Genomic DNA, 51,706 nt, shown 5'->3' on the forward strand with positions numbered 1-51,706 from the left:
TTTATTATACATCAGATTCCTTTTGTGGGGAATACGTCCTTTATTTGACGCTTACAACGTTTTAATCATAGTTTCTGAATTTACAGATATTTTTTCGCAGAGTCACTAAAAAACACCCTCCATTTAATTTGATGGAGGGCGTTTACTTTCATAGGCTTCGTTATTCAATTGAAATTTTGTTTATGACTTTCCCGGTATTGTCATCAAATACGAAGATATAATTACCGCAGGTCTCAAAGGTGTATGATCCGTCTTTCTTTATTTCAGATGCTTTGTGTGAATCAATCTTTTTCCAATTTTTAGTAGAATAAGTAATGTATTTTCCACGATAATAGGTAACTGCCTTTTCTGTATCGGCATATAAAATGCGTTCACCTTTTTTTGTTTTGTATTCTTTTTCAATTCTCATATCATTGGCATCTATAACTGCAATAATATCAGATATGTGTTCTTTTACACAGCACATATCTTCAATGTTTTTGTGTGGATCAGAAGGAATTCTGATACCTATAAAAACTATTTTTTGATTTATTGCTGAAATATCTTCAGGATAGTACCCTGAAAGAATATCGGATCTTGATCCTTCGCCTGTCTTATAGCTAAGTTTTACCAATGTAGGTTCACTTGTGTTTAATGCGGAACTCGCAATTAGCTCTGTAGCATTATTATGAATAATGTATTCTCCGTATTCATTTCTGTAACGTGTTATAATAGAATCGTTAGATACTATCGCACTGCTTTTAAATGCAGTATTGTTATCGTGATCTGATGATATTATCTTTAATCCATCAGTTTCGTAGTACTTCAGATAACTTTTATTAAATGAATTGTTCAGAGAGGTATATTGCAGTGGTTCAGATGAATCAAGTGCGAATATATATGGTTCAAGCTCTTTATCTATACCGCAAAAGAAACTATCCTTTATCCCGAAGGACAGTATTTCAGCGCCTACTTCATATTTTTCAGACATATTCATGTTATTGTCAAATCGCATGAGGGAGTTATCTGAATAGACATACAAACTATTATCATAAGCACATATAAGCGGAGATTTAAGTTCTTCTATTACTTTTTTACCATTTTTATTGTATACATCATTTCCCTTGACATAATAGTATTCATTGATGATTGAACACATATGATTATAATTGTAATTGTTATTTACAGTTATAATAGTATTATTAGAATAGTGTGTCGATAACAAATATATTGATAAAGCAATTATTACAAAACCAGATAGAAAAATGAAAAATAGTTTCTTTCGCATTATTATCATCTCCATTAATATAATACATATCCGATATAATAAGAGTGTTTATATTTCATGTTAGTTGTTAGATTGTTTTTTACTGTAGAGTTATCCCATGAAGTTGTAGCACTATCACTTCTGTTAAAGCCTTTAAAACAATTTCCATCAAGCTGATTAGGATCATATCTCATTGCATATGTATGAATCTTCGTTATATCAAACGTAAATGATATTATTCCACTTTTTGCTTTTAATAAACCATTTGAATTTGTTTCTGTAATAAAACTTTCATACTCACTGCACAGTTTGGAATTTTTCTCCTCACTGATACCGATAAAAGGTTCTCGGCATGAATCTATAATCTGATAATTAGCATTATATACATCTAGGCAGTTTTTAATTTTTTTGGGGTTACTACCTAATCCTCCATCATTTGAAAATTCCCAAATGTTTAATATGCTTTTAGCAAATGGAGATAGTATTTCTGAATAATTGGTTTGTATCGCGTTAATTTCAAATTCGGAGGCTAACCTGAAAAAGCTAATATTCGTAGAATCATCTCCAATTATATCAGCCATCTTTAAAGCGTTATATGTTCCAAGTGCTTCACAAATTACATATTTCATCTTTGTTTCTGCAAAAATAGCATATTCAAAAATTCCTCCATCTTGATTAATCAAAAGATTGTAATCTTTATTATTGATTCTTTCTTTTATAATATTATAATAAATCAAGTTAATGTTTGAATAATTAATTTGGCAATTCTTTATTGCTCGTAATTCATCACTATTATTTCCATTTGCTTCATCAATCAGAGCTTGACAATATATCTCGCCATACCTTTTCCACTGATACTCTGGATTGGAAATAATAAATTCATCTTTTTTATATGATGAACATATTAATTTTTGAGATGAATCATCGCAAGAAAGATAAAAACTCATGGAGCTGAATCCATTGATTTCAACGTACTTTGTTTTAATAATAACTTTGGAACTTGTGGAACAGGGTATGATTTCCCATAATTGGTTCAAATCAATTTTAGTATTTATATATGTAGTAATTCTTACTTCATGAGAAGATGGTATAAAACTTAGTACCATGTTTTCATTTGATATGGGATGGATGGTATATCCGTTTTGAGAATCATGCCATATAAATCTGAATCTCTGTTTATTGGAACCATCACATAAGGAAGTTCTGATTATTGAAGTATTATTACTGTTATCATTTTCAATTAATTCAAAGCAATTATTCCCCATTAATAATGAGTATATTTCTCCATCGAACAAATCATATTTACCGTTTAAGTATTTAGGAGGTAAAACTCCATCAGGGTCGTCTAAATCTGTATACCCGTCTTCATCAGTATCAATATTTGAAGGATCGGTTGTTATAGCTATTACTCTTAGATTATAAATATAATCTGCCATTGTTAGACCATTTGATGGAGAAAAAGGTGCTTCTTCCGGAAAAACATAATTAATATTCGCAAGTTTTTGGTTTATAAAATTAATGATGCTTTCGCGATAGCTTTTGTAGTTAATCCAATTAATATAATCATGAATTGTTGGTAAATCAAAACTTCCATCATCATACATTTTTAGCTTAGATGTATCTGTTTCTTCCCAGTCAGTAAGGCAATCACCATCTGTATCTATACCGTTTTCACTGTTTAGTTCTCCACTTAGTACAATAGGCTTCCAATCAATAGGTGAGTATGCGCCATACAACGATTTTCTTGAAATCTGTTTATTGATGTTTTCTATGACATCATTATAATTGCTTTTGGAAGTTGTGTCAAGTGTAAGATCAACACCAATATTATCAACAATATGCTTTATCATTGTCGTCTTGTCTAAGTCTATGCCTATTGGGTTTCCATTTATATATTCATGCAGATAAGGATCAAAGTTATTTCCGTTATATACGATCTCAGAGAAAACCATATCGTTTGCCCAAAAATAGTAGTATACCCATTCACAGTCTTGCTGAAAATATACACCATTATATTGAATAGAGGTGAAATTTGTAGTGCCGTTTATAAGATTAATTACATATTTCTTTGAATTCTCTCTGTATGATTGACGAAGATTCTTAACTGTTTGCAAATATCCTATATTTCTATATGCAGAAGAACCATAGGATAAATATTCTACTTTTGATAATACTTTATCCACGTCAGCTATATCGGTTTCAATGGGCCATCCGTCATTTAATTCAACCGAATCACCTGTAGTAAATCCGTATGGTATTATATGAATCCATACGTCATGATATTTATTAAATGCATATGCTGAAATATCATGTATTAGCTGTTTTTCAAACTCAAAATTTTCTTTTTGCCATTCATTATTTGAACCGCTATTTTGAATCATAAAAAAAAGATCAACAGGAGTATTCTCAAAAAGATATCCGTATGCTCCCTTACCCTTTTGCTGATTTGAACTGGTTGACTGTACAGTGTTTTCAGGTGCTAAGGCTATAGGAGCATTTTGTCTAAACACTTGTGGTGATTCAGTCTCTTCATAAGTTTCACTAAGATTGACACCAAGACCACTGAACCACTTTTCCGTATCCATTATACAATATGTGCCACCGTCTTCGACATTGACAGAAATAGTGTTTGTTATTTCATCATATTCAGTGTAAAGCGGTAAAAGTGCTTTTACGTCTTCAAAATACTTAAATACAGCAAATCGTTTTATCCCTTGAAATTGCTCATTCCCTGAATATACAGAAGGCTCATTGTTGACATATTCATCTCTAATTTCATATTTTAGCACTATTTCTTCAGGATTGCAAGTGTCAGTGATATCTATGTTGACACTTGCGCCTATCATAGCATCGTTTTCTATGGCAGCTGAATAACCGCTCTCATCTACAGTAAGCTCTTCTTCAGCATCACCGTTGGTCTTTATATCTATCGAGAGCACATATGGGCTTTCAGCTGTATTGACGGAAGCGAGAATATTGTTATCCGCAGATATAGTTTGCTGAACAGCATATTCGCCGTCGGGAACGCCATTTGTTGCAGGATCATTCGGGTCAAGGCCAAGTTTTATCTCTGAACCGTCATCTATCCCGTCTTCATCGCTGTCAGCGACCAGCGGATCTGTTCCATATACATAGATTTCGTCATAGTCGCTGGGCCCGTCCAGATCTGTATCGGGAGTCCAGGGATATGTTCTTCTTGTAAACTCGTCTATGTTGCTGAGACCGTCCTCATCTGTATCTGCATCAGCATCGGAAATACCTTCTGTTACCGAATCATAAACAAGGGGATCAGTCTGAGTAAAGACATATTCCTGATAATCTGTAAGTCCGTCATCATCTGTATCAGTATCATAGGGATCGGTACCTATTTTCAGTTCATATATATCCGGAAGACCGTCTTCATCGCTGTCAAGAACTTTTGTATCATATCCGTTCTCTGTACTGATTACTATGAAAGGAACAGATTCAAATACCGTACCGTTGTTTGTGGTTTCAATTACCTTTATGTATTTCTTTTCAAAAGGCTCTGTGAATGAGTATTCAAAAGAATCTGCGTTTGTTACAGTACCTATTGATATGTAGTTCTCACCATCATCTGATACCTGTATATCAAAGCTTCCGTCGGGTACTGTGGTATTCCAGTATACGCTGAATACATCTGTTTCATAATCATACTCGCCGTAAGCAACTATCTCTATATCATCATTGTTTATTGGTTCCGACTCATTGCCAAGGAACTCTGCCATCTGAGAGTTGTAGTTTGCATTGAGATTTGGACAGGTTATAGTTATAGTATCAGCAATGATAATAACACTGTTGATATTCAGATTCTGTGCAGTGATATTAACGCAGCCATAAGGTGCATAGACAAGTCCGTTAAGGTTAACATTATCTGTATTTATAGTTATATTACCGGTTTCAGCACAGATAACAGAGTCCTGGGAGTTCTCCACGTTTCCGCTGAGGATAACATCATTCAGAGCCTTTATGCCGCTTGTAATATTTATATTACCTGTAAGACCGATATCTCCTTCAGCTTCAATAGGCATATTGATGTTGATATTGGTATCCTCAAGGAAGTAATCCTCGAAATAAGTATCAACATGAGAAGTAAAGTATCTGCTGTCTATCTTGCTGAAGAACAGTTTCATTTCTTCCTGAGCGTTTTCTTTTCTTGTTCCATTAATATTGAAGTTCTGAGCGCTTGAGGATATAGTTCCGTTAGTAGCAAGGCTTCCATTGATACAAATATTATTTGAGTTGATAGTGATAGCACCCTCTTCATCCGAGCCTGCAAATAAAGTGTAAGGATAGGGGACTGTTTCTTCTGCATTTGCAGGTATCTGTGGAATAAAGCCTGCAACAGTTACTGCTGAGAGTAGTGCTGATAAAATCTTTTTAAACATTTTTCCTCCGATGTATGGTATCATGTGTTTTGGCTGCGAAAAAGATACCATTATTATTATAGTTTTTGCAGCGATGTTTCTTGTGAACTAAGTCGATCTCCTTTCGGTAAAAAAATAGACAATACCGTGGAAACTAAGGAGCGGAATGATTGGTAGGAATGATAGAAAGAGAAAGGTGATAGTATTACTGTGACTGAGAGAGGTATTGTCATATGCTTCAAAACAATGCATAAATTATAACATTTCATGCAGGAGAAATCAACGTATTTGCGTGAAATGTAGTTTTTTAGCGTGAAATGTATAATATACCAATATACTTCCGTTTTGCTGTGCTTCATTCAAAAAAGGCTATATTCTCGACGTTTCCTTAAAAACAAGAGAGATTTTGTGCTATAATAGCACAATTTTACTTTGGCGTCAAATAAGATGATGTTGATCAATTAAATTTCGCTGATATGTCGATTGACATTAATTAAATAATATGATATTCTAAAGGAAACAAGGAGGTCAGTCATGAAAAGATCATTAATAATTGTGGCATCAGCAGCATTTTTAAGCCTTTGCGCTTGCGGAGACAAGTCCGACCACAAGTCAAAGAGTAAAAGCGAAATTCATAGTGATACAAATGTAAACATAGAAATAGAAACAATAACAGAGTTACATCCGGGTAATGTTAAAGAAGAAATAGCGTTGGTTGATCCTTTTGAAACTCTTTCGTTATCCATTGATAATGAAAAGAGCGCATATCCAGAGTGTCTGGATATTGCCTTGGATTATGGAGCAAAAGATTATTCTGATCAATTTGATTATAAAGCAAAAATCATATCAGCTGATAAGAAAAAGATGAAAGTTGAAGTGGAAGCTGATCCGAATGAAGAAGCATTGGAAGAGCTATTTGGAGGTATGAAGTATAAAATTAAAGAAGATACAAAAGAATACGAATTGTCGATAGATAGTGTTCCTGCTTGTTTAATCGATAATTCGGTACTAACGAATGAAATTCTTGAAAGCATAGATAAACTATGTCGTGAAACAATAGACGAAAGAATAAAGTACTTGATTGATACGGAAATAATTGAACATGATCATACAGGCGATGATGAATATGAACTTGTTTCTGTATATGCCACTAATGGAAGGGTAGAGGATTACATTTCGCTTCCTATGGATGTCGATATAGGTTATCCATGCTTTTTTACAGGCAAAGAAATAGATATACATAATAACAGATTGATTTATTTATATAAATCGAAAAGCAGTATATATTATGTTGCTACAGTGCATCCTGTATTCATTCAAGGAGAATTATTAAAAGAGCGATGTGTTGTATTAACAGATACAGCAGGATTGTCTATGCAATATGATAGCAAGGAAGAAGCAGAGGAAGAAATTCAGGCTTGGCTTGAAAGAATGTGTGTTGGTTATAAAGATGGAGATCTTGTAAAAATTGCAAATCCTACATAAAATAAACCGCCTACTCTTTTTTTGAGTAGGCGGTTGTTGCTGTGCCGGTCAAAAATTGCTTATAATAATTGTTCAGTAAAAAAATATTTCAAAAGCAGGTTGACATGAAGAAACAAATATGGTATAATGCAATCAGCTAATAAAAAAGCACCCCCACAAGGCATAGACAGTTTGGCGACTGACTACGCCTCGTAATCATACAGACACTGGATTGTCTGAATGACTTAGTGAGAATGCTATTTGCGTGCGGTGTAATGTTTTTGCATTATATTATAGCACTTATAATAGACCTTGTCAAGCCTTTCAGTTACGTTGCGGTGTCTGGAAGGCTTGCCTTTTTTTGCCTTTTGTAGGCTTTTTTATTTAGTTTCCTTGACAAGAAACTTGATAACTGAATAAGGGGGCTTGAGATGAATTGCTACACCTTGAAACTTCTACTGAATAAGATGAAGGATTGAGCCATGACGAACGAACCTGTTTAGTACAAACTTCATATCTTGGTTTGCCAGGAAAGGTATCGACGAGCCATATCAAGGTCTTAGTAGTCGGGACGGAAAAAATAAACGCACCCGAAAGCAAACGATAGTTGTCAAGCCAAATTTTTTTATAAAATGAAAATCTGTCAGAGTGTACGATAAAACGTATCCTCTAACAGGTTTTCAGATATTTGGTGCGAGTAATGGGACTTGAACCCATACGTCTGTCGACACACGCCCCTCAAACGTGCCTGTCTGCCTATTCCAGCACACTCGCATTGCAGTATTTCGTGACTGCTTTAATATTATATCAGAAATCAGTTTGCTTGTCAAGCGTTTTTTGAAAAAAATTTGGGGAATATTTGATTAACATAAAAAATAATGTGTCTTGCTATTGACTTTTACTCCCCATTGTTGTATAATATTATTTGTTGGTGCTGATGTGGCACAGTCGGTAGCGCAACGCCTTGGTAAGGCGTAGGTCGTCGGTTCAAGTCCGATCATCAGCTCCAAAACGCGGTTTAGGAAACTAAACCGCGTTTTTTGTTAAGCGGTATCTGAATCGCAACACATACACAGCGGGGAGCCCGCAGGCAGGTTCGCGTCTCGGTAAAACCGGGACGCGGTTTTTTCATGAAGCGTTATCAAGATTGCAGCACATACACAGGAAGCGGTTCAGGAAACTGAATCGCTTTTTTATTGAGCAAACGCGGTAACGGAAAGACCTGTTTCCGCAGCCGTTATTGTGCAAGTGAGAAAGAAATTTTGCAATAATTCTTAAAAATGTATGAAATATATTGCATTGTGCTTCGGGTTGTATTATAATGATAATATGGAAAGTGTACGGAATGGGGTGAGGGATTTGGATTATACTATCAGCATAACCAACAAATGCAATCTGAGATGCAGCTATTGCTACGAAAGGCATCTGAACACGGAATACGGCTGCATAACCGATGAAATAAGAGAAAAGATAGCGGACTTCATAAACAGCCGCGCTGATGCTGAGACAGTATATCTTTTCGGCGGCGAGCCTCTGCTGTATAAGGACACGGTAAAATACTACTGTGAGAAGGTTACGGCAAAGGAGCTGGTCATCACCACCAACGGAACCCTTCTGGACGAGGACTTCATCAGATGGTGTGCGGACAGGAAGGTCATTATCAATATGTCCCACGACGGCATTGAATGTACCGAACGCGGCGTGGATACGGCGCTGCTGGACGCAAATCTGAAGCTGCTGCTGAAGTATCAGCCCGAGACTCTTGTGCAGCTGGTATATACGGAGGAGACTCTTCCGAAGCTGTATGATAATATCATGTACCTGAAAGGACTTGGTGTGAAGAAGGTCTCTGCGGCAATGGACGCTTTTCTTGAACCCGCCGATCCCGACAGCTTCGGTGACATACTCAGGGAGCAATGGCGGAAGATCGCCGATATTCCCGACCTGTTCGTATATGAGCTGGCTGTGAAGGAGAAGAGCATCAGGGAAAATAAGCGCGGCACCTGCGAGATATGCAGGAGGAAGGTCTTTATAAACTGGGACGGGAAGTTCTATCCCTGCGTCCAGTTCCAGAACATAGCCGAATATCGCTGCGGCGATATATTCGTCGGTATCGAGGCCGAGAGGGCAAGAAGGGAACACCCCGATTATTCAATGGTCTCGGAGAGGTGCAAGGGCTGCGAGATAGCAGATTACTGCCGCAACTCATGCGCCTGCCGCAAAATGGCTACAACAGGCACGGTAAGGGATATTTCGGAGGCAGCCTGCATGGAAGAGCAGGTGCAGATTCTCACAGCACTGGAGAAAATATCTGAAGAAATGGGAGGAATGAAAAAATGAGAAAATTCACACGGGAGATAGCGGCTCTGCTGACTTCAGTTGCAGTCAGCTCGGGAGCAAGCGCAGGTACGGCCTTTGCAGAGGATATAGAGCCTGTAAAGACAGCGGGCGTGGCAATTAACACCGATCTGATCGACGAGCCGGGAACTACCACCACAACAACGACTACCACTATACCGCCCCTTTCGGGTACTATGACGGGTACGACCACTACTACCACCGTTACTGTTCCTCCTCTTGAGGGAACAATGACGGGTACCACAACGGCTACCACAACAATACCGCCTCTTTCGGGCACCATGACGGGAACTACCACAACGGTCACTACGACCATACCTCCTCTTGAGGGCACTATGACAGGAACCACTACCGCTGTTACAACTACTCTGCCGCCTTTTGAAGGGGTAATGATGCCTCCTGCTGACGGTGATGTCAACGGCGACGGCTCATTCGGCATATCCGATGTTGTTACCTTCCAGAAGTTCCTTCTGAACTCCGACGAAGGAAAGCTCAGCAACCGTTATGCGGCAGATATGAACCTGGACGGAGAGCTGGACGTTTTCGACCTTATCGCCATGAAGCGCGAGCTCGTCAGCCGTAACGGGTATTATCTCAGTCCTATGATCACATCTACCGATATTATCGAGCTCTCAAAGAAGGGCGATGATATCACCTGGGACGATCTCAAGGACTTCCGTTCCATTGGCGGTATAGGCACGGGCGGCTATGTTTACAGGTATCAGCTGGGGGATATGAATGACAGATTTGTCTTATTTGTTACCGTGGACAATGACGTTATAAAGTCCGCTGCGCTGGAGGCTGTAAGCGATTCTGACAGGGTGGATATCCGTAATGGCGATGTCGAAGCCTTCATTGCAAAGCACAATCCGCCTGCCTGAGAGTTTGAAAAAATGAGGGATCCGGAATTATCGGTGTCCTCTTTTTGATGCAAATTAAAAATAGCAGCAAAGCCCCTGAACGCTCTATCACGTTCAGGGGCTTCTGTATAGGTATCTTTATGAGCGGGGAGCTGTTTTTCAGCTCATTCTGTACAGCTGCGAGCAGGTGACGTATTTGCCCGAAAAGGCGGTGCCCTCATTCCTGTCAAAGAGCATTCTGCATATATTGAGAATGGTGCTGTACTTCCTTGTGTTCCGGGTGTTGATGCATTTGGCGAACTCCGCCTCTATACTGCGCGGCACAGCCACCTCGTCAAGATAGGACAGAGCCTCCTTCAGCAGGTGGGAGCTGCGCGGACTGGCCGTCAGCCTGATAAGCACCGACGCGGCAGCCTTTATTATGCGGTTTTCCGCGCGGTCGGGAGTGAAGACGTCATGTCGGACGTAGATACGCTCGCGGTGAACGAGATTGCGGCGGATATTCTCCGAGAACAGTATGGTGCCGCTGACGGAGTGCATATTCTCCTCGCGGCTGGCGTAGGCGGATAGCACGCCGCTTTTTATTATCTTCATGGTCTCGCCCGCAAAAACGGAAATGAAGTATTCCATGAAGTTCATATCGGTATCCGAAGGGACGAAGGTATATCCGCACCGCCTGCAGAACTCGGCGCAGAGCGCATTTCTCGCGTCTGCGGCATCACCGTCCGTCTGGGGCAGTATCTCGATGAAGGTACCGTCGGCGAGACATACGAAACCGCAGTAGGAGCCTGCCGTGAAATACCTTATGCCGTTTACCCGGCTGACCGTGATGGCTTCTCTGCCGTCAGCCTTGCAGACAGCGGCAAATTCGCCCAGCATTTTTGTGATCTCTCCGTTTTTGTGGGAGATATCCACGATCATGTCATGGGCTGATACGCAAAAGTGTCTGGTATACATTTTGATCTCCCATCATCAGGAAACATCGCTGTAGATGTTTATGAAGTTCTCTCTGGTCCAGTTATCGGGACGGCCGAGACGGTACATTTTGTGTCCCGAGTCGAAATGCTTGATATACTTTGGATTGATACATTCGATGAAGGCGTTGTCGTCGTTCAGTATGAGCCTGATCTTCTCGTAGTCGTCGAAGAAATACTCCTGTAGCAGGGGGATTATCTTTGTGGAGAAAACGTTTCTCAGCTCGAATATGCTTTGTATGGGGGCGCCGCCGTTCATGAAGTATGCGTGGCCGATAGCGTGCTCGCGGTCGTAGTAATACTCTATGCGCTCGTTCAGCGCAGTGAGGAGCTGACACAGGTCAACGCCGTCGCATTCACCAAGGAGTGAGGGCTCGGGCAGCATCTCTATGAAGTCGAAACGCCTTCTCAGAGCGGTATCCAGCATGGCGATAGAGCGGTCGGCGGTATTCATTGTGCCCAGGATATGCAGATTGGCAGGCACGAAGAACTCGGTCTGCGAATAGGGGAGTATGGCGGTAGTGCCGCGCTTTGACTCCTCTATGAGGGTTATGAGCTCTCCGAATATCTTTGAGATATTGCCGCGGTTTATCTCGTCAATAATTGCTACGAAGCGCATATGGGGACTCTTTGCCGCCTTTTCGCACAGCGACTTGAACACGCCGCTGTAGGGGCGGTAAATAACTGTGGTATCGGCGTGAGCGGTATTGGTATCGTTGCCGTACCTGTCAACAACAACAGGCCGTATGCCCTCCACGAATTCCTCATAGCTGAAGGACTGGTGGAAGGTGGTGAACCTTATCTGACCTGCCGCGGCGTATTTCTCATATCTTTCCTTTACGGAGGAATAGGACTCGCCTTCGGCGATCTTTCTGCCCTCTATCAGCTCCACGGCATACCTGATAACGTTGTAGGTCTTTCCTGTTCCGGGAGGACCGTAGAGTATCTGATTGAGCGGAGCGTCTGTTCTTTTGGGCTGGTATCCGGGAGCGGGAGCCTCCTGCTCCCGGGGTTCTTCACTGACATTGAGGAGTTCCCAGGACATGATATCGAACACCCTCATGTTCCTGAACTTGAAGTGAGAGTTGCGGAAGTCTATTATCCTGCGGCAGTTCTGTATATAATGGGTAAGATAGTCCGTTTTCTCCAGCTTTATGCCCAGAGCCTTGTAAACAGCCGAATCGGTGGCGCTTTCGCCCAGTATGGGGAAGGTGTTGGGCTTCAGGCAGTGGAGTATCCTCGACATGGCGAATACAGGCAGCCCCGAATCCTTGATATGGTTGAGCATTTTGTGAGCGGTGCCCAGAAGCTTGTCGTCGTTGTCGAGACCAGAAAGGTTTATGCACATCTTGAAGAAGAACTGTATAGCCTCGGTCTTTTCGCCGATAAGAGCATTCCTGAAGGAAAAGGGCGTAGTAAGGAACTCTTTTTCCTTTTTCCCTATGACGTGATTGAACAGCATCCTTGAACCGCGGCTCCATATCTTTTCAAGAGCCGAATCCAGCATGACCTTGTCTATGTGGAGCAGGTGGCTGTTCTGTATATACTGCTTGCGCTCGTTCTTGTCATTTCCCCAGATACCGAGGGACAGGTAATAAAGCAGGTCGAGATCCTTGTAGTTTATGAGAGTTGTCTTTTTCAGCTTTGCATAACACTCCACCGCTTCGTGTACCGAGCGGTATGTTCCGTCAAATTCATACGGCTGGATATCGTGTTTGCGCTTCAGCTCGTCAATAATATTCTTTTTATCCATATTTATGACTACCTTTCCAAAAGTATCCTACTGTAATTGTATCACGCGCACAAACAAAAGTCAACAGGATTTGCGATTTTTGCACATTATCCACAAAGTGGGAGCTTGTTTTTATATCAATGAATAAAAAAGGACTTCCGCAGGGAAGTCCTTCTTCGTCTATTCCGCTCCGCTGCCCTTGAAAACCACGGCAACGGTTTTGAGTATTATTTTCAGATCAAGGAGCAGGCTCCAGTTTTCAATGTACTCTCTGTCCAGTCTTACGACCTCCTCGAAGTCGGTGATGCGGCTCCTGCCGCTGACCTGCCATAGGCCTGTGAGACCGGGCTTTATGCTCATTCTTATCCTGTGTCCGAGACCGTATTTTTCCCACTCGTCGGGAGTAGGCGGCCTTGTGCCCACAAGGCTCATATTGCCTCTGAGCACGTTGAAGAACTGCGGCAGCTCATCTATTGAGTGCCTGCGGATAAAGTTCCCGATACCTCTGGGACGGCCGTTTCTGTCCTTTTTCTCGCTGCCGATGATACGGGGATCGTCGTCCATTTTGAACATCATGCCGCTGTCTATCCTGTTCTTTTCCATCAGTTCCTGCTTGCGTTTTTCCGCGTCCATGTACATACTGCGGAACTTGTACATAACGAATGGCTTGCCGTTCTGTCCCACGCGCTTCTGCCTGAAGAATACCGGTCCGGGAGACTTGATGTATATGGCAGGTGCCAGGAATACAAAGACTATCAGAGTGATGATGCAGCCTATGAGACCTCCTGCTATATCCGCAAGGCGCTTTAACGCCAGCTTTCCTGCGGGGGCGGAGGAGGCGCTGCTTGACAGCACACGATAGGGACCCAGGCTCCGCATTTCCGTTGCGTTCCATCTTCCGTCGGTCATGGGAGGTATGGAATAATTCAGGGTTATGCCCATTCTGAAAAGGCTGTCCATGAGCTCCGAAGGGAAGGTCATGGTCTCCGACTGGAGCAGGAACACCTCGTCCACCCAGCCGTGGCTGAGCCGTGAGATAGTTTCCTCATCAAGAGGATATACGGGGATATCCCTGAGCTTTTCTCCGTTTCCGCACTCCCTGTCGGTGATTATGACGCCCGAGATAAAGAAGCTGCTGTGCCGCGGGTCGCTCATAAGAGCGGCGAGGGTCTTCCCGGCGGAATCCGATGAGGTTATGAGCACTACGGAATGGCGGTTCTGTCGGTATTTACCCGAATTGAACACTCTCAGCTTGTTCAGCTGCCTGAAAATGTAGTCGGCAGCAGCATAGGTCACCGAGGTGAAGCCCAGCTGCAATCGTGAAGCGGCAGTTGAATGTTTTACTGCGAAAAGGTATATGAGCGCCAGTATCATTACTGCCGCGATGTATTTTATAACAGCCCACAGCTCTTCCAGCTTCCCGCGGTGGAGTATGCCCTTGTAGTTGTCGGTAAAGACTATGACAAGGAGCTGGCTGGTGGTGAGTATCACAGCCTGATACTGGAAGGAATCGATGCTGTAGGGGTTGGCAAAGGGCATATGGAGCCAGTAGCTTATGATAAAGCACAGCTGAAGGCAAAGCAGGTCGATTATTATGAAATCGCCGTGCTTCAGTCCTGCCCTGAGATTTTTATTGTCCACGAAGCACCTCCGCGACTTGATTAGTTTATAATTATTATAAACTATAAGCCCACCCGTGTCAAGTCCTGTGATATGGTGAGAATCCATGTATATCCGCAAGTAATGGGTTGACATAATGGGATTTATGAGTTAAAATCTCATTATGGATAAACTCTCGTGAGGAAAGGAATGAGATCATGAAAACATTGAAAAGGCTGTCGGTTCTGGCAGCTGCGGCAGTTACAGCTGTAACAGCGTCTGCGGCAGGGCTGCCTGCTATGGCAGCGGCGACTCCCTATGTTGCCGACTATGAGGAGACCGACAACAACTGGGCGAAGGTGCTTCAGTACACCCTGCATTTCTATGACGCAAATATGTGCGGCACCGACGTAACGGGCAAGAGCAAGTTCGCGTGGAGAGGCAACTGCCACGTTTACGACGCAAAGGTGCCCATGCACCCCATAGACACAAAGGACACCGGCGTGAATATGTCCGAGAGCTTCATGGAGCAGTACAAGGATATACTCGATCCCGACGGCGACGGCTTCATCGACGTTTCGGGCGGATTTCACGACGCAGGCGACCACGTTAAATTCGGCCTTCCCGAGGCCTATGCCGCCTCAGTGGTATCCTGGGGCTATTACGAGTTCCGTCAGGCCTATGAGGAAATAGGCGAGAGGGAGCATATCGAGACCATATGCCGCCATTTCTGCGACTACTTCATGAGGTGTACCTTCAGGGACGGTGACGGAAATGTAGTGGCCTTCTGCTATCAGGTAGGCGACGGCTCCGTAGATCATGAGTACTGGCAGTCCCCCGAGATAGACGCCATGGGACGTCCCGCATTCTTTGCCACAGCCGATCTCCCCACTACCGACGACGTTTCGGAGAGCGCCGCGGCTCTGGCCATAAACTATTACAATTTCAAAGACACCGATCCCGAGTACGCCGAGAAGTGCCTTGATTACGCAAAGGCTCTCTTTGACTTTGCCAATAAAAACGACAAGGCGGTAGGCCCTCCCGGTGAAGGTCCCAAGAGCTTCTACGGCTCCTCAAAGTGGGAGGACGACTTCTGCTTCGCAGCAGGCTGGCTCTACCTCATCACCCGCGACCACGACTACCTTGCAGCCTGTGAGAAGTACATAGACTACTATGCACCTCCCGGATACGTTCTCTGCTGGAACGATATGTGGAACGGCGTAGGTATCATATTCGGACGCATACAGGACATATACCCCGAGGTCTGCGAGGAGACCCGCGTGGCCATAGGCAGGGGACAGTACGAGGTGCTGGACTTCTGGCAGATGGAGGCCAAGGCGCTCAACGAGGTAATGCACAAGAAGCTAACTCCCGCAGGCTATTTCCACCTTGATACATGGGGAAGCGCAAGATACAATACCGCCGTGCAGTTCACAGCGCTGGTATACGACAAGTATCAGAACGGCAAGGATCTCTATAACGACAAAAATCCCGATTATACCTTTACGGACTGGTCAATAGGACAGATGGAATACATCATCGGCGACAATCCTCTGGGCAGGAGCTACATAGTGGGCTACGGCGAGAACTGCGTAAAGTACCCCCACCACCGTGCGGCTTCGGGTCTGACAATGGCCGAGGATCCCGCAGAGCACAAGCACGTTCTCTACGGCGCACTTGCAGGAGGTCCCGATGAGAACGACGAGCATAACGACATCACAAAGGACTGGACGTACAACGAGGTCACCATCGACTACAACGCCGCCATCGTAGGCGCAGCCGCCGGTATGTACCTTGCCAAGAACGACGGCACCATGAAGCCCGAGGAGAACTTCCCTCCCGAGGAGAAGGGCGACGATACACAGCTGTTCTCGGGCGATGATTTCTGGGTAGCGGGCTATTGCTCTGACGTTCCGGAGACCACAGGCGCAGGCGTTACAAAGCTCACCTTCTTCGTGAATACCGATTCGCTGGAGCCCCGTGATGATATCTCTGTCAGATACTACTTCAGCATAGAGGAGTTCAACGAAAAGAAGATCCCCGGAAGCTTCGTGCTGGAAAAGACCTACGATCAGGTGCAGACCGAGGTGGCGGACAGAGCCGCTGTCTGCTCAGAGCCGAAACAGTACAAGGACGATATATACTATATCGAGATATCGTGGCCTGATTACGCCATAGCCAACTCCAACAAGAAGTATCAGCTCATCATCGGCAATTACTACGGTGAGAACTGGGATTCCACCAACGACTGGAGCAGGCAGGGCATGACAGACCTTACCAAGGAGGGCATAGACTACGATAATATAGTCAGCGGCGTTGAATACGCACAGCGCTGCGAGAACGTCTGCGTGTACTCGGGCGGCAAGCTCATAGGCGGCACAGAGCCCGACGGCACAAAGCCTGCAAAGGTGTATAAGGTCGCCCAGCTTGTGAGACTGAGAAGAATGCTTCTGGGCAAGGAACCCTTCAGCAGCGAGGAGGCTGCAATGCAGTTTGACTTCAACAATGACGGCAGCGTTGACGTTCACGACGACGCAGAGCTGAGGAAGCTCCTTGTGGCACAGGCGAAATAACATAAATAAAGGCTCCCCGGGGGGAGCCTTTTGCTTGTGCATAGTTATATATCCTGCCGATCAGTTGCTGAAGTTTGTGAGATATCCCTTGTTGTACCAGTCAAGGAGGAAAACATCGGCATTGTTTACATAGCCGTCGTTGTTAACGTCGAACTTGTAAACCTTGTATGTGCGGTAAACACCGCCCAGATCGAATGATGTAGTTGTATAAACACTGTAGTTTTCGGAGATGTGCTTTACATTTACAGCGTGGTTGATGATAGAGTAATCATCTCCGTCGATGTCCATGTCTCCGTCGAAATCACCTACGAGGAATGTGGGCAGTGAGTAAACAGCGTTGTTTATAGCCTGTCCGTTAGCCTTGTATGCGTATGCAAAGCTGCTTCTCTCGTGATAGTCTGCTGCACTGTCGCAGTGAACGGACTGTGATACGATACGGCCTGTTACGTTGGGGTCTGTGGGAACGAAAGTGCCTCCTTCATTGTAGAAGCCGGGGCCTCCGCCGTAACCGGGAGTGAGCGAACCGTATGCGATCGGAATGGAGGAAGGAGAAGATGTGTGGCTTGAATTGCAGGCAAGGCCGAAAACTACATGGTCAATGTTCTTTGCGTTAGGAACATAGTAAATCTTTCTGTAAGTGAAGCGTGCGGTGATGCTTGCTTCTGCGTTGGCTGACAGAGCGTTGGCTGCGGGGATAGCGCACATAACTGCTGCTGCGATTGAAGCTGTGATCTTTTTTAATGTGTGTTTCATAATCAGTTTTATCCTTTGTAAAATATTTGAGAAGTCGACTGCTCTGATTACTATTATATCACTTTCAGGAGAAAAATGCTGTTTGTTGCGCAGGGTTAACGTATTTCGGGGCATAGAAATATTCCGGTGAATTTTGTGAGTTTTGCTTTTTGGATGGTTCTATAAACTATATATATAGAATAAGGCTCCCCGAAGGGAGCCTTTCGTATGTGCATTATTCAAGTATCAATAAGTTAATGATTACTTAGGGAATTTTGTGAGACGGCTCTCATCATATGCTCTGAACATATCAAGGTCATCAGAATTGATAACGCCATCGTCATTTATATCAAACTGATACATATAAAGTGTTCTGTCAAGTACATAAACTGACCATGAATAGCCATAGTTGCTCATAGAAGAGTTAACAACAGCATCAAGGTAAGAATAATCGGCTCCGTCTACCTTCAGGTCATTGTTGAAATCACCAACGAGGAAAGCAGCCCAGTCATAATTATAATTCCTGTTAACGGAATAGTTAACGGCGTTATAAGCCTGCTGACCGTTTGCTCTGTATGCACGGCAGGTGCCGAAGCTGTCAGCGTAATCAGCGGGATTCTCGGAGTAAGCTGATACTGAAAGGAAAGGACCGCTGAGACGTGTGTTGGCGGTTACAGTACCGCCGCAGCTGTAATATGTATCGCCTGCGCTTCCGCCGCCTGCAACAGTTGCCTGATTGCCGATAAGATTATAGAAAGGTACTGAATCGTGGTACTTTCTTACTGCGAAAGAGAACTCAAATCTCTTTACATTAGCTGAGTAGTCTGCCCAGTATACCTGTCTGAATGTGTAGCGTGCGTTTGAGCTTACGGAAGCGTTTGCTGATAAAGAGCTTGCCATAGGAGCAGCACACATAACTGCTGCTGCAAGTGAAGCTGTGATCTTTTTAATAATGTGTTTCATAGTTTTAATATCCTTTGTAAAATTTAGTGTTTAGTATAATGAGAAGTCGACTGCTCTGATTACTATTATATCACTTTCAGGGAAAAAATGCCGTTTGTTGCGCAGGGTTAACGCAAAATGAGCAGTAGAAAAAATATGTTGGCATTTATAGTTATTGAAAAACTATATACCATTATTTTGATTTGTATATAATGAGCCGGCGAATTAAATAAGGCTCCCCGAAGGGAGCCTTTCGTATGTGCAATATATTATGATGTTCAGAGCTTACTTTTCAAATCTGTAAGTAGTGCTGCTGATGTACTGGAAGTGCATATTTGTATCTTCCTGATTGATAACGCCGTCATCGTTGATGTCGAACTGAAGAACAGGGATAGAATATGACTTGTTGTTGAAGTTGAAGTAAGCAATTGAGCCGTAGCCATAGTTGTTGCCTACCTTGAGAACGTTTATAGCGTGGTAGATGATAGAGTAATCATTTCCGTCGATGTCCTTGTCGCCGTCGAAATCGCCAACGAGGAAAGCGGGGCGTGTGTGTACAGAGTTGTAGGACTGCTGTCCGTTAGCCTTGTAAGCCTTGCAGTATACGTTGTTGCCCTCTCCGTAGTATGAAGGAGAGTCACAGTATACAGAGAATGAAACAGCGGGGCCGCCGAAGTATGAATTAGCAGTATATGAACCGCCGCAGCTGTAGTATGTATCGCCTGCACTGCCGCCGAAAGATGTAGTTCCGGGGATGATAGGAGTGATAGTAGCAGGTGAACAGTGGAGTCTCTTGTTTGTGAAGCTCAGGCTGAGGTTCTTAACATTAGCTGAACCGTCTATCCAGTATACTCTTCTCATGGTGTAGCGTGCGTTAGAGCCTGCTGTTGCGTTTGCAGAGAGTGCGTTTGCTGCGGGAAGTGCGCACATAACTGCTGCTGAGAGTGTTGCTGCGATCTTTTTGAATGTGTTTTTCATGGTTATTATATCCTTTGTAAAATTATTTGAGAAGTCGACTGCTCTGGTTATTATTATACCACTTTCGGGAGAAAAATCCTGTTTGTTGCACAGGGTTAACGGGCGGCAGGACGTAGAAATTGCCGCTCATTTTTTGTACAAATCGTCAAATGCGCTGTTGATTATTCTACCTGTATACGGAGCGTTGCACCTGATACCGTCAAAAAAGGCTCCCTTGTGAGGAGCCCTTTTTCAATCGCTTACGTCCGTATCAAGAGTTATGCTGACCTTATGATCGGGATATGCCTCCTGTGTTTCGGTCAGTATATGATCGTACAGTCCCCTTGGATCGGGAGCCGCAAAATCTATGATGATATCGAAGTGTATGGTCTTTTTCACCTCATCGAGGTAGAAGCCGTGTATCTGGAGTATATACTCGTGGGACATGACGTGTCTGCGTATATTCCCGTATATCTCCGCTGCACGGTCGTTGCTGGTGTTCACGGCGTATACGCTTATGCCTGCCAGTATGACCTTGTGCTCTGCAAGCACCTTCTCGGTGATATGGTGCTCCAGCTTGTCGAGCTCCGCTACGGGCATTGTATCGGGCACCTCTATGTGTACCGAGCCTATGAGCAGATCCGGACCGTAGCTGTGGAGCAGCAGGTCGTATGCCCCCTGTACCTCCGGGAAGGAGGTTATGGTCTGCTTTATCTCCTTTGACAGGTCGCTGCTTATGCGCTTGCCGATAATGCTTGAAAGGCTGTCGCCAAGCATACCCAGACCCGACTTTATGATTACGGCGGATATGATAACGCCCAGCCACGCCTCTGTGCTGATACCCGAGATAAGGTATACTATTGCGGCAAGGAGAGTGGAGGCGGAGATCACCGAGTCCAGCAGAGCGTCCTTGCCCGAGGATACAAGGGATTCGGAGCTGACGCTCTCGCCCTTCTTTTTCACATACAGTCCCAGGATTATCTTAACCGCGATCGCCACGGTCACGATGATTATGGCGGCGGCGGAGTAATCGGGTACTGAGGGGCGGATTATCTTCTTTACCGATTCCACCAGAGCGGTAACGCCTGCATAGAGGATTATTACCGCTATCAGGGCAGAGCTGAGATTCTCTATCCTGCCGTAGCCGTAGGGGTGGTTCTTGTCGGGGCGTTTGCCTGCCAGCTTTGTGCCGATAATGGTTATAACCGAGGACAGCACATCGCTGAGGTTGTTTACCGCGTCCAGAACTATGGCGATGGAGGAGCTGAGGACTCCCACCACAGCCTTGAATGAGGCGAGGAATACATTTGCCAGTATACCGATGATACTGGTACGGATTATGACTTTATCCCTGTTCAATCAATTACTCCCTTTCAGATTATTTCCCATTCAAATTCCGCACTGTCAGAGAGCTTAACGTCGGCGGGTTCTATGCTTACCGCCTTTGCCGGGAAGCACAGGCAGTCGTTGCCGATGCCGTAGCGCGTCTGTGATATCATGTTCTTTTCCGCTCTGTCGTAGCTTATCCTTATGAGCCTGCCGAGAGTCACGCCCGATGCCTGGCACAGCAGCTCTGCCTTTTTTCTTGCGTCGGCCGCAGTTATCCTGATAAGCTCCTCCTTTGCGGACTCCGTATCCTTTACGGTGAACTGCACCGACAGCTGGGGAGCCGCCTTTGAGGCCGATATCCGCCTGAGCACCTCGGCGAGGAGCACGGTGTCCAGAGGAAATTCCACGTTCATCTGATGAGCGCAGCAATAGCCCCTGAATACGCTGCGGTAATTGCCCTTTTCGTCGGGAAGTGATTCGTATTCCGTTCTCACGTCGAAGCCCGAGGTCCTGAGAGCGTCCTTCTCAAAGCCGCAGCTTTCGAGTATGCCGCGGATCTCCGCAAGAGAGTCCTCGGCCTTTTCCATAGCCTCACCGCAGTCTGTGCTTCTTGACTGCATATCCAGCTCAAGTCGTATCATATCGGGTGCAGCGGAAATGCTGCCCGATCCTCTTACTATTATAGAAGACATATCATCGCTCCTTTACGATCTTATCAGTAGCCGCCGCCCTTTACGTTCACGTCAGCCTCTGTACGGGCGATATCTCCCGTGAGACCGCACCAGCCGCAGGTCATGCGCTCCTCGTTGTTCCAGCAGCTCAGCTTTCCGCAGCGTCCGCAGAGCACGAATTTCGACGAGCCGCAGTAGGGGCAGCCGTTGTAATCGTCCGTATAGTCCAGACTTCCTTTGATCTCCGTCCTGTCAAAGCCCTCGCTGGAGGCGCGGCGCTCGTCGATGGGAAAGGCCCATGTCCTGAACCAGTCGCCGCCGCGCTCCTCGACTCTTACGCCGTAAATGCGCTTGCTCTCGGGGCATTTCATAAGTATAACTTCAGCCTTCATTCTCTTCCGCCTTTCTTTTCTGTTCCTCGCGGTATTCCGAGGGCGAACTTCCTTCGCTGGTACGGAACTGACGCACGAAATAATTGTATGAGGAGTAGCCGCATTCCCGTGATATCTCCGTGACCGTCATATCGGTCTGTGCAAGGAGAGTCTTTGCGTTGTCGATGCGGAACTGTATCATCTCCTCGATGATGCTCCTGCCGAAATAGGACTTGTATATCTTCTGGAGGTAGCTCTTGCTCAGGTAGAGGCTCTCAGCTATCTCGCTGATATTCCACGGCAGCTCGGGGTTCTTCTTTATCCTGTTGCGGAGAAGGCACAGCTTCTCGAACTGTGGATTTGAGGTGGGCTCCGATATGGTGTAGGAGAACACACGGTTCATGGTGGCCTTGTACATTGCGTCGGAGAGGTCTGCCGCAGGGGTGAGCGCAAGGCTGCATTTTCCCACAGTGAAGTCGATATTGCAGTTCTCCTCGCCGCTGTTGAACTGGGTCTCCTTTATCCTGCCGCAGAGGTCGTTGTATATGGTCTCTGCGCGGTCGGTGTCGGGACTGATGACGCAAAGGGTCTGTGAGGCCCACGCGCCGCATATCTCCCTGTTGCTGATACATGAGCGGAGCTTCTTTGCGAAGGCCGCCATTATGCTGTTGGACTTCTCCTCGCCGCTCTGGTAGTAGGCCTTTTTCAGGCCGTGGAGCTCAAAGGTCATGCACTCTATGGTGCCGCCGCCGTGCTTGCGGAACTTTGCCGCGAATTCCTGCTCTATGCCGCTCCTGTTGATGAGACCCGTGATATGGTCGTAGAGGAGGGCCTTGCTGGTGTTGAGTATAGTGCGGTTCATTATGGCCTTTATGCGTACCTGTTCAAGGGCGACATTGACGTAGTTTATCCATTTCAGGTACAGCGAGCTGAAGGAGCGGGGCTCCTTGCCGAAGGAAACGGCGCAGTAGCCGAAGAAATTGTTGTTGTAGTGGAGAGGGGATATGAAGAATGCCGACGGATAGCTGCGCTCCTCGCCGTAGTCGGGGAGTATCCGTGATGAGCTGAAATAGTCGTGGGTCTCGGCCTCGCGCCAGATAGCTGACTTGGCAAGTATGACCTTCATATCGTCGCCCACATGGAAGCTCAGCTCCTCTGCGTTCTTATCGACGGTGGCGTCAACGTAGCTCCGCGTGAGACATATCCTCACCCTTCTCATCTTATGCAGGAAGTAGGTATAATTATCCAGCCTGTCGGCAAAAGTGGAGATATTGTCTGCATTGGTGATATCAAAGAGCATATCGCCGTATAGGAGCTGTGACTCGAAACGGCTGTTTATGCTGATATTACGCAGTATGCTGTGGCGCAGTCCCGGGTTTTCGGCGCAGCCGCAGCTCTGTCCGAGGCGGAGCTCGCCGTTCTCGTTGGGAACCCTGCTGCATATCTTTCCCGTGATGATGCGGTAAAGCCTCCTTACCGCCTCTGCGCCCAGCTGGAAGTTGGGGCGGCTGTAGCTGGTAATGGAGGGAGTGGCCTGATAGCCCTCTATAGAGGCGTCATAGCCCGTAATGGCAATATCCCCGGGGACCTTCAGTCCCGCGTCGGTGAAAAGCTTTGAGAGAGTTATGGCCATGACGTCGTTTCCGCAGACTATGGCCTCGGGGCGTTCAAGCTCGCCGCTGAGTATGCGCTTTGCGTACTTTTTGGGAGCTTCCGTCCAGAAGTCGCCGTACTCGTACCAGCTTTTGCCCACGGTTATGCCGTGGCGCTTCATGGAGCTCTTGTAGCCTGCGAGACGCTCCTCGCCGCTGAAGGTGTTTTTCGGCCCTGTAAGGCAGTATATCTTCTTATAGCCGTGGACGGTGATGAGGTGGTCGGTTATGGTCTCAAAGGCCTCCCTGTCGTCCACGGAGGTGGTCTCGAAGCTCTTGTGGTCGTTGTAATCCAGAAGCATGACGGGCTTTTCCGAGCGCTTGCAGAGATTATCTATGTAACGGCATATCTCCTCGTTGTGGAAGGCGTTCCTGTCGTAGATGATACCGTCCAGGCTGTCTGAGAATATGAGGTCAAAGATGGTCTTTTCGGCGTCCTTGTGGACGGAGTGCAGAGAGAAGTTATGGAGCGGCGAAATAACGGCCACATCGCAGTTGCTTTTGAAGGCCTGAGTGATGATACCCCTGAGTATCTCGCTCTGGAAAGCAATATGGCAGTCTGAGATTATAACGCCCATAAGTATCCTGCGGCTCATTCTATCCCTCCTTCGTGATCGGCCTGCACGGGACAGCGTCCCCTGCGGCTCTCTGTGTACTATTGTATCATAAAAGTACGCGGATTGCAAGATGATTTTATATATTTGTTGTGAGAATTTCAAAAAATCTCCTTAAAAAGATAGTATTTTTCATTGTTTTTGTCCGATAAGGGTGTATAATATAAACGTAAGGTGTAAACGATACAGCTGACGAACGGAGAATCGGCTGCTATCACCGCTATTTATGCCTTTCAGGGGAAGGCCGCCCTCGGCTGCGCTGGGTATAGGCGCTCATTGCAGCAATTACGGCCACGGCTTCAGGAGCCGTTTAGTGCAGGACGATTTTTATAGACTCTCTCATTTTTATTCATTATCCCTCGGAAAAGGCCTCCCCAGCGGGAGGTTTTTTTCATTTTAATTGCAAAAGCTGCGGAAAATAGCCGTTTCTTGATGAAGTATGTATAAAATCCCCCTGAAATGACCTGCCAATTATATTTACCGTGACAGTTGACATTTTCGGCAGAACATGGTATGATAAGGTTATATAACTGCAGCCTGCACAAAGAAAGCATCATTTTTTTGTGCATACCGGCAGAAGCAAAGGAAATTCACTATGCTTGCAAGCCTAACCAATGTCAATAAATTCTATAACGGAGCGCAGGTGCTCTGCAATGTGTCGCTGACTATCGACGAGAACGACAAGATCGGACTTGTCGGCAGGAACGGCTGCGGAAAGTCCACCCTGCTGAAGATACTTACAGGTTCGGTAGAGCCCGACCGCTTCACGGAAAAGGACGGCGTCATATCGATGGCTGCCAAGACCACAGTGGGCTATCTGGAGCAGATGGGCGGCCTCAACAGCGAGAACACCGTCATCGAGGAGATGCGCAGCGTCTTTGAGCCTGTCCGCAGAGCTATCGACCGTCTCAGGGAGATAGAGCTGGAAATAGAGACGGGCGACGATTCCGCCGCAGACGAGTACCAGCAGCTCTCATCGTGGATAGAGGCCAACGACGGCTACAATACCGATGTGAAGATACGCATGGTGCTTAACGGTATGGGCTTCTCGGGAGAGGAGCTTGAGCGCACCGTCTCGGGATTCAGCGGCGGCGAAAAGACCCGTCTGTCCATTGCAAGGCTGCTCCTTGAGGAGCCTAACCTGCTGATACTGGACGAGCCTACCAACCACCTGGACTTCAAGACCATCATGTGGCTGGAGGATTACCTCCGCTCATACAAGGGCGCCGTGCTGATAGTATCCCATGACAGATACTTCCTTGACAGGCTCTGTACCTCCATATGCGAGATAGAAAGGGGAGTTCTGACCCGCTACAAGGGCAACTACACCGCCTTCGTCCGCCAGAGGGAGGAGAACGACGCACGCCGCGAGAAGGAGTATGAGATCCAGCAGAAGCAGATAGCCCAGCTTGAGGACTACGTCGCAAGGAACCTGGTCCGTGCCTCCACTACGAAAATGGCTCAGAGCCGCAGAAAGCAGCTGGAGAAAATGGAGCGCGTAGAGCGCCCCGTCCACGAGACAAAGAATGCGAAGATCCGCTTTACATATGCCGTGGAGCCTCCTTTGGACGTGCTGAAGGTCAAGGGCGCGGATATCTCCGTGGGAGAGGGAAGCGCAAGAAAGACCCTCGTTGACGGCATAGATTTTGAAGTGCGCAGAGGCGAAAAGGTGGGTATCATCGGTGACAACGGCATCGGAAAATCCACTCTCCTCCGCATAATACAGGAGAAGCTGCCACACAAGGGGATCGTCCGCTGGAACAGCAATATAAAGATCTCCTACTTCGAGCAGGAGAGCACCAACCTTAATAAGGAGCTCACGGTAATGGAGGAGCTCCACAGCCGCTATCCCCTCATGTCTGATCTGGAGGTCCGCAATTTGCTGGCTCAGGTGAGACTCGTGGGCGAGAACGTCTTCAAGGAGACGGGAGTCATAAGCGGCGGTGAGCGCGCCAAGCTCTGCTTCGCCATAATGATGCAGGAGCACGGCAACGTTCTTATACTTGACGAGCCTACCAACCACCTCGACCTCAGCTCAAAGGAGGCTATCGAGGAGGCGTTGGCTGAATATACGGGTACGGTCATTTTCGTGAGCCATGACCGCTACCTGCTCAGCAAGATCGCTGACAGACTTATCGAGCTCACGGACGGCACATACAGACTTCACAACTACGGCTTTGAAAAGTACCTGGACGTGCTCCGTGAGGAGCAGGCGGCAGAACGAAGGGCTGCTGACGCGGAAAAGCAGCAGAAGGCCGCTGAGGCCGCCAAGGAGAAGTCTGCAAAGAGCTATCGCAGCAAGCAGCAGAGAAGCGCGGACGCTGCGAGAAAAAACGAAATGAGACGCCTTGAAAAGGAAATCGACGACCTTCAGGCGCAGATAGACGCCCTTACCGAGGAGATCGGCAGGGAAGAGGTCTACAGCGATTACGAGCTGATGAACCGCAAATGCGCCGGGATCGAAGAGCTTAAACAGAGGATCGATGAGGATTTCGAGCTTCTTATTGAGCTTGACCAGTGAAAAGGAGTAATTTATGAAAAAGAAAACGCTTATGAGCTTTGCCGCTTCTGCGGTGCTTGCCCTTTCGGCAGCGGGTATCCCCGCCCACGGTGAGGCAGGACTGTTTATGATCGGTGATATCAACGGCGACGGAAATGTTGACGCAACCGACGCTTCCGCCGCACTTGCTGCATATGCGTGTACATCCGCGGGACATGAGTCCCCGCTCTATTCCTATCAGGAGGCAGCCGCAGACCTTAACGGCGACAGCAATGTTGACGCGGTGGACGCTTCCCTGATACTCTGCTACTACGCGTGGTCCTCGTCCAGCGATGAGGGCGCCATACTTACCGACTTCCTTGAGAAGAACGGTTTCAAGCAGCGCGTTACCGAGGAGGAAAAGGCTCCGGAGAACAACGACGGTGACGGGAGCCCTGCCGCCCCCGTACAGGAGGAGGCTCCTCCCGTACCCGAGCCCCAGAGCTTCGAGTACACCATGCCCCGCATCGACAGCGAGTATGCCGAGTGGTTCTGGGTGGGCGACTCCCGTACAGTGGGCATGGCAAGAGGCATAGATATCGACTATATCGGCAAGGTAGGCGCAGGCATAAGCCTGTTCAGGAACAACTACGACCGCATCTGTCAGATACGCGACAAGACGGTCATAATCAACCTGGGCGTAAACGACCTTGACAGCGGCGCTTATCTCAGACTCTACAACGGCCTGCCCGATGAGTTCCTGGACAACAACACTGTCATTGTGCTTTCGGTAAATCCCTGCGACGGCAATTACCGCTACCTCAACAGCAGGATAGAGCAGTTCAACAGCAACATGGCAAACGGTCTGGACAGCAGGATAACCTTCCTGGATTCCTACACCTTCCTCATGTGGAACGGCTTTGCCACCGTTGACGGTCTCCACTATACCGACGGTACCTACGTGGATATATACAACTTCGTTTTCGACAGCCTCAATGCAGGATAATGTAAAAAAATGAATTATTTTCAATAACTATTGCATTGAAGCTGATTATATGATATAATATTAGAAACTATTCTGCGGCGGCGTGCCGTATATTCCTATGGAGGGTAAAAAAATGAAACATATCAAGACTATCAATAAGGCTAATCTCAAGGAATCTGCTCAGAAGGGCGGCTGCGGCAAGTGCCAGGCTTCATGTCAGTCAGCTTGCAAGACATCCTGCACAGTTGCTAACCAGAAGTGCGAGAGATAAGCTCAGAGCTAAGAACAGCCGAGGCAGTATGAAAATGCTGCCTCATATTTTTTGAACAGAGGGTAAAGATATGATACATAAATATAAGCTTAACGGACTGAATATAGTCCTGGATGTAAACAGCGGCGGAGTCCATCTTGTGGACGAGCTCACATACGACCTTCTCGACAATGTGGAGCCCCCCTTTGAAGCCGAATGTCCGCAGTCCGTTGTGGACAAGCTGTCAAAGTCCTATGCTCCCGATGATATCCGCGACTGCTATGCCGAGATAGTGGAGCTCTACAACGACAAGATACTCTTCTCCGAGGACGATTACGAGAAGTATGCGAAGTATTCGGTAGCTTCTCCCGTAAAGGCCATGTGCCTGAATATAGCCCATGACTGCCAGCTCAGATGCAAGTATTGCTTCGCTTCCACAGGCGATTTCGGCAAGGGCAGAAAGCTTATGTCCTTTGAGACAGGCAAGCACGCCATAGACTTCCTCCTTGAGAATTCGGGAGACCGTCCCAACCTTGAGCTGGACTTCTTCGGCGGAGAGCCCCTCATGAACTTCAATGTGGTGAAGCAGGTTGTGGAGTATGCAAGGAGCCGCGAAAAGGAATATAACAAGAAGTTCCGCTTCACTATCACCACAAACGGACTTCTTCTCGATGACGATAAGATAGACTTCATAAACCGCGAAATGTCAAACGTTGTTCTCTCCGTAGACGGAAGAAAGGAAGTAAACGACTACTTCCGCGTTCTTCCCAACGGACAGGGCTGCTATGATATCATCATGCCCAAGTACAAGAAGCTTGTGGCAGGCAGAGGCGACAAGGAATACTATGTGAGAGGCACCTTTACCAACAAGAACCTTGACTTCTCAAATGACGTATTCGCCCTTAATGAGGCAGGCTTTGACCAGATCTCCGTTGAGCCTGTTGTAGGCGACGACGATATCTATGCCCTCACCGAAAAGGATCTTCCTGCTGTGTTTGCGGAGTACGAGAAGCTGGCTTTACAGCTCCTTGAAAATGAGAAGAAGGGAAAGAAGTTCAATTTCTTCCACTTCATGCTTGATCTGGATCAGGGCCCCTGCGCGATCAAGCGCCTGAGAGGCTGCGGCTGCGGAAACGACTATGTGGCTATTACTCCCGACGGAGATATCTTCCCTTGTCACCAGTTCGTAGGCATAGACGAGTACAAGATGGGCAATATCGACGAGGGCACCTTCGATCAGGAGATGAAGGCGGACTTCGCAAGGGCTCATGTTTACTCAAAGCCCGATTGCCGCGAGTGCTGGGCGAAGTTCTATTGCAGCGGCGGCTGCAACGCCAATAACTACCAGTATATGGGCGATATCAGAACGGCACACAAGATCTCATGTCAGCTCGAAAAGAAGCGTCTCGAGTGCGCTATCATGATGAAGGCTGTAAAAATGGCGGACACTGCCGAATAATGCGTAAAAAGGGGCGCTTGCCCCTTTTTTGGTTGCATGGGCGATGCTCACACTGCCCCCTGCTGCCTGTTGCATTTTTGTTCAGTTTATGCTATAATAATCTATATCATCATTTGATCCGGAAGGAGGGACGCTTATGAAGATCAACCGTATACAGCTTAATTGCCGCCGCGATACCGCTTTCGGCGGAGAGCTGGGCGCTGATCCCGTGCTCCTCCTGTTCAGGTCTCCCGTTATGTATATGGACAGCGGCGAGTCCCTGCGTACCGACGGCGCCTCTGTTGCCCTGCTCACCAGCGGCTACAAGCAGAGCTTCCGCCCGCTGAAGGGCAAGTCCCTGCGATACGACCTTGTCAGCTTCCGTACATCGGCTGCCGACAGACAGTATATCGCCTCTATGAACCTGCCTCAGGATATCCCCATAGAGCTGAAGGACGATTTCGTCATATCAGGAGCCCTGCGCTCCATGCAGTCCCAGTCCATGCACAGGGGAAAGCACTTCAGCGAGTTCATGGAGCTGTCCATGAGGACCATATTCATCGCCATGAGCGACGCGGCGGAGGATATCCCACCGTCTCCCGAGGAGAGGATACCGCGCTACGGCGAGCTGGTCAAGCTGAGACGGAATATCTATGACGCCCCTGTCAACAGCTGGTCGGTGGACGAGATGTGCGAGGATATGCAGATAAGCCGCACCTACTTTCACAGGCTGTATTTCGCCGCATTCGGCGTCACCTTCCGTCAGGACGTCATCGAGAGCCGCCTGCTCAGGGCTGCGGAGCTGCTGAAGGATACCGATAAGTCCGTAGCGGAGATAGCTGTGGACTGCGGCTACGACAGCGAGTCCTACTTCATGCGGCAGTTCAAAAAGCATAAGAACTGCACTCCCTCGGAGTACAGAAGGCGGGCTTTGTCGCCTGATGAACAGTAGAATTTTGTGGACATTTCATTCCGCTTAGTACACAATGTGCAAATTTTCATGAATTATTAGTGCAAAAAATCAAAAAAACACTTTACAAGTACAAAAAAATGTGATATAATACTGATTATGAATAAAATGTGATATATGGATACGCTTGGGGAGCAATTCAGGGAAAGATCCCGCACAATAGGTGCGGCGTATATACGCAGACAGTCAGACATCCCTCTTATTCAGTCGGCTGTTCCGATTATTACCGAATATACTTTAAGGAGCGATTTCGTTTTATGGCTAACGGAGATAAGCGCAGAAACCGCAAAAGAGACAGAGTATCTAAACGCTATAAGGTTAGATACGACAGACTCCTTGCGGTGGTACTGGTTCTTGTCGTTCTCATCGTTGTGCTCGGCTCTTGCTGTAAGAGCTGTTCGAACAAGGGCAAGAAAAAGAACTCCGCTAAACAGGCACAGACCACTATTATAGATAATACGCAGCAGTCCTCCATTGTTGATAACCTCGAATCAAGCAATGAGACCAGCTCGCTTATAACAGGCACTCCCGACGGACAGAAGCCCTCGGAGTCACAGTATACCACAGAGGTACATAAGGCTGATGACGTTAACAGAGGAAACCTCATCCTCGTCAACTCAGACCACGAATATAAATTCATCGAAGGCGATACAGAGCTGGAGACCATCTACTATAACCACGATGACGCACATTACCATGTAAGCGATCTGGTTACAAAGCTGGATACGGAGACACTGGATCACCTCAACCTGCTCATGGACGGCTTCTATGAGGCCGAGAGCAATTCCGATATCTATGTTATCGGAGCTTACCGCACCGCAGAGGAGCAGAGCGATAAGTACTACAACGGCAATTCCCAGTTCCAGGGCGGATTTTCCGATTACCATACGGGCAGGAGCTTCGATATAGGCATCTTCCCCACGGACGGTTCAAGCTCGGGTTACTATATGCCTACAGGCGTTTACGGCTGGATAGACGAGCACGCCGCTGAATACGGCTTCGTTGTCCGCTTCCCCGAGGGTAAGGACTCGGTTACGGGGGAGCGCCAGAGAGAGTATACCTACAGGTATGTGGGCGTGCCCCATGCGATTTATATGAAGCAGAATAAACTCTGCCTCGAGGAGTATATCAGCAAGATCAAGGAGTATAATAACGAAAGCCCCCTTGAGGTCACGGTCGGCAATAAGCTTTACCAGATATACTACGCTGCTGCCAGCGCTGAGGGAGATACAGAGCTCCCAGTTCCTGCAAACAAGACCTATACGGTATCAGGAAACAACGTTGACGGCTTCATCGTTACCGTAAGCATGAATTAAGGCTGTAATGTCCCCCGTTTTCGGGGGACATATTTTGATTATCGGATAACTGCCGCTGACGGCGGCAATGCCCTTCGGGGCGGAACAGAAACGGAGATAAATGTGAAAAAGAGAAAAATATATGCCATAGCCCTCTGCACAGCTATGGGAGCAGGTCTGCTCACGGGCTGCGGCGGAGGAGACAAGAAGGGCGACGGCGCGGGACATATGTACAGCGCGGCTCTGTCAGGAGACCCCAAGAGCCTTGACCCGCAGTTCGCAAGCGACCCTTCCTCGGCTACAGTGATAAAAAACCTTTACAGCGGTCTTATGATGAAGGACAGCAGCGGCGGAATCAGTTGCTGCAATGCCGAGAGCTACAGCACGTCCGCAGACGGCTGCGTCTATACCTTCAGGCTGAGACAGGACAATTACTGGTTCTTTGACAAGAACGAGAACGACGCCATAGACGATGACGAGTATTTCCCCGTTACCGCCAATGACTACGTTTTTGCATTCAGGAGACTGCTGGACCCGAAAATGCACTCGCCCTATATCCGCTATTTTACCTGCATAAAAAACGGAAAGCAGGTATCGGAGGGCAGCTTCAGGACGGACAGTCTGGGTGTTGCGGCTTTGGACGACTATACCCTTGAATTCACGCTGGAATATCCCTGCGCGGAGTTCCTGTCCCTGCTGACATCTCCTGCCGCATATCCCTGCAATGAGGAGTTCTTCGACTCCACAAAGGGCAGATACGGACTTGACGACAGGTCTGTAATGTCCAACGGCCCATTCTATGTGCGTCAGTGGTTCTACGACCCCTACGGCAGCAATAATATACTCTATATGCGCAAAAATCAGGTCAATGAGAACGAGCAGAACGAGATACTCCCCACCTTCGTCAGCTTCTCCATACAGGACAGCGACGCCGAGGTGAGACAGGCCTTCAAGGACGATGAGGCGGAATGCTTCCCCACTATGAAGGTGGGAGGCTATAACCCGAAAAAGTACAGGATCACAGGCAGCAAGGCCACTACTCTCGGTATGATATTCAATCCCGCGGACAGGTTCTACTCCAATGCCGCTCTGCGCAAGGCAGTTGCCCTTGCTGTGGACAGAGAGGCTCTCGACAAGGAGCTGGGCAGCGATATGAAGGCCGCATACGGCATAATACCGCCTGCTGTGGATATAGCAGGGAGAAGCTACCGTGAGCTGGCCTCGGACAGGCAGTTCGACGTATACGACCCGGGCAAGGCAAAGGAGCTCCTCGAACAGGCCAAGGCAGAACTGAAGGTGAGCTCCGTGGACAGTGTGAAGATCATCGTGGATTCAAGCACCGTCGATTCCCGCTATCTCCATATCCTTTCCCAGAGCTGGCAGGACAGTCTCGGTATTTATATAGGTATCGAGGATCTTACCGCAAAGGAGTTCGATGACAGGATCGCAAGCGGGGATTACAGCATCGCCCTTTATCCCGTCAGGGGCAGCTTCAACAGCGGACTTGCGGTATTGCAGCGCTTCGCCGAGGAGGAATGCCTGAAAAATGCGGCAGGCAGCGCCGACGGCTATGACAACGTAATGAAGAGCTCCTCGGTGAACGATCTGGTGAACAGCTATACAGCTGCGGAAAAGGCTATACTGGATCAGTACGGCTTTGTGCCGCTGTTTTACAAGAATTCCTATCTTGTGGCCAAGGAGGACAACGAGGATATAATCTACGACCCCTTTACGGGCTCGGTGGATTACCGTATCGCCAAGAATTACAGCTGATAGTCAGGGCTTTCCGTATCAGAAGCGGAAAAAATCGGATCCTGTGTTATTAACAAAAATGTGCGCTCGTATTTGTGAGATATTCACTATACGGGCGCTTTTTTTCGTAAAAGCGAGGCACACAAAAACGTCTGCTTCGCATACAGATCCCGCAGCGGCAGAGTGCGCATTGGAGCTTCGGTACAGGTATGACTGAGCACAAAAAAACGGTTAGCAGAAGCAAATATTTTGTTATGATATACAAACTTTACAATTGTACGACTAAAAAAGTTGACAAAGTGTGAATGCTATGCTATTATAAATACGTTATTTAATACTAACTCTGCATCCGACACAAATAATTCAATGGAAGGGTGAGAAAATGATGCCGCTTAGTTTGGCAGAACCTGAAAAAGAACTGACTATCAAGAAGCTGGGAGGTTCTCCCGAGATACGTCAGCATCTCGAAAATCTCGGATTCACAGTCGGCGGAACAGTCACGCTCATTAATATCCTCGGCGAGAGCGTAATTGTCAGGGTCAAGGAATCACGCGTTGCTATAGGCGCTGATCTTGCCCGCAGAATAATGGTATAAGGAGAGATAACGCATGAAAACACTCAGAGAAACAGCTGTGGGTTCAACAGCAAAGATCAAAAAGCTTCACGGCGAGGGAGCAATAAAACGCCGCATCATGGATATGGGACTCACAAAAGGCACCGTAGTGACCGTCCGCAAGGTAGCTCCTCTGGGAGACCCTGTGGAGATAAAGGTGCGCGGATATGAGCTCTCGCTCCGCAAGGCAGACGCCGAGCTTATCGAGGTCGAATAATTGCGGAAGGGGACGTTAAGTCCTTGAATTTTTGGCAATTAGTTAGTTGCACATAACTGAAAGGAAGATACTTATGGAACTGCGAATAGCACTTGCAGGAAACCCCAATGCGGGTAAAACTACCCTGTTCAATGCGTTAACAGGCTCTAACCAGTTCGTTGGAAACTGGCCCGGAGTTACTGTTGAAAAGAAGGAGGGAAAGCTGAAAAAGCACAGCGATGTGATCGTGACCGATCTGCCGGGAATATATTCACTGTCGCCGTACACTCTCGAAGAAGTAGTTGCAAGAAATTATCTTATAGAAACACGACCTGACGCAATTCTCAATATCATAGACGGAACAAATCTCGAGCGCAACCTCTATCTTACCACTCAGCTGGTGGAGCTGGGGATCCCCGTTGTCTGCGCGGTAAACATGATGGATATCGTCAATAAGAACGGCGATAAGATCAATATTTCAGAGCTCTCAAAGCTGCTGGGATGTAAGATAGTGGAAATATCCGCGCTGAAGGGGACGGGTGTTGACGAGGCTGCGGAGGCTGCAATAGCTGCCGCAAAGAATGGCAAAACCATTCCGCAGCATACATTCAGCGGACCTGTTGAACACGCTATCGCTCATATCGAGGAGGCTGTTCTTCATGATATGCCAGAGGAGCAGCAGAGATGGTACGCTATCAAGATCTTTGAGCGCGACGAAAAGGTGCTGGAAAAGCTCAGCGTTCCCGAAAATGTGAATAAGCACATCGAGGAGGATATAGCAGCTGCCGAAAAGGAGCTTGACGACGACGCCGAGAGCATAATCACCAATGAGCGCTATACTTACATAGCCGACGTTATCAAGGCCTGCTACAAGAAGAAAAATGCAGGAAGCCTTTCCACGTCTGATAAAATAGACAAGGTCATTACGAACCGCTGGCTGGGTCTTCCTATCTTTGCGATCGTCATGACGCTTGTGTACCTGATCGCTATGAAGGGTCCCGGCGCATGGGCTACCGACTGGACAAATGATAATCTGTTCGGTGACGGCTTCCACCTGCTGGGCATTTCGGGAGACTATGATGACGTTTCCGAAAGATATGCGGGCGCACAGCAGATAATCGACGGCTATGACGCTTACGTTGAGGAAAACGGCAGCGCTCCCGTCGGCGAGTTCACATACTCGGTAGAGGACGAGGAGACCCTCGAAACTACAGACGAAACAGCTTCGGTTGCCGACTATGAAGAAGCGCTGAAAACAGTCGAGGAGATAGGCGATGAGCCCGATCCTGCGGACTACGGCGTATTTGTACCGAGTATACCTGCCTTGATCGAAAGCGGTCTTGACAAGGTCGGCGCAGCTGACTGGCTGAAGGGTCTTATCCTTGACGGTATCGTTGCAGGTGTGGGCGCAGTCCTTGGATTCGTTCCGCAGATGCTGGTACTGTTCTTCCTGCTTGCCTTCCTTGAAGCCTGCGGATATATGGCACGTATCGCATTCGTACTCGACCGTGTGTTCAGAAAGTTCGGCCTCTCGGGCAAGTCCTTCATTCCTATGCTTGTCGGCGTAGGCTGCGGCGTTCCCGGTATCATGGCTTCCAGAACTATCGAAAACGAGCGCGACAGACGTATGACCATAATGACTACCACATTCATTCCCTGCGGCGCCAAGGTACCTTTCATCGCTATGATTGCAGGTGCTATATTCGGCGGTTCGCCATGGGTATCTGTCTCTGCTTACTTCATCGGCATGGCGGCTATTATCGTTTCGGGCATCATGCTGAAAAAGACAGTTATGTTCTCGGGCGAGCCTGCTCCCTTCGTTATGGAGCTCCCTGCATATCATATGCCTACACTGGGCAACGTGCTCCGTTCAATGTGGGAGCGCGGCTGGTCTTTCATCAAGAAGGCCGGTTCTATCATTCTTATTTCCACAATTGTAATATGGTTCCTGTCACGCTTCGGCACAGTTGACGGAAACTTCGGTATGCTTGAAGAGGACCAGCTCGACAGCTCTCTCCTTGCGTCCTTCGGAAAGTGCATTGCATGGATATTCGCGCCTCTGGGCTGGGGCAACTGGCAGGCGACCGTTGCTTCTATCACAGGTCTGGTCGCAAAGGAAAACATCGTCGGCACTATGGGCGTTCTTTACGGCGGCGGCGACGGCACTGTATGGCAGACACTTGCTTCCAAGTTCACAAGCATCACAGGCTTCTCATTCCTTGTATTCAATCTTCTCTGCGCTCCCTGCTTTGCCGCTATCGGAGCTATCAATCGTGAGATGAACAACGCTAAGTGGACAGCCTTTGCTATCATTTATCAGTGCGGCTTTGCTTACGCTGTGGCTCTTATGATAACACAGCTGGGCGGACTTTTCACAGGTGAGTCCAATGTCGTCGGCGTTATCGCGGCAGCTCTGATACTTGCGTTCATGTGTTATATGCTCTTCGTGAAGAAGTATCATGAGGCTTCAAAGCTCAAGGGCAATGTAAAGGTAAAAGCGTAAAGCTTAAAGGAGTGTTTATATGCTCGCATGGTTTGCTGCAAATCTCGGAACTATCATCCTGTCAGTGATACTTGCTGCGATAGTGGCGCTTATCATTGTGAAGATGGTAAAGAACAGAAAAAGCGGAAAGAGCACAGGCGGCTGCGGCTGTGGCTGTGAGCACTGTGCGATGTACGGAAAATGCCATAAATAAAACATTCAGGACTGCGGGGACGGGGCGCCGGACACATATTGTCCGTGGAGCTGCCGTCCGCACAGCCCCATGTTTTGAACAAATATTAGTTCATACTAATACACCAGAAGGAGGAATATATGAGTATAGTTATCGTCGGCGGCAATGACCGTATGGCAACACGTTATCAGGATATCTGCAAATCGTTCAATCACAAGTCCAAGGTTTTTACCCAGATGCCCGCGGACTTTGAGAACAAGCTTGGTACTCCTGATCTTATGGTGGTTTTCACGGGGACCTGTTCCCATAAAATGCTGGGAGCCGTAAAGAAGAGCTCCGAAAAAAACGGCGTGCCCGTTGAGCACGTTCACAGCTCCAGCGTAAGTGCGCTGAAACAGCTTTTATCAGAAATAAAGGGGAGGAAATATGTCCGAAGCTGAACGCAGAAGCATAGACAGCGGCCTTGCGTTCCACGGCGCTCCCACGCTTCTGGGAGTGAAATGCGCCAATCTTATCTCGTTTGATATGAGCGAGAGAACCATCGCGGAGTACCTGCATGAGTATGCGGAAAAGCTCAGCGAAAACGGACTCAGCGCCGTGCGGCTCTGTAAGTGCAGACAGCGCACGCTGGTATATATATACAATGAAAGGCTGCTCAATGCATGGCTTCGTATGCCGCAGGTGGGACGCTTTCTTTCCGAGTATGGCTACACAGCGGATATGAGCATTAAAGAAAAGCTCAGCATACTTGCGGGACGAATGAGCTGCGGCAGCTTTCCCCATGAGATCGGAGCGTTTCTCGGATATCCGATAGGAGATATACGGGGATTTATCAGTAACTGCGGCAGAAACTGTCTGCTGTGCGGTTACTGGAAGGTCTACGAAAATGCCGATGAAGCACGGCAGACATTCAGAATTTACGATCGCTGCAGGGCAATCCTGTTCGATAGATTAAAACACTGTCCGAACCTGTTTCGGGCTATTTCCAAGGAGGAAAATATATGAAAACAGCAGTTATTTATTGGAGCGGTACAGGCAACACCGAGGCTATGGCCAAGGCAGCCGCAGAGGGCGCAAATGCAGAGCTCTTTGAGGTATCGGAGTTCAGCGGAAACGCCGCAGACTATGACGCATTTGCTTTCGGCTGCCCCGCAATGGGTGCCGAGGTGCTTGAGGAGGACGTTTTCGAGCCCTTCTTCACAGGTATCGAGACTTCACTCAAGGGCAAGAAGGTGCTTCTCTTCGGTTCATACGGCTGGGGCGACGGCGAATGGATGCGCAACTGGTATGACCGTACAAAGTCGGCAGGCGCAGAGCTTATCGGCGACGAGGGCTTTATCGTAAACGAGGCTGCCTCTGACGATGATCTTGCAAAGCTCAAGGAGCTTGCTGCACAGCTTGCATAAGGAGAAATAACGATGAAAAAGATCACATCTATTCTGTGTGCAGCAGCCTGCGCATTTGCTGCGGTGCCCTTGGCTGCAAACGCTGACGACGGCGGCAAGGTGTACGGAACTATGAATATCCCTTACGCTGATTTCTATGCTGCCGAGCTGAACAACAGCGTTCCTGTTGACGCAGTTTCTTCCGCTACACAGAACAAATGGAAGGGCAACAGTACAGGAAGCATGGGAGACGACGGAAAGTGGCAGAACGGCGGACTTGCAGCCGGTACATTCAACGAAGAGGGCGAAAACGGCAGCGGCAAGATACTGGGCGTAACTTTCCCCGTTGAGATCTCTGCGGAGGATCTGAACTCACTCAGCGATAAGATGGGCTTTACGGAGCTCTCCGAAAAGCCTGTGGCATACAAGCCCGTTACAGTGCAGGGCGGCGCCGCTTCCTTCGGCAAGCTGGTGGATACCGACGGCGAGGAAGCTCTCAGCGGCGAGATGACAGTATCCAGCCTTACAAACTGGGGCGACTATCAGATAAACGTCAAGGGTATCCCTTCAGAATGCGATATCTACGGCGTTATCGTAAAGACAAAGGAGGGCACCGACTACGGTATGCGTGCTCTTGAAAATATCTGGAGAAACGGACAGATCGCATGGGGCGCAGGAGTCAAGGAAAAGGAGCCTCACGGCAACGTTCTTTCCTCCGAGCACTACAAGTCTTCACAGGGAAAGACCATCACTGAGGTAACATTCATCACACTCAAAGGCTACAGCACTCTTTCTGGTCAGGACGGCTATCTTCCCCTGAAGGTTGCGGATAGTCTTTCTGTTGAAAGCGGAAAATCAGGCAAGGGCTCTGTAACTTTCGACAATTCCGTTTTGCCTTCCGATTACAGTGTAACCGGTGAGGTAGCAGAGGGCTTCAGCGTATCAGGCAATACAATAAGCTACAACAATGCACAGCCCGGTAATTATACGCTTACGGTCTCTGACAGCAATGGCAAGTATTCTTCCATAAGAGGAAGCTTTACTCTCACCACAGATACTATCCCCGTAAAGTATTCCGACGGCAAGCTTGTGGCTGCTGACGGAGCTTCACTGACTGACGCTGCAAACTATCTCAAGAACATCTCGGCTGTAACGGTCGGCGGCAAGAGATATGCCACAGGCAGACGAGGCGTGACCATTATCGACTCGCAGACAGGCGAGATCAAGCTTGACGCTAAGTCGGGGGAGGAGAATGTTTTCGACGGCTCGGGCAATTACAAGCTCACAGTCGAAGCAACCGGATATGAGCAGAACTATGAGTTCGAGATAAGCGAACAGGCTGCCGTTACAACAACTACTACTACATCTTCCAAGACCACAACCACTACAAAGACAACAACAGGCAAGCAGAAGAAAACTACAGCAGCTTCGGGCACTAACAGTCCGAAAACAGGCGTAAACGGTGCGGTAATGCCCCTTGCGTTACTTGCGCTTGCAGGCGCGTCTGCATTCACGTTCAGAAAGAAGAAAGACTGATCATCATTATTATTTCCATGATAAAATATGACCTCTGCGGCTTCGGCTGCAGAGGTCAAATACTGTAAAGAGGTAGTTGCTATGTTATTTTTGACCGCTCTTTTTATAGCGATCCTTATCGCTTTTTGTCTTGACAAGCCACTGAAAAAATGTCCCGCGGCATTTTATATCTCAGCGGCTGTTCTGACTGTGGCATCTGTAGTTATTACTCAGTCTGACATTAATATTTCAAACAGATTTGTCCGCGACTATGTTATCGGTATATTCTCCCGCGGAGCTCTCGGCACTGCATTCTGGGCAGTTGTCATGTGGGCGGGAGCTATGCCCAACGGCTCCGCTCCCATAAAGAAGCTCATGCCCATACGCGGCGAGCTGTCCATAACAGCGGCCATACTTACATTCTCGCACATCATCACATTCGGCGTTCAGTACATAACAAATCTTATCAATGGCAGAACGGGTTCGGATTTCGTTGTCACAAGTATCGTATGTCTGGCAATGGTGCTGATAATGACGCCGCTGACCGTGATGTCCTTCAAGAAGATACGCAAAAAGATGAACGGAAAGACATGGAAGAAGATACAGCGCCTTGCCTATATTTTCTATGCCTGTATCTATGTGCATATCCTTGTGCTTTTCCTGCCAAAGGCTCAGAAGGGCAGGGAGGGCTATTTCCTCGGTATCCTCGTATACAGCGCGGTCTTCATCGGCTATGGTGTGATGCGCGTCAGAAAGTATTACATCGCAGATAAAAAGCCCGAGAAGAAGCTCCTGCCCAATACTGTCTGCGCCTGCGCATTCGCGCTGCCCGTAGCTCTGGCAGGCATTGCTGCTCGCAATACCAATACGAAGCCGTCGGAGACCTCAGCCGTCAACGAGGACGGTGTGGCCGTTTTCACATTTGCTCCTGCCGAAACAACAGCGGTCACGGAAGCTGCCGTAACTACCGCAAAGGACAAGAAAAGCAGTACGGAAACTACAGCGGTCACAGATAAGGCTGAAAAAACTACCGCGACGACCTCCGAAGCAGACAAAAAAGCGGAGGAAAAAAAGCCCTCCGAGGAGGAAGACACAGGGGAAGAAAATCAGGAGGAGCATAACGACGAGCCTCAGCAGGAGCAGCATGAGGAGACTCCTGCGACCGAGCCCCAGCCGACCTATAAGTACAGAAACGGCGAATATGAAGCAGAGGCCGAGGGCTACGCAGGAAAGGTCCATGTGAAGCTTTCCATAGAAAATGACGTTATAACAGGTATCTCGGCATGGGCTGACGACGACGACCCCGAGTATTTCGGCGACGCTGTGAATACGGTTATCCCGCAGATAGGCTCAAAGGTCAGCGCGGACGGCATAGACGCCTGCTCGGGCGCAACCTACAGCTCCAACGGTATTATCGAGGCAGCGAAAAAAGCCCTTGAACAGGCGCTGAACTGACCTGATCTATGATTTCTTTACGGGCTCGGCGGGTTACCGTATCGCCAAGAATTACAACTGGTGCTATACTGTCGAAGCAAATACAGGATAATTAAAAAAGGACAAGTTTTTAACTTGTCCTTTTCTTTATTCCATGTTGAGGTATTCGCTGGCAAGATACAGCGAGCCGCATATTACTGCGACACCGTTGTTCTCGCGGGCCAGCTCCTTTGCCTTTGCCGCACATTCGGAAAGACTTCCCGTCTCCGCCTCTGTGCGGAAGCCTGCTATATCGGCTATGGTCTCCGCAGGCACAGCGTTAGGCGCAAAGCCGTCAACTGCAAAAAGCCTGTCGGAAAGTCCCGATATCTGCTTTACACATTCCACATAGTCCTTTGAGTCAACCATGCCCATGACGGTGTATATCTTTCTGCCCCTTGTGCTCAGATACATCAGCATAAGAGCCAGCATTCCCACTCCCGAGGGGTTGTGGCCGCCGTCTACGATAACAGGAGGTTCGCCGTCGATGTACTGCACGCGGCCCCGTACCTGTGTGGTCTCAACGGACTTTATTATTGCGCTGTCGCTAACGGAGAAGCCCTTGCTGCGCAGGTAGATACAGGCGGTTATGGCTGTCTGGGCGTTGTACTTCTGGTGTATGCCCGCCATGGCGGGGGTAAGCTTTATGCCTCTGTAGATAAACGGAGAAAACAGGCCGCCGTCTGCTGCGGGCTTGCAGGGTTCAAGAGGTATGAGCTCCGCACCGGCTCTTCCGGCTGTCTCGCGGACTATTTCGCGGACGCTGCCGGGATTGTCCTCGGAGAGCACCACTGCGGAGCCCTTCTTTATTATGCCTGCCTTGTGGGAGGCTATCTCCTCGACGGTATCGCCTAAAAGAGCGGTATGATCGAGGGATATGGAGGTTATCACCGAAAGCAGCGGCGCAGGTATCACGTTGGTGGAGTCCAGCGTGCCGCCTATGCCCGTTTCCAGCACCACGATATCACACTTCTCCCGCTCGTACCACAGCATGGCTATGGCCATGGTTATCTCGAACTGGGAGTATGCCTTATCGTCAACGCGCTCCTTTACGAACTCCGCGATATCACAGAGGGAGTCCTCGTCTATCTCGCGGTCGTTTATGCGTATCCTGTCGGTGTAATGAAGCACGAAGGGGGAGGTGAACTTTCCCGTCTTATAGCCTGCGAATTGCAGGGCGTTTGCGATATATTCAAGGGTGGAGCCCTTGCCGTTGGTGCCTGCGATATGGACGAACTTCAGGCGCTCCTGAGGGTCGCCCACACGCTTCATAAGCTCCCTTGCACGGGAGAGATCGGTGATGCGTCCTCCCGATTTGGTGTAGGAATTTATGAAGCTCATACATTCTTCGATGTTCATGGTTTCTCCTTTATTTCAGTCGGTTCTTGAAAACTTCGCGCATTTTTATGACCTTATCAATGGCTTCTTCGATAAGCGCATCATAGTTGCTGTGATCGTCGAAATTCAAGCCACTGATTTTATATAGTATCCTGCTTGCTTTTGCATTGTCTAATCTCTGCCAATCGACTTCAAAGCCAAGTTCCTTTTCAATTATTTCATGTTCTGCGTATAGTTTGTCAAATAATTCTTTGTTAGAAGCAATATATAATTCAACGCCAATGTAAGAATCCTTATTCACAAGAGAAACACTAATACACGCTTGGCTTGTTCCGACAGCTATATTGTACCAACTTATAGAACTTGCTTTATGGATTGCAAATGGTTTGTTGCGCTCAACCACATGGTCGTTAAAGAGAGTCCAGAATTCAAGCCTTTCTGATTGGCTTTTATTCATTGTATCGGTTGATTTTTTGCCTTTTTGCTCTTTTATGAAATCGTTTGGCTGTTCAACTATCTGAAACATGGGAGCATAGTCGGAGTTGCCGATCTGATATGCATGAAGCTCTATCAGGAAGAAATTGATATCCTGAACGGTATTGTTGTTCAGCCATTCAATGGCGCTTCTGTGCTCGTCCCTTGCTTCTTTGACTATCCAGACAATGACCTTTGCGTCCAGGCCCGAAGCGTAAGTGATTATCTTTCCGAGGTGGTCGTGATTGGAGTTTTCAAGCTGATTCTCGATAATAACTTTAATGCCCGTTGTTTCTTCAACAGCCACGATATCGCATCTGTATGCGCCGACATAGGCTTCTGTATTTATATCGACGAGAGTAAGGCCAAGCTTTTCATTCAGCAGCTCGATGTTTTCATCTTCGGCGAGCCAGGCCGAGAAGTCATACTGCTCGTGCTTCCATAGTTTTCGGATATCAACTTCCTGTAATCTGCTTATTTTCATTTGCCTCTCCTTTCAAATCCATCGAAATAAATACGGTTTATGGCGCGTCTGACTTCAATACAGACGATAGAACTCCCTGAGTGCAGGGGACAACGCCCTCGGTGTACCACAAGCGCATAAATGAAAGCACGGGCGGCGAAACGCCGCCCCTGCATTCTCAATTAATACACCCCTGCCTGCTTTTCAGCCCTGGCAACGGCGTCCTCAAGAGTCATGCCCGTAAACTCCTGTGCGGAGAATATGCGGCCGCACTTCTTATCGTCAACGAATGCGCCGACTATTACTCCCGGAAGTGCGCTCTCGGGAGAGTTGGGGGCGTTGGGACCGCCCAGGTCTGTTCTGCACCAGCCCGGATCCGTAAGACTGAGAGTAACGTCCGTGCCCTCGTAGTACTTGCCGAGGTCGCGGGTCACCTTGTTGAGAGCAGCCTTTGCGGCGGAATAGCCTGCCTGCTCGGGCTCAAGGTCGATACCGCTGGTGGTATTGACTATGCGTCCGAAGCCGCGCTCCTTCATACCGGGAAGGAAATGATAGCATATCATCATCGGTGCGGTGGTGTTTATCCTGAAGCTTATGTCGTAATCCGATGCGGGGGTGGTCAGATATTCCGTTCTGTAGGCTATCTGAAGTCCTGCATTGTTGAGTATTATGTCGAGCTTTGTCCCTCTCTCGTCAATGGCTCTGCACATTTTTTCTACCTGTTTCATGTCCGAAAGCTCTGCTGTCACAATGTAGGCGTCAACACCGAGTGCCTTTACTTCATCGAGTACCTTTGCACAGTGCTCCTCAGTGCGGCTGTGGAGCACCAGATTACAGCCTAGCTTTGCCATTTCGATGGCCGAAAGATAGCCGAGTCCGCGGCTTGCGCCTGTGATGAGTGCCCATCTGCCTTTTACGTTTACCATGTTTTCTACCTCCCTTGGTGGGTTATTTATATGATATCCCCGTGCTGCGTGCCACGGGGAATGTCATCTCAGTATTCGTAGTCTATGCAGGCTCTGTCTGTTCTGACAGTGCCGATGAATTTGCCGAACTCAAGGTGCGCAGGGTGTACCTGATAGGCGTTCAGGTCTGCGATAGTCTCGAAGTCGCAGAGAAGTGAGATAGTGTAGTTGCTCTCGGGAGCGTCCTTGGAGTTGATGACTACCTCGCCTTTTTTCAGCTCCTTCACGTTTGCGATGACGTTATCGAAGCGCTTCTTTGCTTCGAGGGCGTTTTCGTACTCGCTTCTGCCCTCGGCTTCCTTTAATTTGAACATAACGATGTGTTTTATCATTGCAATTACCTGCTTTCGTAAATTTTTGATGTAAATGTCTTTAGTCCGTCATAGCTTGAATACTCGCCGTACTCCTTGAATACAAGGCCGCATTTCTCTATAACATGAGCGGAGGCGGTGTTCTCTGCGGCGCATTCGGCTCTCAGACGGATATCTCCGTATCTGCCGCGGACATATCCTATCATAGCCTTTGAAGCCTCTGTGGCGTAGCCCATGCCACAGCAGTCATAGCGGGAGTTGTAGCCGAACTCCCAGAAGCCGTCATCAAGAAGCCTTATACCGCCCGAGCCTATGAGCTTATTGTCGCTTCTGCGGACAAAGCCGAACTCGAACTGCGTATCCGTTGACTTTACCGTGCGGAGCCATTCCCTTGTGGTCTCTATGCTCTCGTGGGTGGAGTATATCATGTATTTCGCAACTCTCTCGTCCCCTGTCCACTCAAAAGCCGCTTCTGCATCGTCAAGTGTCAGCGGGCGGAGTATAAGGCGGTCAGTCGTTATTGTCGGACTCATCGTCATTGTCATCATCTTCTTCGTAATCATCCTCGTCGTCTGCTTCGTCGGTATCGTCCTCCTCAGACTCATCGTCCTCTTCATCTTCATCGGCGGCGGGAGCAGTCACAAGTCTTTCAAGGGGATCCCTGCGCTCAAAGAGTATAAGCGGCATAAGAAGCATAGCTGCTGCGAAGATCAGACTGTTCATCCTGGTGTACTGCTCTCCCGCATTAAGATAATCCATCAGACTTGCGCAGGAGCTCTGCTCTCTTTTAGTCATAAACTCAAAGACCATATCGGAGACAGCGGCGGCAATGATGCCTGTCCAGCCGATAACCGCCTTGACATCGGTCTTTGGCTGTAATTCGTATATAAGACAGGGGATAAGTATGAGCTCCATGTAATAGAGGTTGCTGAAGCCCGATCTCAGAGCGTATACAGCCGTGATACCTGCCATTACATAAGTGTATATCAGCAGACTGTTGCGCTTTTTCCATTTTATTTTTCCGAACAGCGTGAGAATAAGTATCACTCCTGCTGCGATGCTGAAAAACAGCATAAACAGATTGAGAAAATACTCTAAATTTTCAATGGCGCTGTATTTTAAGTCTCTGTAGGCTCTAAGAGTCCTGCCTATGTTGCTTATATAATTGACATTCTCGCGTCTCAGGAAGTTTGCTGCCACCGAAAGGATCACCAGCATCTTTGCCCATATACGGTCATATTTCCGCGTTATTATCACAATTGCGAGAGGAATGGTGCCAAGAAGCATCGGAACACTGTATTTCAGGAGCTGCTCTGTCATTTCCGGATCGTTATATGAGTACAGATCGGATATTATGGATATAGTCGGTCTTATCATCAGCAGTGCTGTGATTACTTCAAGGATCCGGGTGCGTACGGTCACTGTGTTTTTCATCTGTTTCCTCTTTCTCCTTATTATTTATATCATTCGTGAACTGCTTGTCGAACAGTACAAGCGGAAAAATCAGAACGAGCAGGATCAGTGTAACGGGTCCTGCTGCGGTTAGAATCTTATATATCATCAGAGCAGATGCGGCGGGCTTGTCGGAGTCTGACCTGGGAGCCATAAGCAGTATGGCCGCCGAAAATATCATCAGCAGGGCTGCTCCCACCGCTGCAAAGGGGAAAACGGTTATGCACAGTCTGCCTGCCCTTCCCGTTCTCGTTTCGCTGAGCCTGTTCTCGGGAGCAAAGCAGAGGGAAAGTATCATGGTTATATTGCAGACTGTCTGACCAAGGTCAAGAGTCAGCGGAAGCGCACAGGCTGCCATCAGAGCGTAGATGAAGACCAGCAGGGTGCTGCGGCGCTTCAGTTCCAGCATACCCATATACACCATGGCGCAGATAAGGGCTGCGGCGGCGATAAAGGCAGAATGTGTGATCTCCGATATCTCGTAGTACATCAGGCTGCGGAGCTTCTCACGGTCTGCCGTCAGCAGGAAGGACAGTTCATCCCAGAGGGATACGGCTTCCGTAACGGCCATGACCGAAAAGGCTGCCCCCATTATCCTGCTCTTGTTCCCGCGGCGGAAACCGCCTGCGACGAACAATACGGCTATGACAAGTATGGCTGCCATACGCGCGGTCATCATGAGCCTGCCCAGAAGAAAGGACCCCGATACAAGGGACATTCCCACTATTATGGCTATGGCCATTCCGGAGGCGAATTCCGCCCTCCTGATCTTTGCGTCAAGCTCCGTTTTCACTTGCCTATCTTTTCGACCTTCATCAGGTTGGTGGTGCCGGATACGCCCAGAGGTACGCCTGCGGTTATTGCCACAAGGTCGCCGTCCTCCACCAGCCTGTGTTCCTCCGCTGCCTGAACGGCTGCGGCGAACAGGTCGTCGGTATTGGTCTTTTCGTCGATAATGAAGGGGATAACGCCCCAGCTCATATTCATCTGGCGGCATACCACCTCACTCATGGTACAGCCTATTATAGGACAGCTGGGACGGTACTTCGAGATAAGTCTCGCAGTCTGTCCGCCGAGAGATACGGTTATGATAGCCCTTGCATTGAGGTCGTGGGCTGTGGTAACTGTTGCGTGGGCGATAGCCTCGGCTACGGTGCCGTTCTGGTCGGAGCGCCTTGAGGCGAAGCGTGCCTTGTAGTTTATGTTGTTCTCGGTGGTCTCGGCTATGAGTGCCATGGTCTTAACTGCCTCTACAGGGTAGGCGCCTGCGGCGGTCTCGCCTGAGAGCATGATAGCGCTGGTGCCGTCATAGAGTGCATTGGCAACGTCGGTTATCTCCGCACGGGTGGGGCGGGGATTGGTTATCATGGACTCCAGCATCTGTGTAGCCGTGATGACCTGCTTGCCTGCGTTGTAGCCCTTCTTTATAAGGGATTTCTGTATTGCAGGTATCTGCTCGAAGGGTATCTCGACGCCCATGTCTCCGCGGGCGACCATGATACCGTCGGCAGCTTCGAGTATCTCGTCGATGTTCTCGACGCCGTCGGTGTTCTCTATTTTTGCGATTATCCTTACATCGAACCAGCCCAGACTCTGGGTGAACTTCCTGAGGTAGTTGATATCCGCAGCGGTGCGGACAAAGCTGGCGGCGATGAAGTCGAAGCCTATCTTGGAGCCGAACTCAAGATCGTCCATATCTCTCTCGCTGAGGTAGGGCATGGAGAGCTTTACTCCGGGGACGTTTATGCCCTTGTTGTTGGAGAGGGTTCCGCCGTGGATAACGCGGCATACTATATCAGTGGTGGTGACCTTCTCTGCAAGGAGCTCGATAACGCCGTCGTTTATGAGTATCCTTGTGCCCATGCTGACGTCGCGGGGGAGCTTCTTGAAGCTTACGCTTCCCACCTTGTCGTCGCAGAGCACGTCCTCGGTGGTGAGGGTGTAGGTGTCGCCGTCGTGTATCTCAACGGGCTTGTCGTCAACGAATTTTCCCAGGCGTATCTCGGGACCCTTGGTGTCAAGGAGAGTAGCTACGGGGAGATCCAGCTCCTTTCTCAGCTTCTCGATGACCCGGAAGCGCTTTTCGTGGGTCTCGTAATCGCCGTGCGAGAAGTTGAAGCGTGCAACGTTCATGCCTGCAAGCATGAGCTCGCGCATGATATTCTCGTCATCTGTAGCAGGGCCTATGGTACATACGATCTTGGTCTTTCTCATGGTAGTTCTCCTTATATCAGAGCTTTTTCAGCTTCGCGTAATTTGCCATTATCTTCTTTGTGCCCACCTTGTCGAAGGCTATCTCCAGCATGGAATCGTTGGACATGGGGGTCACGGAAACTATGACGCCCTCGCCGAATATGCTGTGTGAGACCTTTTCTCCTGCTGCGTATGCAACAGCCTCCTTGGGAGCGGCGCTTGCCTTCTTGCTTCTTGCAAGCTGCTGCTGGAGTGTTGCGGAGCGAACCTCTGTAACGGACTTGTCGTTCTCCTCAAGGTGCTTCTTCATGGCTGCGGCGTTGTCGTGCTTTTCCACCAGCTCGCTGCCGATCTCGCGCATGAAGCGTGAGGTGACGTTGCGCTGGGTCTGGCCGAATATCATACGCTGGCTGGCATTGGTGAGGTAGAGGCGCTTCTTTGCACGGGTTATGGCAACGTATGCAAGACGTCTTTCCTCCTCCATATCGTCCTCGCTGTCGAAGGAACGTGAGCTGGGGAAGATACCGTCGTCCATGCCCACTACGAATATATTCTCATACTCCAGTCCCTTTGCGGAGTGTATGGTCATGAGAGTTACCTTGTCATCGCTGCCGTCGTCGCGGTCAGCCTCGGTATAGAGCGCTACCTCCTCAAGGAAGCCGCCCAGTGTGGGCTCCTCTGCCTGTTCCGTGTACTGTACCATGGAGGTGCGGAGCTCTTCCACGTTCTCTATTTTGGTCTCTGCGTTTTCGAGAGTTTTCAGGCTGTCCAGATAGCCTGTCTTGTCAAGGAGAACATCGAGGAATTCGTCCAGAGGGAGCTCCTCGGACTTCTCGGTGAGATACTCGAACATCTGGTAGGCGCTTTTCAGAGCCGTTACCTTCTTGGAAAGGGGAGCGTACTCCTCGCAGTTCTTCAGGACCTCGAAGGGAGATATTTTCAAATCGCGGCTGATGTCCTCTATGACGGTCAGCGTTGAATCGCCTATGCCGCGCTTCGGCTCGTTGATTATGCGTCTGAAGCGCAGCATATCGTTATGGTTGTTTATGAAGCTGAGATAGGAGGTAACGTCCTTTATCTCCTTGCGGTCGTAGAAACGCATACCGCCGTATACCCTGTAGGGTATGCCGCATTTTACCAGCATACGCTCTATTGAGTTTGACTGGGCGTTCATGCGGTAGAGCACGGCGTTGTCGGAATAGCGGCCTGTCTCCTTGTATTTTTCAAGTATGGTATCCGCAACGAACTTGGCCTCGTCGGTCTCGTCGACCGCCTTGTACCAGTATACCTTGTCGCCCTGCTCGCCTGATGTCCAGAGGGTCTTGGGCTTGCGGCCGTTGTTGTTGCTGATAACGGAGTTTGCGGCGTTAAGTATGGTCTGTGTGGAGCGGTAATTCTGTTCGAGACGTATTACCTTTGCGCCCTCGAACTGCTCCTCGAAGCCGAGTATATTCTCGATATTGGCGCCGCGGAACTTGTATATGCTCTGGTCGTCGTCGCCCACTACGCAGAGGTTGCGGTGTCCGCCCGAGAGGAGGGATACCAGCCTGAACTGTACATGGTTGGTGTCCTGATACTCGTCCACCATTATGTATTTAAAGCGGCTGCGGTACTTTTCCAGCACCTCGGGGAACTGCTCGAAGAGTTCCACTGTGAGCACCAGTATATCGTCAAAGTCAACTGCGTTGGCAGTCTTCATGCGCTCCTGATAGAGAGCGTAGAGCTTGGAGATCATCTTCTTGCGGTAGTCCTGACCTGCGTCGGAGCGCATCTCCGCAGGCGTTATCATCTTGTCCTTGGCAAAGCTTATCTCGCTGAGTACAGCCTTTGGAGCAAGCTGCTTCTCGGATACATCCAGCTCGCCCATGACGTTCTTTATCATGCGCTGGCTGTCATCGGAGTCGTATATTGTGAAGTCCCTGCTGTAGCCGAGGGTTTCTATCTCGCTTCTGAGTATTCTTACGCAGGCCGAATGGAAGGTGGAGGCATGGATGTTCAGAGCCTCCTCGCCGAGCATGGCGGAGAGTCTCTCCTTCAGCTCGCCCGCAGCCTTGTTGGTGAAGGTGATGGCCAGGATATTCCAGGGACGCACGGGGTCAACGGCCACGGTGTCTCTGAGAGTGTCGAAATCGTCGGTCTTTCCCTCGGCGTAGTCCTTCAGGAATGCGATGTCATCGGCACTTCCCTCCCGTGTGGTATCATAGTAGGCGTTGCCGAAGTTTATCATATTGGCGATACGGTTGACTATCACTGTGGTCTTGCCGCTGCCTGCACCTGCAAGCACAAGCACAGGACCGTTTACGGTGAAAACGGCCTCCTGCTGCATATCGTTCATACGGCTGAAATATCTTTTCAGTGCCGCCTGTTTTGCTGAATTGTAAGAATTAATGTCCATAACAAGATCTCCAAACGCAATATAGTAGTGTCAAAAGTATGATCCCTGCATACTTTCGGTGGATCAAAGAATATTTTTCCAGTATAGATATATTATAGCACATTTATTATTGCTTGAAAAGCCCTCGGAGGAATTTTTTTCTTTTCTTTTAAATATGTAGGACGTAAAAACTTCGACATCAATATGTAACATTTTAACCGTATTGTAAGAAAATGAAATAAAAAATTAATAAAATATAGACCGAATCGTTTTAAAACTGGCATTTTTCTGTTATTGTATTCGTACATTTGTAGAGTTATAATATGTTTACAGAAGCAGTCAAGCTGCTGTCCGCTGATACCGCCGCCTGTACGGCGTTTATATAAAGGTAGTCAGAAGAAAGAAAAATGTATTAATATGTGAGGCGCGCTCTCGGGGTCGGTCATTTTATCCTCGGGAGCTGCTGCTTTTCACAGGCACGGCATTATAGTTAAAATATAAAAATATATTTTTGCTATTGACATGAACTCGTGATAGTGATATAATAATAAAGCTGAATAAATCAGTACATATATTGGGGTGTCGCCAAGCGGTAAGGCAGCGGACTCTGACTCCGTTATTTCGAGGGTTCAAATCCTTCCACCCCAACCA

At 48.1% G+C, this 51,706-nt stretch carries 41 protein-coding genes and 3 tRNA genes; 22 read left to right on the forward strand and 22 right to left on the reverse strand.

Annotated features, from left to right (window positions below):
- Nucleotides 1-160: 160 nt before the first annotated feature.
- A complete protein-coding gene (locus tag Q0Y65_RS13530; protein WP_297960869.1) occupies nucleotides 161-1,267 on the reverse strand; it encodes a hypothetical protein in 1,107 nt (368 codons plus the stop codon).
- A gap of 14 nt (nucleotides 1,268-1,281) precedes the next feature.
- Nucleotides 1,282-5,652, reverse strand: a complete 4,371-nt coding sequence (locus tag Q0Y65_RS13535) for a hypothetical protein (RefSeq protein WP_297960871.1) — start codon at nucleotides 5,650-5,652, stop codon at nucleotides 1,282-1,284.
- A 513-nt stretch (nucleotides 5,653-6,165) separates the two neighbouring features.
- Between Q0Y65_RS13535 and Q0Y65_RS13540 the strand changes: the two genes are divergently transcribed.
- On the forward strand, nucleotides 6,166-7,116 hold the full coding sequence (locus Q0Y65_RS13540; RefSeq protein ID WP_297960874.1) for a hypothetical protein: 951 nt from the start codon (nucleotides 6,166-6,168) through the stop codon (nucleotides 7,114-7,116).
- Nucleotides 7,117-7,784: 668 nt separating this feature from the next.
- Here Q0Y65_RS13540 and Q0Y65_RS13545 read toward each other — a convergent pair.
- Nucleotides 7,785-7,869 (reverse strand) — tRNA-Leu (locus Q0Y65_RS13545).
- A 159-nt stretch (nucleotides 7,870-8,028) separates the two neighbouring features.
- Between Q0Y65_RS13545 and Q0Y65_RS13550 the strand changes: the two genes are divergently transcribed.
- From Q0Y65_RS13550 to Q0Y65_RS13560, 3 genes are all read left to right on the forward strand, one after another.
- Nucleotides 8,029-8,104, forward strand: a tRNA-Thr gene (locus Q0Y65_RS13550).
- A gap of 350 nt (nucleotides 8,105-8,454) precedes the next feature.
- Nucleotides 8,455-9,435, forward strand: coding sequence for a radical SAM/SPASM domain-containing protein (locus Q0Y65_RS13555; RefSeq protein WP_297960877.1), 981 nt, complete (start codon nucleotides 8,455-8,457; stop codon nucleotides 9,433-9,435).
- A complete protein-coding gene (locus tag Q0Y65_RS13560) occupies nucleotides 9,432-10,334 on the forward strand; it encodes a dockerin type I repeat-containing protein (protein ID WP_297960879.1) in 903 nt (300 codons plus the stop codon). The genes Q0Y65_RS13555 and Q0Y65_RS13560 overlap by 4 nt, the downstream gene beginning before the upstream one ends.
- Nucleotides 10,335-10,472: 138 nt before the next feature.
- Here Q0Y65_RS13560 and Q0Y65_RS13565 read toward each other — a convergent pair whose 3' ends face one another.
- From Q0Y65_RS13565 to Q0Y65_RS13575, 3 genes are all read right to left on the reverse strand, one after another.
- Complete coding sequence (locus Q0Y65_RS13565) at nucleotides 10,473-11,270, reverse strand: 5-methylcytosine restriction system specificity protein McrC (protein ID WP_297960883.1); 798 nt, start codon at nucleotides 11,268-11,270, stop codon at nucleotides 10,473-10,475.
- Nucleotides 11,271-11,285: 15 nt separating this feature from the next.
- Entirely contained in the window at nucleotides 11,286-13,040 is a 1,755-nt protein-coding gene (locus Q0Y65_RS13570) for an McrB family protein (RefSeq protein ID WP_297960886.1), read from the reverse strand.
- Between the two features lie 159 nt (nucleotides 13,041-13,199).
- Nucleotides 13,200-14,660 carry a sugar transferase gene (locus Q0Y65_RS13575; RefSeq protein WP_297960888.1) on the reverse strand — a complete coding sequence of 487 codons (1,461 nt, stop codon included), beginning with the start codon at nucleotides 14,658-14,660 and terminating at the stop codon, nucleotides 13,200-13,202.
- A 176-nt stretch (nucleotides 14,661-14,836) separates the two neighbouring features.
- Between Q0Y65_RS13575 and Q0Y65_RS13580 the strand changes: the two genes are divergently transcribed.
- Nucleotides 14,837-17,191: a glycoside hydrolase family 9 protein gene (locus Q0Y65_RS13580; RefSeq protein ID WP_297960891.1), complete on the forward strand. Its 2,355-nt coding sequence runs from the start codon at nucleotides 14,837-14,839 to the stop codon at nucleotides 17,189-17,191.
- 60 nt (nucleotides 17,192-17,251) lie between these two features.
- On the opposite strand, the gene Q0Y65_RS13585 is transcribed toward Q0Y65_RS13580, so the two are convergent.
- The 7 genes from Q0Y65_RS13585 to Q0Y65_RS13615 form a co-directional block, all read right to left on the reverse strand.
- Entirely contained in the window at nucleotides 17,252-17,944 is a 693-nt protein-coding gene (locus Q0Y65_RS13585) for a hypothetical protein (protein ID WP_297960894.1), read from the reverse strand.
- Between the two features lie 240 nt (nucleotides 17,945-18,184).
- Complete coding sequence (locus Q0Y65_RS13590; protein WP_297960897.1) at nucleotides 18,185-18,886, reverse strand: hypothetical protein; 702 nt, start codon at nucleotides 18,884-18,886, stop codon at nucleotides 18,185-18,187.
- Between the two features lie 264 nt (nucleotides 18,887-19,150).
- Nucleotides 19,151-19,843, reverse strand: coding sequence for a dockerin type I domain-containing protein (locus tag Q0Y65_RS13595; RefSeq protein WP_297960900.1), 693 nt, complete (start codon nucleotides 19,841-19,843; stop codon nucleotides 19,151-19,153).
- Nucleotides 19,844-20,074: 231 nt separating this feature from the next.
- Complete coding sequence (locus tag Q0Y65_RS13600) at nucleotides 20,075-21,181, reverse strand: cation diffusion facilitator family transporter (RefSeq protein WP_297960901.1); 1,107 nt, start codon at nucleotides 21,179-21,181, stop codon at nucleotides 20,075-20,077.
- Between the two features lie 14 nt (nucleotides 21,182-21,195).
- Nucleotides 21,196-21,843 carry an SIMPL domain-containing protein gene (locus Q0Y65_RS13605; protein WP_297960904.1) on the reverse strand — a complete coding sequence of 216 codons (648 nt, stop codon included), beginning with the start codon at nucleotides 21,841-21,843 and terminating at the stop codon, nucleotides 21,196-21,198.
- Nucleotides 21,844-21,866: 23 nt separating this feature from the next.
- Entirely contained in the window at nucleotides 21,867-22,214 is a 348-nt protein-coding gene (locus Q0Y65_RS13610; protein WP_297960907.1) for a TerY-C metal binding domain-containing protein, read from the reverse strand.
- Nucleotides 22,204-24,441 (reverse strand): substrate-binding domain-containing protein, encoded by a 2,238-nt coding sequence (locus Q0Y65_RS13615; RefSeq protein WP_297960910.1) that lies wholly within the window; start codon nucleotides 24,439-24,441, stop codon nucleotides 22,204-22,206. Before Q0Y65_RS13615 ends, Q0Y65_RS13610 begins: the two co-directional genes overlap by 11 nt.
- A 613-nt stretch (nucleotides 24,442-25,054) precedes the next feature.
- Between Q0Y65_RS13615 and Q0Y65_RS13620 the strand changes: the two genes are divergently transcribed.
- The 16 genes from Q0Y65_RS13620 to Q0Y65_RS13695 all read left to right on the forward strand — a co-directional run bounded on the left by Q0Y65_RS13620 (nucleotide 25,055) and on the right by Q0Y65_RS13695 (nucleotide 41,467).
- On the forward strand, nucleotides 25,055-26,980 hold the full coding sequence (locus tag Q0Y65_RS13620) for an ABC-F family ATP-binding cassette domain-containing protein (protein WP_297960914.1): 1,926 nt from the start codon (nucleotides 25,055-25,057) through the stop codon (nucleotides 26,978-26,980).
- A gap of 13 nt (nucleotides 26,981-26,993) precedes the next feature.
- Entirely contained in the window at nucleotides 26,994-27,944 is a 951-nt protein-coding gene (locus Q0Y65_RS13625) for a dockerin type I domain-containing protein (RefSeq protein ID WP_297960917.1), read from the forward strand.
- Nucleotides 27,945-28,056: 112 nt separating this feature from the next.
- Nucleotides 28,057-28,194, forward strand: a complete 138-nt coding sequence (gene scfA / locus Q0Y65_RS13630; protein ID WP_019679123.1) for a six-cysteine ranthipeptide SCIFF — start codon at nucleotides 28,057-28,059, stop codon at nucleotides 28,192-28,194.
- Nucleotides 28,195-28,264: 70 nt separating this feature from the next.
- Complete coding sequence (gene scfB / locus Q0Y65_RS13635) at nucleotides 28,265-29,632, forward strand: thioether cross-link-forming SCIFF peptide maturase (protein WP_297960920.1); 1,368 nt, start codon at nucleotides 28,265-28,267, stop codon at nucleotides 29,630-29,632.
- Nucleotides 29,633-29,768: 136 nt separating this feature from the next.
- Nucleotides 29,769-30,563 carry an AraC family transcriptional regulator gene (locus tag Q0Y65_RS13640; RefSeq protein WP_297960923.1) on the forward strand — a complete coding sequence of 265 codons (795 nt, stop codon included), beginning with the start codon at nucleotides 29,769-29,771 and terminating at the stop codon, nucleotides 30,561-30,563.
- Between the two features lie 275 nt (nucleotides 30,564-30,838).
- Entirely contained in the window at nucleotides 30,839-31,897 is a 1,059-nt protein-coding gene (locus Q0Y65_RS13645; RefSeq protein WP_297960926.1) for a M15 family metallopeptidase, read from the forward strand.
- Between the two features lie 102 nt (nucleotides 31,898-31,999).
- Complete coding sequence (locus tag Q0Y65_RS13650) at nucleotides 32,000-33,649, forward strand: peptide ABC transporter substrate-binding protein (RefSeq protein ID WP_297960929.1); 1,650 nt, start codon at nucleotides 32,000-32,002, stop codon at nucleotides 33,647-33,649.
- A 376-nt stretch (nucleotides 33,650-34,025) separates the two neighbouring features.
- The gene (locus tag Q0Y65_RS13655) at nucleotides 34,026-34,223 is read left to right on the forward strand and encodes a FeoA family protein (RefSeq protein ID WP_363293568.1); all 198 of its coding nucleotides are present in this window, start codon (nucleotides 34,026-34,028) and stop codon (nucleotides 34,221-34,223) included.
- A 13-nt stretch (nucleotides 34,224-34,236) separates the two neighbouring features.
- The gene (locus tag Q0Y65_RS13660) at nucleotides 34,237-34,458 is read left to right on the forward strand and encodes a ferrous iron transport protein A (RefSeq protein ID WP_297960934.1); all 222 of its coding nucleotides are present in this window, start codon (nucleotides 34,237-34,239) and stop codon (nucleotides 34,456-34,458) included.
- A gap of 73 nt (nucleotides 34,459-34,531) precedes the next feature.
- Complete coding sequence (gene feoB / locus Q0Y65_RS13665) at nucleotides 34,532-36,940, forward strand: ferrous iron transport protein B (RefSeq protein ID WP_297960937.1); 2,409 nt, start codon at nucleotides 34,532-34,534, stop codon at nucleotides 36,938-36,940.
- A gap of 19 nt (nucleotides 36,941-36,959) precedes the next feature.
- Nucleotides 36,960-37,133, forward strand: a complete 174-nt coding sequence (locus Q0Y65_RS13670; RefSeq protein WP_297960940.1) for a FeoB-associated Cys-rich membrane protein — start codon at nucleotides 36,960-36,962, stop codon at nucleotides 37,131-37,133.
- Between the two features lie 119 nt (nucleotides 37,134-37,252).
- Nucleotides 37,253-37,552: a DUF2325 domain-containing protein gene (locus Q0Y65_RS13675; RefSeq protein ID WP_297960943.1), complete on the forward strand. Its 300-nt coding sequence runs from the start codon at nucleotides 37,253-37,255 to the stop codon at nucleotides 37,550-37,552.
- Complete coding sequence (locus tag Q0Y65_RS13680; protein WP_297960946.1) at nucleotides 37,539-38,117, forward strand: DUF3793 family protein; 579 nt, start codon at nucleotides 37,539-37,541, stop codon at nucleotides 38,115-38,117. Before Q0Y65_RS13675 ends, Q0Y65_RS13680 begins: the two co-directional genes overlap by 14 nt.
- The gene (locus Q0Y65_RS13685; protein ID WP_297960949.1) at nucleotides 38,114-38,518 is read left to right on the forward strand and encodes a flavodoxin; all 405 of its coding nucleotides are present in this window, start codon (nucleotides 38,114-38,116) and stop codon (nucleotides 38,516-38,518) included. The genes Q0Y65_RS13680 and Q0Y65_RS13685 overlap by 4 nt, the downstream gene beginning before the upstream one ends.
- A 12-nt stretch (nucleotides 38,519-38,530) precedes the next feature.
- On the forward strand, nucleotides 38,531-40,033 hold the full coding sequence (locus Q0Y65_RS13690) for an NPXTG-anchored protein (protein ID WP_297960951.1): 1,503 nt from the start codon (nucleotides 38,531-38,533) through the stop codon (nucleotides 40,031-40,033).
- Between the two features lie 81 nt (nucleotides 40,034-40,114).
- Nucleotides 40,115-41,467, forward strand: a complete 1,353-nt coding sequence (locus Q0Y65_RS13695; RefSeq protein WP_297960954.1) for an FMN-binding protein — start codon at nucleotides 40,115-40,117, stop codon at nucleotides 41,465-41,467.
- Nucleotides 41,468-41,593: 126 nt separating this feature from the next.
- Here Q0Y65_RS13695 and Q0Y65_RS13700 read toward each other — a convergent pair whose 3' ends face one another.
- The 9 genes from Q0Y65_RS13700 to Q0Y65_RS13740 all read right to left on the reverse strand — a co-directional run bounded on the left by Q0Y65_RS13700 (nucleotide 41,594) and on the right by Q0Y65_RS13740 (nucleotide 51,076).
- Nucleotides 41,594-42,844: a folylpolyglutamate synthase/dihydrofolate synthase family protein gene (locus Q0Y65_RS13700; RefSeq protein WP_297960957.1), complete on the reverse strand. Its 1,251-nt coding sequence runs from the start codon at nucleotides 42,842-42,844 to the stop codon at nucleotides 41,594-41,596.
- Nucleotides 42,845-42,854: 10 nt separating this feature from the next.
- Nucleotides 42,855-43,781 (reverse strand): DUF4268 domain-containing protein, encoded by a 927-nt coding sequence (locus Q0Y65_RS13705; RefSeq protein WP_297960959.1) that lies wholly within the window; start codon nucleotides 43,779-43,781, stop codon nucleotides 42,855-42,857.
- A 161-nt stretch (nucleotides 43,782-43,942) separates the two neighbouring features.
- On the reverse strand, nucleotides 43,943-44,686 hold the full coding sequence (locus tag Q0Y65_RS13710; RefSeq protein WP_297960962.1) for an SDR family oxidoreductase: 744 nt from the start codon (nucleotides 44,684-44,686) through the stop codon (nucleotides 43,943-43,945).
- A 68-nt stretch (nucleotides 44,687-44,754) separates the two neighbouring features.
- Nucleotides 44,755-45,057 carry a Dabb family protein gene (locus Q0Y65_RS13715; RefSeq protein ID WP_297960965.1) on the reverse strand — a complete coding sequence of 101 codons (303 nt, stop codon included), beginning with the start codon at nucleotides 45,055-45,057 and terminating at the stop codon, nucleotides 44,755-44,757.
- 5 nt (nucleotides 45,058-45,062) lie between these two features.
- On the reverse strand, nucleotides 45,063-45,599 hold the full coding sequence (locus Q0Y65_RS13720) for a GNAT family N-acetyltransferase (RefSeq protein ID WP_297960968.1): 537 nt from the start codon (nucleotides 45,597-45,599) through the stop codon (nucleotides 45,063-45,065).
- Entirely contained in the window at nucleotides 45,547-46,470 is a 924-nt protein-coding gene (locus tag Q0Y65_RS13725; RefSeq protein WP_297960971.1) for a hypothetical protein, read from the reverse strand. Before Q0Y65_RS13725 ends, Q0Y65_RS13720 begins: the two co-directional genes overlap by 53 nt.
- Complete coding sequence (locus Q0Y65_RS13730) at nucleotides 46,433-47,281, reverse strand: hypothetical protein (protein WP_297960974.1); 849 nt, start codon at nucleotides 47,279-47,281, stop codon at nucleotides 46,433-46,435. Before Q0Y65_RS13730 ends, Q0Y65_RS13725 begins: the two co-directional genes overlap by 38 nt.
- Nucleotides 47,278-48,702 (reverse strand): pyruvate kinase, encoded by a 1,425-nt coding sequence (gene pyk / locus Q0Y65_RS13735; protein WP_297960977.1) that lies wholly within the window; start codon nucleotides 48,700-48,702, stop codon nucleotides 47,278-47,280. Before pyk ends, Q0Y65_RS13730 begins: the two co-directional genes overlap by 4 nt.
- Before the next feature lie 16 nt (nucleotides 48,703-48,718).
- Entirely contained in the window at nucleotides 48,719-51,076 is a 2,358-nt protein-coding gene (locus tag Q0Y65_RS13740) for an ATP-dependent helicase (RefSeq protein ID WP_297960980.1), read from the reverse strand.
- A gap of 554 nt (nucleotides 51,077-51,630) precedes the next feature.
- Here Q0Y65_RS13740 and Q0Y65_RS13745 point away from each other — a divergent pair.
- Nucleotides 51,631-51,706 (forward strand) — tRNA-Gln (locus tag Q0Y65_RS13745).

The sequence above is a fragment of the uncultured Ruminococcus sp. genome (assembly GCF_947301925.1).
Classification (GTDB): Bacteria; Bacillota; Clostridia; order Oscillospirales; family Ruminococcaceae; genus Ruminococcus.

Coding starts and splice junctions, on each gene's coding strand:
- Q0Y65_RS13585 (WP_297960894.1), bottom strand. CDS start 17,944: ATGAAACACACATTAAAAAAGATCACAGCTTCAATCGCAGCAGCAGTT.
- Q0Y65_RS13625 (WP_297960917.1), top strand. CDS start 26,994: ATGAAAAAGAAAACGCTTATGAGCTTTGCCGCTTCTGCGGTGCTTGCC.
- Q0Y65_RS13570 (WP_297960886.1), bottom strand. CDS start 13,040: ATGGATAAAAAGAATATTATTGACGAGCTGAAGCGCAAACACGATATC.
- Q0Y65_RS13620 (WP_297960914.1), top strand. CDS start 25,055: ATGCTTGCAAGCCTAACCAATGTCAATAAATTCTATAACGGAGCGCAG.
- Q0Y65_RS13685 (WP_297960949.1), top strand. CDS start 38,114: ATGAAAACAGCAGTTATTTATTGGAGCGGTACAGGCAACACCGAGGCT.
- feoB (WP_297960937.1), top strand. CDS start 34,532: ATGGAACTGCGAATAGCACTTGCAGGAAACCCCAATGCGGGTAAAACT.
- Q0Y65_RS13725 (WP_297960971.1), bottom strand. CDS start 46,470: ATGAAAAACACAGTGACCGTACGCACCCGGATCCTTGAAGTAATCACA.
- Q0Y65_RS13715 (WP_297960965.1), bottom strand. CDS start 45,057: ATGATAAAACACATCGTTATGTTCAAATTAAAGGAAGCCGAGGGCAGA.
- Q0Y65_RS13680 (WP_297960946.1), top strand. CDS start 37,539: ATGTCCGAAGCTGAACGCAGAAGCATAGACAGCGGCCTTGCGTTCCAC.
- Q0Y65_RS13565 (WP_297960883.1), bottom strand. CDS start 11,270: ATGTATACCAGACACTTTTGCGTATCAGCCCATGACATGATCGTGGAT.
- Q0Y65_RS13710 (WP_297960962.1), bottom strand. CDS start 44,686: ATGGTAAACGTAAAAGGCAGATGGGCACTCATCACAGGCGCAAGCCGC.
- Q0Y65_RS13720 (WP_297960968.1), bottom strand. CDS start 45,599: ATGATTACGAAGAAGATGATGACAATGACGATGAGTCCGACAATAACG.
- Q0Y65_RS13705 (WP_297960959.1), bottom strand. CDS start 43,781: ATGAAAATAAGCAGATTACAGGAAGTTGATATCCGAAAACTATGGAAG.
- Q0Y65_RS13580 (WP_297960891.1), top strand. CDS start 14,837: ATGAAAACATTGAAAAGGCTGTCGGTTCTGGCAGCTGCGGCAGTTACA.
- Q0Y65_RS13605 (WP_297960904.1), bottom strand. CDS start 21,843: ATGTCTTCTATAATAGTAAGAGGATCGGGCAGCATTTCCGCTGCACCC.
- Q0Y65_RS13535 (WP_297960871.1), bottom strand. CDS start 5,652: ATGTTTAAAAAGATTTTATCAGCACTACTCTCAGCAGTAACTGTTGCA.
- Q0Y65_RS13595 (WP_297960900.1), bottom strand. CDS start 19,843: ATGAAAAACACATTCAAAAAGATCGCAGCAACACTCTCAGCAGCAGTT.
- Q0Y65_RS13660 (WP_297960934.1), top strand. CDS start 34,237: ATGAAAACACTCAGAGAAACAGCTGTGGGTTCAACAGCAAAGATCAAA.
- Q0Y65_RS13530 (WP_297960869.1), bottom strand. CDS start 1,267: ATGCGAAAGAAACTATTTTTCATTTTTCTATCTGGTTTTGTAATAATT.
- scfA (WP_019679123.1), top strand. CDS start 28,057: ATGAAACATATCAAGACTATCAATAAGGCTAATCTCAAGGAATCTGCT.
- Q0Y65_RS13740 (WP_297960980.1), bottom strand. CDS start 51,076: ATGGACATTAATTCTTACAATTCAGCAAAACAGGCGGCACTGAAAAGA.
- Q0Y65_RS13645 (WP_297960926.1), top strand. CDS start 30,839: ATGGCTAACGGAGATAAGCGCAGAAACCGCAAAAGAGACAGAGTATCT.
- Q0Y65_RS13615 (WP_297960910.1), bottom strand. CDS start 24,441: ATGAGCCGCAGGATACTTATGGGCGTTATAATCTCAGACTGCCATATT.
- Q0Y65_RS13670 (WP_297960940.1), top strand. CDS start 36,960: ATGCTCGCATGGTTTGCTGCAAATCTCGGAACTATCATCCTGTCAGTG.
- pyk (WP_297960977.1), bottom strand. CDS start 48,702: ATGAGAAAGACCAAGATCGTATGTACCATAGGCCCTGCTACAGATGAC.
- Q0Y65_RS13540 (WP_297960874.1), top strand. CDS start 6,166: ATGAAAAGATCATTAATAATTGTGGCATCAGCAGCATTTTTAAGCCTT.
- scfB (WP_297960920.1), top strand. CDS start 28,265: ATGATACATAAATATAAGCTTAACGGACTGAATATAGTCCTGGATGTA.
- Q0Y65_RS13590 (WP_297960897.1), bottom strand. CDS start 18,886: ATGAAACACATTATTAAAAAGATCACAGCTTCACTTGCAGCAGCAGTT.
- Q0Y65_RS13700 (WP_297960957.1), bottom strand. CDS start 42,844: ATGAACATCGAAGAATGTATGAGCTTCATAAATTCCTACACCAAATCG.
- Q0Y65_RS13695 (WP_297960954.1), top strand. CDS start 40,115: ATGTTATTTTTGACCGCTCTTTTTATAGCGATCCTTATCGCTTTTTGT.
- Q0Y65_RS13690 (WP_297960951.1), top strand. CDS start 38,531: ATGAAAAAGATCACATCTATTCTGTGTGCAGCAGCCTGCGCATTTGCT.
- Q0Y65_RS13675 (WP_297960943.1), top strand. CDS start 37,253: ATGAGTATAGTTATCGTCGGCGGCAATGACCGTATGGCAACACGTTAT.
- Q0Y65_RS13610 (WP_297960907.1), bottom strand. CDS start 22,214: ATGAAGGCTGAAGTTATACTTATGAAATGCCCCGAGAGCAAGCGCATT.
- Q0Y65_RS13560 (WP_297960879.1), top strand. CDS start 9,432: ATGAGAAAATTCACACGGGAGATAGCGGCTCTGCTGACTTCAGTTGCA.
- Q0Y65_RS13640 (WP_297960923.1), top strand. CDS start 29,769: ATGAAGATCAACCGTATACAGCTTAATTGCCGCCGCGATACCGCTTTC.